This window comes from Undibacterium sp. GW821-FHT07F11 (assembly GCF_059418665.1).
In genome coordinates this window covers 387213-444883 of record NZ_JBWKQH010000004.1, presented here as the reverse complement: position 1 = coordinate 444883, position 57671 = coordinate 387213, and the positions used below count along the sequence as shown (strand labels likewise).

Genomic DNA, 57671 nt, shown 5'->3' with positions numbered 1-57671 from the left:
TTTCAATTCCGAAATATTTACTTACAAATGGCCATGATTTGTCACTAAAATAATATTGTTAAACAATGTAAACTTGATATTATTGCTGTTGGTTAATAGTTTTACGGATGGTGGCGTGCCTGCATGGCGCTGTCGTAGCCATCTTTAGCAAATGAACACAGCATTTCTACAAGTAGTAAAAGACGCGGACCTGGCCAGAGATTTGAGCCGGATTGCGGATGATTTTGACATACTCGGATTTTTCCATCACTTTGGCAGCTCCTGTTTTGCCATGTCGGCCATGCTGGCGCAGATACTGACAGCCAAGGGCTATACGGCCAGGGTACAGGGCTGTTACGCTGAGATCAGGCAAGGTAACGGGGTTTTCTATATAGGCTATCAAGGCTTTGCCCATCAAGGACAAAAAGAAGGCCATGCGGTTTGTCTGGTAGAAGACAAATATCTCATCGATTTTGGCCTTGGCACGCTCAGAAAACACTATGCTGCCGACTTCAGACCTGCACTGGCCTGCCCGCTGGTCAGCAATGCTGATGGTGCAGGAGTAATTGCCCACCTGCCACTCAATGATGGCAGTGACATGGTCTGGCGTACTGACTGGATTTCACCCATGGTGGAAGCAGAATTGCGCTTCCAGGTGCCAACCGTGCAGCGGATTTTGACTGTGTTTGAAGACTTTCAAAAAAACCGCGTCGCCCATCTGGTGAAAAAACTGTTCACCGACAAATACCCTCCTGCAGCAGAAGATACTCTGCTGGTCTTGCGCGAACCACAGACCGGCACCAATGACGCAACACCAACGCAGCATCGGCTTGCTTAAGCAAATTGATTTGCGCCATCTGTGAACAAGCGGCGCAGAGGCCATGCGCCAATAATGGTCTTCCCACTATCTTAATTGCCATCTTGCTTGTCAGTGATACAGATCCTGTGAACGCAGGATTTGATGCATCGGGTTTGCAGCCGTACTCAAGCACTGGTCAAATCAGGTAATGGCGATTAAAATTAATTAGATACCAACAACATTCCATAAAGTTAAATCTTGCTGCAAGTCACCTTTTGAAAAGAATATCCTGCTAATAACATGCTAATAACATGTTAGATTATTGATCTCAAACGGTTTTTCATTCAGACCCTGCACTGTGGGAAAGCAAGATGACAGAAACGCGTGAAGACTTATCGACATCAGCGCCAACCGCGCCTGCGAGGTCTATACGCAGTTATTTGCTGATACTGGTACTGGCCGTATCATTGCCACTGGTGGCAGCTGTGGCATTTGGTATTTATTACGACTTCCAGCAATCCACCAACTACACCAAGACCACACTCAAGACCATGACCAGCGTCATGATCAAGAACACCCATGGCAAACTGGATCAGGCACACAAAATCATGGCCGGGGTTGCCAACCTGCCGCTGGTGAGGCAATTGCAGTTACAGGATTGTCCTGAAAAAATGACCAACCTGGCCAGCCTTGATCCTGCCTATGCACGCCTGGCGATTACTGACTTGCAAGGCAATATCCTGTGCAGTGCCCGCAATGGTTCTGCGACAGCGGTCAAGGATATGATCAACATCAGCGAGATTGCAGAGACCGTGAAGACCGGGCGTTTGACAATCTCGCCACCACGCCGCATACAGGCCTCCGCCCCCTGGAGCACGATCATGAGCCTGCCTGTACGCGACAGGGAGAACGCTATCATCGCCGTGGTGGTTTTGTCGCTGGATGTGAATTTCTATGATCCTGGCATTCCCTCTGAGTTTTTGCCTGACTCCAGCCGTTTTGGTTATTTTCGCGATGATGGCATCATGGTCTGGCGCAATCTTGATCCTGACCATGTCATAGGTACGCGTCCCAATGCCAATGCTGCCAGGCGCATCGTGGCAACCAGAAAAGGTGAATTTGAAAGCCTGGCAGTAGATGGCGTGACCCGCTTCTTTTCGGTCCTGCCCATGCCTGAATATGGCATGGTGGCCTTTGTCGGTGTCCCGGCGGACACCATCTTTGCCCAGGCTAGGAAACGTGCGGCTGAAGCCATCATTCTGGCCTTGCTGATGATCATCATGTTGTGGGTGGTAGCGCGCGCATTCGGATTGCGTATCACCAGGCCCATGACAGCGCTGGAAAGCGTTGCCCGTGCAGTACAGAAAGGGGACCTGGGTGCCAGGGCCAGACTGGAAGGGCCGGGCGAGTTGCAGGCGGTAGCCAATGAATTCAACCGCATGCTGGCAGCACAGCAGCATAATGATGAATTGTTCCGCGCCTTTCTCGACAATAGCGCCATCGTTGCCTGGATCAAGGATGAAGATGGCCGCTACCAGTTTGTCAGCGATAATTTCTTGCGGCGTTTTTCTTTCCAGACTGACCAGGTCATAGGTAAAACCGATCATGATATTTTACCCGCAGAGATTGCCGACAGCTATCGCTCCAGTGACCTGGCCCTGCTGGCAAGCGGTGAGCAGGACGAAGCTATCTGGCCATCGGATAGTCCTGACGAAAGCGTGAACTGGTGGCTGGTCAACAAGTTTGTATTCACTGGCTCGGATGGCAAGCGCCAGCTTGGCGGGCTGGCAGTGGATATTACTGAACGCAAGCGCATGACCGATCTGGATGAACTGATCCTGCAAACGGCCATGGATGCCTTCTGGCTGCTGGATAAGTACGGCAATCTGCGCGCCGTCAATGAAACTGCCTGCAGCATGATGGGTTATAGCCGCGAAGAAATGCTGACCCTGAATATCGATGATGTCGATGTAATGGATGAATACCATGGCAAGCTGGTAGAAGAGAGGCTCAATAGCGTGCGCCAGGCAGGTGCCCAGCAGTTTGAAGCCAGGCACAAGTGCAAGGATGGACGTATCATTGATGTTGAAGTCTCGGTACGTTACCTGCCCGGCCAGGAATTGTTTCCGGCTTTTGTACGCGATATCACAACGCGCAAACAGGCCGAGCAAAGCCTGCATCTGGCGGCCACCGTGTTTGAGTCGCATGAAGGCATGTTCGTCACCAATGCAAACAAGATCATCCAGCAAGTTAACCGCGCCTTTACCGAAATCACCGGCTACAGCCGCGAAGATGCGATAGGACAAAGCCCCAAGATCCTCAATTCTGGCCGTCATGACCAGGAATTTTTTGCCGATATGGATGTGCACCTGGGCATGAGTGGTTCATGGCAGGGTGAAATCTGGAACCGCCACAAGGATGGTCATATCAGCCCGCAGTGGCTGGCCATCACCGCCGTATATGGCCGCAACAATGAGCTGCTGCATTATGTCGGCACCCTGGTTGACATCTCCATGCGCAAGGCGGCCGAAGATGAAATCAAGACCCTGGCTTTTTTTGATCCACTGACCCATCTGCCCAACCGCCGCCTGCTGACTGACCGTCTGCAACAAGCCCTGCTGGCATGCGCCCGCAGTGGCCGCAAGGGTGCGCTGATGTATATCGACCTCGACAATTTCAAGACCCTCAACGATACTCAGGGCCATTACACCGGTGACCTGCTGTTGCAGCAAGTATCAGAACGCCTGACGCATTGCGTACGTGAAGGGGATACCGTGGCACGCATAGGTGGTGATGAGTTTGTGCTCTTGCTGGAAAACCTCAGTGAATCCTTGCATGAAGCAGCCAGCCAGATAGAAATGGTAGGCAAGAAAATCCTTGCCGCACTAAACCAGCCTTACGATCTGGAAGGCTATGAATGCCATAGCACGCCCAGCATAGGTGCGACCCTGATCGCTGAGCATGACAATGGTCATGAAGAGCTCATGAAGCAGGCCGACCTGGCCATGTATGCAGCCAAGACTGCTGGCCGCAATACCCTGCGCTTTTTTGACCCGGCCATGCAAGCTGTAGTCAGCTCACGCGCGCAAATGGAAAAAGAATTGCGCGACGCCTTGCGTGAACAGCAATTGCGCCTGTTTTACCAACCGCAGGTTGGCCGCGATGGTGAATTGCTGGGTGCCGAAGCACTGGTACGCTGGCAGCATCCGCAACGCGGCATGATCTCACCGGCTGAATTCATCCCGCTGGCAGAGGCTACCGGCCTGATCCTCCCACTTGGGCAATGGGTCTTGCGTACCGCCTGCCAGCAATTGCTGAGCTGGGCTGATGATGCTGTCAGTGCGCAGTTGACCATCGCTGTCAACGTCAGCGCCCGCCAGTTCAGGCAGTTGGACATCGTCGAACAGATACTGGGCATCCTGCAGGAAACCGGGGCTAATCCACAATTGCTGAAACTGGAATTGACAGAAAGCCTGCTGGTTGATGATGTAGAAGACACCATCATCAAGATGGAAAAACTGAAGGCCGCTGGCTTGTGTTTTTCTCTTGACGATTTTGGTACCGGCTATTCGTCCCTGACTTACCTGAAGCGCCTGCCACTGGACCAGTTGAAGATAGACCAGTCCTTTGTGCGCGATGTGTTGACCGACCCTAACGATGCTGCCATTGCCAGAACCATTGTCGCTCTCAGCCAGAGCATGGGCTTGTCCGTCATTGCTGAAGGCGTGGAAAGTGCCGAACAAAGAGATTACCTGGCCAGCCAGGGGTGCTTTGCCTACCAGGGCTATCACTTTGGCAAACCCGTGCCTATCGCGGACTTTATTGCGGCACATCTGGCACCGTCTGACAGTACTATCAAATGAGCTTCTTGCCTTGCTGACAAAATTTGAGAACTGCAGTAAATTAGCTGACCGCCGTGCCACTGCACGCTACACACTACACGCCGCACACACTCATTGAAAGCGTCACTTACAAGATGAAGCCTGGATTAAAACTGTCGTTCTCAGTCCTGTTTTTTCACATGTTTTCTTATGCTGCTGTCAGCAATGCGGCTGTAGTTGCAAATACCCAGACAAGCACCCAGTCAAACACTGCTGTTGTATACAGCTTTGGCCATCATGTAGGTGAGCGCCTGGTCGATGTCAAATTCAAGGATGTCGATGGCCGCGCAGGCAGTCTGGCGCAACTGGCTGGCAAGCGTGGTGCCATTATCGTCATGCGTGATGCAGAGTGCCCGGTGTCGCAGCGCTATGCACCGCGCCTGGCTGATTTCGAAAAAGAATATACTGCGCAAGGTTTTAATTTCGTGTATATCGATGTCAGCCCGCATACCGCTGCGGCTGCCAGACAGAGTGCATCCGGCAGTCAGTTGCAGGGCCGCGTAGTGCTGGACACCGACCGCAGCCTCAGCAATGCACTGCGGGCTGCTTCGACCTCTGAAGTCTTTGTTGCCGACCATCGTGGCACGCTGCTGTATCGTGGTGCCATTGATGACCAGTATGCGATCGGCGTGCACAAGGATGCTGTCAGCAAACCCTGGTTGCACAAGGCATTGAAAGAATACCTGGCGGGCAAGGACATCAGCACAGCGCAGACTACCGCCACAGGTTGCCTGCTGCCCGATCATGCAGGTGAAGTAGCGCAAAAACGCCCTGTCACCTACCACAACCGCATCAGCCGCCTGCTCGCGCAGAAATGCGAAATGTGCCACCGCGATGGCGGCGTTGCGCCTATGCCGCTGCAAAACTTTGAGCAAGTCGCTGCGCGCAAAACCATCATCGCCCACATGACAGAAAACCGGCTGATGCCTCCCTGGGGGGCAGACCGCAGCGTCGGCCACTGGGCCAATGACAGGAGCCTGTCTGATCAGGAACTGGCTGATTTGTCAGCCTGGATAAAAACTGGTACCCCTGCTGGCAATGCTGCCGAGGCACCTGTCCCGCGCACCTATGCACCTGGCTGGGAAATGCTCAAACCGGATGCCGTCTTGCAGGTGGCAGAACCACATAAAGTGCCAGCCCAGGGTGTCATTGAATATCAATACAGCTATTTGAAAACCAATTTTGACACCGACAAATGGGTCACGGCGATGGAAATACGCCCGACTGCGCCCAAGGTGGTACACCATATCCTGGTCTTCCTGGAAGAACCGGGGGCAAAGCGGCAAGCTGGTGGCATCGATGGTTTCTTCGCAGCGCTGGTGCCAGGTACGCCATTAACCACCTTCCCTGAGGGTGCAGCAAAAAAAATCCCCAAGGGGGCCTGGCTGAAATTCCAGATTCATTACCAACCCAACGGCAGCGAGCAAACCGATCAGGCTAAAATCGCCTTCCAGTTTGCTGAAGATGCCACCAACACCAGTGGCAAGTTGAAGGAAGTCAAAAGCGAATCCGCCTTCAATGCCAAGTTTGAAATACCACCAGGTGCGGCGAATCACCAGATCGAAGCCAGCTACCTGTTCCGTCGCCCCGGCCAACTGACAGCGCTGATGCCACATGCCCATTTGCGCGGCAAGGCCTGGAAAATGGAACTGGTTGATACCATGGGCAAGCGTACTTTATTGCTGAACATCCCCAAGTATGATTTCAGTTGGCAAAGCAGTTATCAATTGCAGGAACCTGTCGCCGTGACACCTGGCATGCGCATTGCTGCCACTGCCTGGTATGACAATTCCAGCGCCAACCCTGCCAACCCCAATCCCAAACTGGCCGTGCGTTTTGGCGAACAGACTTTTGAAGAAATGATGATAGGATATTTTGACTGGATACCGGATTGAGCCAGGCCGCAGGCTAGCATGCGCTGCGGTCAAACTTGCCTGAAACCCGCCCGCAACTTGCCTTGTCCCATGTTGCAAATCTGCCTGTAAAACTTGCCGGTAGCGTCAATAAATCGCTATTATGAATACATAAGCTGCAGCAGCAGACTGTAGCCAGATCAGCCTGTGGGCAAACTCCAGGCAAGGAGGCAGACAATGAAAAGCCCTGGCGCATATGCCTGCTTTATGTTGGCACTATTCACATGCGGGGCTGCATTTGCCCAGACGAGCAGCCCTGTGCCAAGCCATGCAACCGCGACAACACCAGCCCTGATCCTGAATTCTGAAGACTTCCCGCCTTTTAATTATCCAGATACCGATGGCAAAACAGCAAAAGGGCTGGCGACGGAAAAAGTCATAGAACTCATGGCCCGCGCTGAAGAAAATTACAGCATCCATTTCTACCCCTGGGTACGCTCTTTCCAGGCTGCCCGCCAACACGCCAATACTTGCATTTATGTTGTTACCCGAACACCTGAGCGGGAAGCCATGTTCCAGTGGGTGGGGCCATTGGTGAAAAACACCTGGACCGTCTTTGCCCGCGCCGACGATACCCGCCGCCCCATCAGCATGGATGATCTGCGCCCTTATCTGCTGGGTGCTTACCGTCAAGGTGCGGTGTCTGAATATCTGCTGGCCAAAGGCTATCAGTCAGAACTGGCAAATGCCGACCGCGACAATCCAAAAAAATTACTGGCAAAGCGCTTTGATTTCTGGATCACCGGCGAACTGGTCGGCCATGCCTTTATCAAAGACCTGGGCTTGAAAGACAAGATCATCCCCATCCTGCCCCTGCAAACCAAGGAACTTTATCTGGCTTGCAACCACGGCGTCGCCAAAGAGCGCATAGAGCGTCTGAACATGATCTTGAAGAATATGGAAAACGATGGCACCAATGCCAGCATAGAGAAAAAATTTCGCTAAGCGCTGCTGTCAGCGTGGCTGACGCAAAGCGCGCAGTACACCCAGACCCAGCAAGGCAAAATTCAGTACAGCGATCAAGGCAGCAAAGAATACGAATACCAGCCATGGCAAGCCTTGCACGCTGAATGGTGAAAACAACGCTGCAAATTCCCTTGCATCTGAGTACATGCCATTACGCAAAGCTTCATACTGGAAGATATAACTGGTGTCACTAAATGCCGAATAACACATGACGATGCCCAGGCACTGCAATACCAGTCGCTGCCAGGCATCCGATGCCCGCATCACGAATATGCTAGCCAGTATCAGCGTCACCGGCAAGGCCAGGCCCAGCAAATGCGCTGCATGCCATTGCGCCAGCAAGGGATAAATACCACTGTTCATGAAGACAGGCTTAAGCATGTAATAGGCGCCACAGACAAAGAACAGCAGCAGGACCAGGTAGGCAAACAGCAATTTTTCTGCCCTGGTCGAGATCATCAGCAAGATACTGCCAAACACTGCTGGTCCCAGCAAACCACCCAGCAAGACCAGGCTTTGCCAGCCACCACTGGTGATGGCCGCGCCACCGTTGGCATCCATCTGGAACCAGTAAAACGAGCCACCACTGATCAGGCTGGCCAGGCCATGCCCCATCTCATGCACAAACACACCCAGATAACGCAGTGGCGCTGTCAGCCAGTACAGCAGGTAAGCCTGGGCAGGCAATAGCAAGGGCAAGACTATCCATAACAAGAAAAACACCGCCATCAGCGACAGCAACATGCGCCTGTGTCCCAGGCCACGGTTATTGGCACTATATCCCGGATAAAACGGCGTCTGCTGGGCTGCCATGGGCATTCCTGATGAAAAATATTGGCAATAGTGTAACCCAAGATGTATATGTTTCCTGCGCATCCCCTCTGCTCAGGCAATGCATTCTGCAAGGCAATAGAAAAAACTGCTGAACATAGTAAAATTGCGTCATACCTCCTTACCGGAAATTTGCATGTCCAAGAAAAACGAACTTACCCTGCTGATGGCAAAAGTTCTTTTAAAACTCACTTCCGAATCCCCGCAAGCCTGGGATCAGTCGTATTGCCGTTTTTTGGCGCAGGATAAAACCCAGCCCAGCTTCGAGTTCGTGATCCGGTGGGGCAGGACCATCTATGCCTTGCCAGTGCCGCCTGAATACACAGATTTGCTGGCACCGCTGATGCAATCCCTGTTTGATGAAATGCAGGCAGAGACTACACACAGACCCGTCCTCGCTGTTCTCACCGTCGATGCTGCCAAGACCTATAAACTCAAGCTTGAGTACCACAATCCATCAGCCCATGAGATCAACCCGCTGGCACTTGGGACTGCCGCTTCGTATTTTGCAAATGATGAGATTGATGTGCCGCCACGCACGCAGGCATAGCCCTTTTTTTCAAACATCGCCGTAATGTAGGGCGGATTGTAATCCGCCGTATGAGATCGTCACATCCCAGGGAAGATGCCAGCGCCGTGCACTACGCACGCATGCGGCGCATTACAATGCACCTCCCGTTACGGCTACGATTATCCTTTTACCACCATCGCGGTGAAGTTTGAAATCTGCTAAATTATTGCCATGCCTAATTACCGACGCGCCTGGCATCCAGGCGGTACTTATTTTTTTACTGTCAATTTGCTGCAACGCTCCGGCAATGATTTGCTTGTTCGTCATATTTCAGAATTGCGTGAAGCTGTGCGTGTCGTCCGCCTGCAATATCCGTTTCACATCCATGCCTGGGTAGTTTTACCGGATCATCTACATTGCGTTATTGAATTGCCGGAAGAGGATATTGATTTCGCATTGCGCTGGCGTCTGATTAAAAGTTACTTTTCCAAATCCCTGCCAAAAACCGAATGGTTGTCAGATATCCGAACAAGTCGCAAAGAACGCGGCATCTGGCAAAGGCGCTACTGGGAACATCTGATACGTGATGAAGCAGATTTTGCAGCTCATATGGATTATGTACACATCAATCCACAAAAACATGGCTTGGTCAGGAAAGTGTCAGATTGGCCGTATTCGACTTTTCATCAACTGGTAGAACAAGGCATATATCCAGCTAATTGGGCAGGAGGGGAAGAGGTATTTTTGGGTTATGAAGATTAATGCCGTCACGATAAGGTTCAAAATCTACTAATTTTCTCCATGTCAAACTATCGAGACGCCTTAATCATCGCCGCAATGTAGGGCGGATTGTAATCCGCCGTATGAGATCGTCACATCCCAGGGAAGATGCCAGCGTCGTGCACTACGCACGCATGCGGCGCATTACAATGCACCTCCCGTTACGGCTACGATTATCCTTTTACGACCATCGCGGTGAAGTTAAAAATCTGCCAATTTCTCCATGTCAGACTACCGAGACGCCTTAATCATCGCCGTAATGTAGGGCGGATTGTAATCCGCCGTATGAGATCGTCACATCCCGGGGAAAATACTTGTACGGGGCACCACGTACACATGCGGCGCATTGCAATGCGCCTTACGACTATCCATTTTCCATCATCACGGCACTTCAGACTATCCCACAAATAAAACACGGCTTGCATATTACAAGCCGTAACAAGGAGGATTTTTATCAGCGTTAAAAAATGGGCAAAACCAGTTGACCAATTTCCTGCGCCGTCCTCGGCCAGACAGGGATTGCCCATAAAACGGTACGAGATCAGTTCCTCATATTGAGTCCCACCATGATTCTGCGTCCGGCATAGGCATAATCATTCAGGCTGGGTATGCCATTGGCAAACGCGGCATATTGCCCCTGGCTGCTGCTGGTCGTTGCCAGACCCAGATTGCGGGCTTCGGCAAAAATCTCCAAACCATTCTTGAAGCGATAGGCGATCTTGGCGTCGATATAAGCCGTGGCATCCCTGAAGTTGGGTGAGCCGGGGTTATAAGGCACGCGGTAAAAACCACCAGCATCATTCGGGTAAGTGTAAGTCGTAGCGATATTATTGCCGCAACCTGCAATGCAGGTGAAGTAACTGGCGCGCGCCTGATAGGCAATCCGTGCACTTAAGGCGCCATCGTCATACCAGATCGAGGCATTGGTTGTATAGCTGGATTCCAAAGTCGGTGGCAGCGAATCACCAGTGAGCAGGTCACGTACCGTCACAGAGTCGGAGGATTTCAATTTTGAATAATTGAAGTCAATACCGGTATATTTGAAGTACCAGGGCAAGAAGGTGAAGGCCATCTTGCCGCCAATTTCTATACCTTTGCGCGTAGTAGCAGGACCATTTTCCCAGGTTGAATAACCAAACTCAAAGTCAGACAATTTCTTGCCGGTGACAGGGTCAACATCATTGGAGCCAGCAAACAGCGCGACATTGGATTTGCCAACTGCAATGGCTGGCCCCACCTTGCCGGTCTGCCTGAAAGTGCCTATGCTGAACATGGTATCTTTGTTGGGATACCATTCTGCGCTCAGGTTCTGGTTGATATTCGATTGCGCCTTCAGATTAGGATTACCCATGGTGCCGCTACAACCCATATCGGCACCACTGCCATCGGTATCGACCAGACCTGCCCTGCGTTCATCATAAGTACAGGTGCCGGATGGCAGCAGGCGTGAGATAGGCGGCCTGGCGACGGTCTTGGCGTGGCTGTAGCGCAAGATGAATTTTTCTGGTATCACCCACAAACCGACATTGGAAATTGGCAAAATGTCTGTGGTATTGCTGTCGAGTGAAGTATTCTTCATCAGGGTGCTGCTTTGTACACCGGCTGCAGCATTAGGATTGAGAGGATCGAAGGCGGTAGTCTTGGTGATCGATGTAAAGAACATCTGCCCGGTCGCATGAATTTCGGTATTGACATAGCGCACACCGATATTGCCCGTCAGTTCCATGCCGAAGGGCAGCTCATCCTTGTCAAACTCGACCATGAAATAACCAGCCTTGGTTTTCTCGCTATTCAGACTGACGGGCTGGGCATACACTTTGCCATCGCTGCCTACACATGACTTCATGCAATTGAAATTCATGTTAGGCACACCCAACAGGTCGAATGCCTTGGCCACATCTATCTGGCTCCAGCCATTGATCAGGCTGGCCGGACGATCAGGCAAGCCTGCCATGAATTGAGACGACGCTGGCATCATGGATTGTGCGAGCACATTCTGGAACTGCGCCTGTGTCAGTGTCGTGGTGCCATACAGGGTATTCGACAAATTGGTGTTTGCTACGTAACCGTAATTACATGGCGCGCCACCGGCGCCCAGTGAGCCTGGTGTATTTTCACAACCAACAAAACTGCCACGCAGATTATTGGTCGGCATCACGACCGGCGGGATATAACCGGCGGCACCAAAAGTACCGACTGCAGATTTAATCGTCGCACCGCCGCCGCCCCACTGTGCAGCATTGGCATCACGCAGATTGAAACCTGTCTTCACCAGGGTCAGCCAGGGCAATTTGTCAGTCAGGTTATAGCTCAGGTCGAGCTTGGCTGTTTTCTCGCCAGTTTCAATCAGCTTGGGTGAATACGAAATTTGCGGGGCCTGCGTCAGCATGGGTTGCTGGGCAATGGTATAGGCGGGCGTTGCCGGGTTATTGATTGTCGCAGCAACCGCTGCACGGGCACTGGTCGCAAGATTGACAGCGGAATACTGCGCAGGATTAGCCTGGTCAAACGTGGAATTGGCAGGGAAAGCATAAGTCCACAAACCATTTGGCAACACGCTCAGGGTAGCCTCGCCGTATGGAGTAGACCAGCTGGTGCGCTTGTCGGCACGAGAAAAATCGGACCTGCCATCGGCAATAAAAAACTCTGCCTTGAAACGGTCTTTTTTGTAGGTGCCACCACCTTGCAGGTAAGTCGATTTGGTTTCCATCGTGTTCTGGATCTGGTCGGTACTTGCCGAGCCATCCGTGATGGTGAACTTGGTCACGTGATGATTCGCATCCATCACCACGGAACCGGGTACTACGTTAGCTGTTGCCCCCATGGCAGGATCTAGCCCGGTACGGCTACTGATATTGTCGTACACATAGTAGCCAGAGCCTGGCACGGCAGTACGCACGCCAGTGGCTGAGTCAACAAAGCTGGTACCGCGAAAAGCAGGTGAGATCACGTCAGTGGAATTGATACGCACACCACCCAGGCCATAGGTCAGGAAATTGTCTTGCACCTTGCGTGAGTTGCCACTGCCTTTCACATACACGGTGAGATCATCATTGACCTTGAAGTCAAAACGCAGGTCAAAGGATTTGCGGTCTTCTTTCTGGCGCTTTTCTATGAAACGCACCAGTGAAGGTGTGTAATCATTCCATTGATTGAGACAGGTTTCCAGCTCGGAAGTACGCTGTGAAATAGCGGCGTTTCTGGCTGTCGTGCCATTCACGGCAGCGGACTGTACGCTGGTCAGTGCCGGGAAAGCTGCATAACAATCCGCCTTGGTTTTGGCAGCGGCAGACTTGCTGACCAGGCTCAGCGGTGTTTCTGAATTAAAGACACCACCGGCTGTCAATGGCGATGCGACGATGGGCGCAGTTGCCGTGGGGTCACTGGTGGATACGGTGCTGGGGTTAAAGGTAAAGGTCTTGTTAGGCGAATTGTCAAAATCCAGTGAGCGCGCATAACCCGCCAGACCTGAGGTGGTAGGCTGGAAAGAATGGCCATCATTGGTGACCTTGCCCGCAGAGACATTCAACAAGACACCCAGGCGGTTATCCAGAAATTTATTCGCCAGCACCAGATTCATGTCTGGCGTCCATTCCTTGTTGATGGAATTTTGCGTTCCTGCCAGGCGCAGGGAAATATAAGGTTTGGCAAAATCCAGGCCGGTGCGGGTAGTGATGATGATGCCACCGCCCAGCGCGCCCTCAGTCATGTCAGCCGTCGAGCCCTTGACCACATCGACGCTCTTGATCAGGTCGGACGACAGTTGGCGAAATTCTACCGCACGCCCAAAGCCACCGCCATTCATGTCAGAACCACCGGCAGATTGCACTGACTGCCCGTCTATCTCTACCCTGGTCAGGTCCGGCCCATTACCGCGCACGGTGACACTGACACCTTCGCCAAAGTCGCCACGGTCGAGTGAAATGCCGGATATGCGGGAAATCGCTTCACCTATATTCCTGTCGGGAAAGGCACCGACATCTTCAGCCACGATGGAATCCTTGGCGGTAGCTGCATGTTTTTTTCTGTCAATGGCAGATTGTTGTGAGGCCCGCGTACCGACCACCACGATGGTGGAAAGGTCTTCGTCCTTGCCACTCGTTTTTGTTGCAGGTTTATCGACAGCAGTTGATTCTGCGGGCTTAGTAACATGGTTGCTGGCTGGCTTGGTATCTTGCGCCAAGGCGAAATCATGCGCCATCATGGATGTCAAAGCCAGTGCAATGGCATAACTCAGGCGTTTGAGTTTCAAGCCTTCATGTGCTGCAATACCTGTCTCGCCCAACTCACGCGACAAGTCCTGCCCCCTATTATTTAGGCATCGTTGGTTCATGCTGTCTCCTGATTGTTTTTATTAGTTTTATAGGTGACCTTGCTGTGCAGGTCACTTTTATTGCACCCAATGCTGAATGCTTGTATTGATATTATTTGATTTGCAAATTTGATTTATATAGATTTTCTCGCTAAACGTATGTTGTTTTCATATAGCTTGCGCAGGCAGGATTTGCCGGAACTTGTTCCATTGTGAAAAATGAATGCGCTGCTTTCATAGTGCATAATAGGGATACAGGCAGCCTGATCTGTCGACTCTGACCTAAGCCATGCACAAGAAATTACTGATATTGGATCTGGATGAAACCCTCATCTTCGCGACAAAAAAACAACTCGCACATGAAGCTGATTTTTGCTTCTTTTCGTATCACGTCTACCTGCGTCCGCATGTACGCGAATTTATTGCATTCTGTCTTGAACATTTTGATTGTGCCGTCTGGACATCGGCATCAGAAAGCTATGCTGCCGTCATCGTCAAGCATCTGTTTGGTGAAGACCCGCCCTTGAAGTTTGTCTGGGCAAGGCAACGCTGCACGCGTGTGTTTGATCCTGAATACCAGGATTTTGAATGGGTCAAGGACTTGAATAAAGTCAGGCGACGTGGCTACATGCTTGAGCAAGTCATCATGCTGGACGACACACCCAAGAAGCTGCGCCGCAACTATGGCAACCTGATGCGCATGAATATGTTTGAAGGTGATGTCAGCGATAGAGAACTAAAGCTTGCCATGGCTTATCTGAAGGAATTGAAGCAGGCGGAGAATATCCGCGCCATAGAAAAACGCGGCTGGCGAACACGGTTTGTGGAAGGTGATGGGAATACCATCTCAGGATAGCAAAGGCAATCATCATCGCAGTGATGTAGGGCGGATTGTAATCCGCCGCATGAGATCATCGCAATCCTTGGGAAAACACCCGCGCCGTGCACCACGCACACATGCGGCGCATTACTATGCGCCTCCAGTTACGTCTGCGACGACGGCTATCCATTTACCATTATCATGGTAAATCGCAAGAAAAGTTTAGGGCACTATCGTCGTAAACAAATACACCGCAAAGATCACGCAATGGATGGTGCCCTGCATGATGGTGGTTCGTCCCGTTCCCAAAGACAGTGAAGTAATCATCAGCGACAACAACAGCAGCACCATCGATTTTGCATCAAGGCCCAAATTCAATGACCAACCCGTCGTCAGCGAGATCACCGCTACTACCGGTATGGTCAAGCCTATGCTGGCAAGGGCAGAACCCAGCGCCAGGTTGATACTGGTTTGCAGACGGTTGGCACGGGCAGCACGAAAGGCGGCGACACCTTCCGGCAACAAGACCACCATGGCGATAATAATACCGACCAGAGCTTGCGGTGCCCCAGCGGCAGCAACTGTGCTTTCCAGTGTCGGTGCCAGGGATTTGGCCAACAACACTACCGCACCAAGGCACAGCATGAGCAGGCCGGTACTGGCCCAGGCCACGCCATTGCTGGGCGGCTCTGCGTGTGCTTCTTCATCACCAGTGGACACTGCCGGCAAAAAATAATCACGGTGACGCACGGTTTGCACCAATACAAAGGTGCCATATAAAACCAGGGAGACGATAGCAATAAAAGCGAGTTGACTGGCGCTGTACACCGGCCCCTGCGCAGTCGAGGTGAAGTTGGGTAAGACCAGGGTCAGTATTGCCAGCGCCGCCAGTGTCGCCAGCGAAGTACTGGCTCCGCGCAGGCTGAAGCTTTGCTCCTTGTGCAGGCTGGCACCAGCCAGCAGGCACAGGCCTATGATGCCATTTAAAATAATCATGATGGCGGCAAATACGGTATCGCGCGCCAGGCCAGCCGTCACCTCGCCCCCCGCCAGCATCAGCGAGACGATCAGCGCGACTTCTATCAGAGTCACCGCCAGCGCCAGCAAGAGTGTGCCAAAGGGTTCACCAATTTTATGCGCCACGACTTCGGCATGATAGACGGCAGTGAGTACACCACCAAACAAGGCAATAGTCAGCAAGATAGCGTAGAGGGAGTTGCTGATCAGGATGCCACCACCCAGGATAATCCAGGCGGCGAAGGGGATGATGATGGACCAGCGTGGCAAGGTGTTGGATATGGTCATGCTCGTTCCCGTCAATGAATGATTTACTGGCAGTCTAACCCAGGTTTGACCGTATCTGCTTCGCCATAACGTGTTTGCACTACACGCATATTCTGTCCTGCCGGGCGCAAGATCAGCATATGACTGAAGCTGCTTTCGCAAAATTCTTTCATGGCTGGCGCACCCAAGGCAGTCGCAATAGCAGGAACAGTATTGCCATGCCCTACCACCAGCACAGTGCCGCTACTGGCACGCACGGCATCAGCCACCTCCTTGACATGTTCAGCGCCACGCTTGGCAGATAGGACCTGTGGTGTGATGCCTTTGGCCTGCGCCAGTGGCTGCGCCGTTTCGCGCGTGCGTTTGAATTGCGTGGTGTAGATACTGCTGACCCCCGCATTCTGCAATGCCAGCGCCAATGCCTGCGCCCTTGCCTGCCCTGCTTCTGACAAGCTTGGATCAGCCGGATTGTCAGTCGATTTTTCTGCATGGCGCACCAGGATGATGAGTTCAGGCTCAGCCTGGGCCATCATGGGGAATAGCATCGTGCAGCAGGCAGAAATGATAATCAGGAATTTTTGCATATAAGTTTCATGGATAAAAAAGGCTCACGGTCGGTACATGATTCAGTGCATGCATGCATGCATGCATGAGGATTTTACTACGTCATCATGTTATGCTTGCATATCTGTTTTGCAGGAGCATCTTCATGACATTACTTGGTAGCATTGCCGTATTGACGAGTGTCTTAGGCATCATATCGTGCTGAACTTGCGAACGGCTATGCGCCCTGCATGGGTCAAAATAATGAAAGTGCTAGTTACCATTCCCTGTATCATGCTGGCTTTTTTAGCGCTGGTATCTTTTTCCAGCAGACATTCCCTGTTTTCCTGGATGTGTGTAGCCATGATCGTGTTACCTATCGTAATCTGGCGCACCAGCAAGTTCAAATTAACTGCCACAATTTTTTTACTTGCAGGCATACTGCTGGCAATCAGTCCTGTTGATTTCGTTTATGAATCTGGAAAAACTGGCGTGCATCTGCTTCCCACCAGTTCAGGCATAGCAACACTCACAGGCACCGTAGGCTATGGCTGTATAGCCAGGAATATCCCGCCTTGGGCTCTGGTGTTTTCTTTTTGATCAGTCAACTGGCATTTTCTGAAAGACAGCTATTATCCCCATCACCGCCACCACAGTTTGCGCTACGCTTGCTGCATCATTTCCCAGCACAGCCCACAAGTCTGCACTCACGAACGCTGGCTTGCTAATTTGAGCGTATGCTTCGCGAGCACAGCCGCCTGAACGTGCCACGGGAATGACGGTAGCGCCGTTCGCCAACGCGATCTGCACTTCATCTGCGGTGGCTGGTCCACCTTCGATGACAATATACACAGATGCCATGCGCGCCAGCACGGCGCGGCGCTCTTGCATATCTTTACCGGCATACAAAGTCTGACCATAATCCCATGCAGCCATACCTTGCGGCAGAACGTGGAACACTTGCGCTGGCAACTGCAATTGCTGGCGATGCAGGTGAAAGCTACGGCCACAGGCTTCTCCTATGCCACTGACGCCGCCCGTAAGCAGCACTATCTCTGGCAAGGCAGCCAGCGCCTGCCCCAACATCTGACAAGTCTGCTCACTGTCTGTATGCCAGAACGAGGTACTACCGATGACAGCGACACGCATGCCTTGTGGCAGCTTGCTAAGCAAGTTTTGTAGCGTTTGGTCTGTTTCACTTTGCATGAAAATACTTTCTTATTTGAGTTCTCTCAACAGATAACTTTGGCTTTTGGCTCAACACTTTTCTGGCATATAGACGAGCGTTTAAAGAATCAGGCGAAGCCGGAAAGTATCAGACTCACCAAAAATAAACAAGAATCCGTCATCAGATCATCTGTCTTTCCTGCATAGATGCAGGTAAATCGAGCAAACAGAATCTTGCCATCTACTTGTAAGATATGCGATGCTCTTGCTTTCTCCTGTCTGTGCAGCCTTAGCAAGGCCAGTATCACTAGAACTCATTTCATAAATAGGATGAGTGCAAACAAGACGATTTGGGATGCAGTGCAAGGCGTGACCTTTGCTAAGGCTTCTGCCTTAGCGAGGGAGGGGTGACGCACTACGCACTGCAATGCGGCCAAATCGTCAGTTCCCGGAGGATTTTCCTCATAACGTGTGCTGGACTGCGTTGGACTCGTTATCAATAGGCAAAGCTATTGACTGCCTCGTCCATAGTTTTACCATTGGCCGGCCCACGTTATGAGGCAAACGCATCTCAACCTATTTATGAAATGAGTTCTAATGATCAAACTCACGCGCCTTACCAATCTCTTGTTGATAATAATGCTGGGGCTGGTCGCGCTGTTGCAGGTCGTGGGTATATCCTCTCACAAGCTGGTCACATTTTTTCCAGCCTGGCCTGGCTTGTTGATGCTGCTGTCGGTGTATCTGGTTCCATGGTGCGCGCTGAGTAATGATGCCTCACTGCGCTTGCTGCGTATTGCCAGAGGTTATACGACATTCACGTTGATGTTCTCCATCATTGTTCCGGTTTGTCTCACATTGAATGCCAATGTCACCCATATGCCCGACATTTTGATGACAATCTTGCTGGCAGGCTTGCCAGGCTTGCTGAGCCTCAATGCGCTGAATAAAAAGCTGGCACGAGATCATGTATCTTCCGGGGCTGTTCTGGCTGCAGAGCCCGGCCAATTAGATTCACGTAATTACTTCATGGCACACTGGCGCGGCCAGCTATCCCTGGGCAAATCATTTTGGCTCAATGGAGTAGGTATAGGTAATCTGCTGGCAGTACTGCTGGTCTCGGGATTGGCCAAATTGATTGAAGCAAGCGACGTCAGTTTGCGCATGCTGGCTGGTATGAGCATAATGATCTTTGCGCTTGCCGCCCTGATATGGCTGTGGGCCATTACAGGCATCTTACGTTCGGCCAGCAAACATACTGCGCGTGGCGGTTCTGGATTGGTCGCCGGTTTGACGATATTGCTGGCATTGTCCAACATCCTGGGAGTGTTGCTGAAAGCGTCGTCATCCTATGTACCGCAAATGAAAGAGTTTGCCATGCTGGCGACGGGTCATGACAATATGAAGCGTGTCGGGATCAGTGGCGGGGCCAAAGGCGATGTATTGAATTTGCGGGGCACCATAGGTGAAGGCAGCATGGCAAATTTTGTTGAAGCCCTTGAAAGAAATCCACGAGTCAAAACCATCTCATTGAACTCACCCGGCGGACGCTTGCGCGAAGCCCAGCAAATAGCCAGACTGCTCAAATCACGCCAACTCAATACCTATGTCGAAGGTGAATGCAGCAGTGCTTGCACTTATGTTTTTCTGGCAGGCAAGGATCGCGCTGCCACACCCAATGCGCATATAGGTTTTCATCAACCCAGCTTTCCTGGTATCGGTGGGGCGGAGCTGGCAATTGCCACCGACAATATGGCGAAGCATTATCGTGCCGCAAATTTACCGGAAGATTTCATCCAGATCGCCATCAACACCAAGGCGGAGGGTATGTGGTATCCCAGCCGAGAAGACATGGTCAAGGCGAGAGTAATTACCCGCGTCTCGCTGGGCGGTGAGGCCAATGAATCGTTTGACATGCAGTCACGTGAGGAAGTCTTTAAAGACTTGAGTAGCAGTACAGTCTGGCGCAATTACGAACGGCGTGCACCTGGCAAAATTGATCAAATCACTGACCTGATCTGGAACATGAAACTTGCAGGTAAAGATTCGCAAACGATACAGGATGCCGTCAAACTGGCATCCAAAGATGTCTATTTGCTAGCCCTCAAAAGCGCGCCAGATGACTTACTGGACGAGTATGCGCAATTACTCTCTGAACAGCTGGAAGCCGCCAGACAACTCGGCCCGCAGGCCTGCGCCCAATTAATCAAGGGCACGCTGAGTACACAACGCACCATGCCAGATAATCTGATCAAGCGCGATAGTGCCTTGCTGGGAAAAATAATGGCAAGTGAGCCACGCAGCCGCAGCTACACCATGGCATCAAAAGAATTTGCCAGGAGCGCAAAAAAACTGCAAGACCTGATGAGCCCGCTGCAACGGCAAGTCACCGCCAATCTGGAGGCCTATGCAAACCAGCCCATCTTGCAATGCGAAGGGGTCATTGGTCTGTACAGAAATATCCTGCGCATGCAAGATGCTGACAGGCATATCATTTTGAGTGCCTTGATGCAGGCGAAGTGAGGAAATCTAAACTGTAGCAGTATCCTGTAGGGTGCGTTATATCGCACCGTCCCCGTAATCAACAAGGATGAGGTATCACGCGTCATTGATGATTCTTGGAACTCATTCATGTTGATTACATGAACCCAATAACGTTTGGACATTGATACCTCACAATATTGCGCGCCCAAACGGTGCGTTATAACGCACCCTACACAGTGAAACGTGTGTACTCCTCCTCTGCCAGCCCTGTACGCCACCGGGCTATCGTGGCAGACTTCCCGCTTCAGAGCTACAATGGCGGCAGCCATCGCCAAATCTTAGAACTCATCCAGGAGCAGGTGTAAATGAAAACCGATACTACCGTCGCGCAAAGAACAGAACGCGATACCTTTGGCGAGATCACCGTCCCCGCAGACGCCTTATGGGGCGCGCAAACGCAGCGTTCGCTGCATCACTTTGCCATCTCTACAGAAACCATGCCGCCAGAACTGATGCTGGCACTGGCACGCGTCAAGCGCAGCAGTGCGCAGGTCAATAGCGACCTGGGCCTGCTCGACAGCAAGGTGGCAGAAGCGATTGCCCAGGCGGTTGAAGAAGTGCTGTCAGGCACGCATGCAACAGAATTCCCTCTGTCGGTATGGCAAACCGGTTCTGGCACGCAAAGCAATATGAACATGAATGAAGTGCTGGCCAACCGCGCCTCTGAATTTTTGGGTGGCACACGTGGCATGAGCCGCGTCGTGCATCCGAATGACCATGTCAACATGGGCCAGTCATCAAATGATGTCTTCCCCACCGCCATGCATGTGGCTGCCAGCATCGCGGTCATTAGCCATGTACTGCCATCGCTCGCCAGATTGCGTGCCACGCTCGATGCCAAGGCCAAAGAATTTGCTGACATCATCAAGATAGGCCGCACCCATTTGCAGGATGCCACACCGCTGACACTGGGCCAGGAAATATCCGGCTGGGTCGCACAACTCGATTATGCAGAACGCGCCATACGCCACACTCAGCCCGCCCTGCAAGAGCTGGCCATCGGCGGCACTGCAGTTGGCACCGGCCTCAACACCCATGCAGATTTTGGCAAGCTGGTAGCCGCCAGCCTGACGCTCGATACCGGCATCGCCTTTGAAGCTGCCCCCAACCGCTTTGCTGCGCTGGCCGGGCATGATGCCATGGTCAGCAGCCATGGCGCGCTCAAGACCCTGGCAACTGCCTTGATGAAGATCGCCAATGACATACGCTGGCTGGCATCCGGCCCACGTTCTGGTCTAGGTGAATTACAGATACCTGAAAACGAACCGGGTTCATCCATCATGCCAGGCAAGGTCAACCCCACCCAGTGTGAAGCGGTGACCATGCTATGTTGCCAGGTCATGGGTAATGATGTGGCACTCAGCATAGGTGGTGCATCCGGCAATTTTGAATTGAATGTCTTCAAGCCTCTGATCGTCCACAACTTCCTGCAAAGCTGCCGCCTGCTGGCTGACGGCATGGCCAGCCTGGAAGAACATTGCGCCCGTGGCATGCAGGCCAACCGCCCGCGTATCAAGGAATTGCTCGACAATTCGCTGATGCTGGTAACCGCGCTCAACCCTTACATAGGTTATGACCGCGCCGCTGCCATTGCCAAGCATGCGCATGGCAATGGCACGACCCTGCGTGAAGCAGCGCTGGCCCTGGGTTACGTGACTGCGGAAGAATTTGATGGCTGGGTCAGGCCTGAGGATATGGTGTAATTTTTTACGAGCGCACGGGACTCAAAATCCCATGCCTGCTTTTGTAGGGTGCACCGCGCGCACCGCATTGATCTATGTGTGCTGGTGCACACGGCGCGCCCTACCTCCCCCAACACAAAAAACATAGAACGGAAACCGCATGTCCGAACAACTCAAACTCGTCATCCTGATACAAACCAAACCTGGCCGAGCTGCTGAACAGATCGCCGCCTTCACCAGGCTGGCACCGCTGGTGCGTGCTGAAGCAGGTTGCCTGCAATATGAGATGCATCCTGTCGCTGGCGATGAAGATAAATTCGTCCTCATTGAAACCTGGACATCCAAAGCAGCGCTGGATGCGCATGACGCCATGCCTTATATGATAGAAGCCGATGCCAACAGCCCGAATTTTCGCGCAGGGCCAGCGACTGTGCTGTTTTTAGGGCCTGTCATCGCGTAGTAAAGCAGTTGGAGTAAGGTGCGCACTGATGCACCAGGCGCACCAGGCGCGATGCATCCCGCCCTGCCACTTAATTCCGGCCATTTAATATTGCTCACACCAAAAGTCCCCCATGATGAAACCGTCTTACACAAAAGCCCTGCGCTGTGGCTTGCTGAGCCTGGCAATCGCCGGTTGCTCGTCCACGCATTTGCAAACTGGCAGCACTGATAATTATCGCCCCGTCATCCTGGTATCGATAGATGGTTTCAAGCCTGAATACCTGACACGCGGTGTGACCCCTGCCTTGAACGCACTGGCTGCAGAAGGTGTACGTACTGAGGCCATGCGCCCGTCCTTTCCATCGATCACCTTCCCCAATCATTACACGCTGGTGACAGGTTTGCGCCCTGATCATCACGGCATCGTCGGCAACACCATGGAAGACAGCAATATCCCTGGTGTGCGCTTCAAGCTCAGCAATAAAGAAGCCGTGCTCGACAGGCGCTGGTGGGATCAGGCTGAACCAGTCTGGGTCACCGCAGAAAAAAATAAAGTAAAAACCGCCATCATGTTCTGGCCCGGCTCAGAAGCAGCCATACACGGTGTGCGCCCCACTGAATACCGGACCTTTGATGACAAGCTGCCGCCCGCAGCGCGGGTAGACACCATGCTGGGCTGGCTGGATAAACCTGCCGCAGAGCGCCCTGGTTTTTTGACTGTGTATTTCGACCAGGTAGACCATGCAGGCCATGATTTTGGGCCTGATACCAAAGAAGTCACCGATGCTGCTGCAGGTGTGGATGCTGCCATTGCCCGCCTGATGGATGGTTTGCGCGCACGTAATATCAAGGCCAATGTCGTTATCGTCTCTGACCATGGCATGGCCGCCACCAGCCCTGAGCGGACTATATTGCTCGACCAGATTGCCGACCCGGCCAGCTATGAAGTCATCAACTATGGCAGCTACGCAGGTATCAATCCCAAGGCCGGGCAAGAGGAGGTAGTATCCAAAGCACTGCTGAAAACCCATGAACACATGCAATGCTGGAAAAAAGAAAACATACCGGAGCGTTTTCATTTCGGGCAAAACGCCCGCGTACAACGCTTCGTCTGCTCCGCTAATGTAGGCTGGCTGGTGGTGCCGGATGCCAAGGTCGCCGCCAAGGCAAACAAGGGTTCGCACGGTTACGATAATTTATCCAGGGAAATGCAGGCCCTGTTCATCGCCAATGGCCCGGCCTTCAAGAAGGCAAGCGTATTGCCACCGTTTGACAATGTGAATGTGTATCCGCTGCTGATGAAGCTGATCAAGGTACCGGCCCTGGCATCAGATGGAAATATAGATGCAACCAAGGCGGCGCTGGCTGAATAAGCTTCAAGCCAAATGCCCGGTTACCTGATCAGTCGATACCGGGCAATCTGGCATATACAATCCATGTCAGCCCGTTTATCTTTTCCCCATCGAGGGCGCATTACAGTGCCCCTCGCCTCTCTATTATCCGTATAAAACAGGGCAAAACAGCATCTGTCACTATCTGTCACTGGTTGCGCCATCACCGGCAGCAAATGTCCGCCAGAGTATTTCGCTTCTCGCACTGACAAGCGCTGGCAGCACCTGTCAGTTCATCAGTCAATTCAAATAAATCTTGCCAAATGTCTCATTAATGCAAATTTGACAAAACACTTTTCCATCAACTATTATCATATAGTAAATTCAAATTATTAATTTATTTGACTTCTGTCGCCGCCGCAAACAGAGGGAAACTTTCAATTGAACAACATGGTATTTGCAGGCTGGCTTTGTTCAGGCGTGGTCAGCAAGGTAAGCCTGTAACCATGTCCTGTCCATCTGTTTGCAAACAGGATGCAGCCCTTCCTTCACAGGCAAGGCACGTACCGCTTCCGGCCTCAGCTTTGGTTTTGATTCGTCTTTAGCATTACCTGCAGCCAGCATCATCTGCCGCAGGATAACCGGGGATTGCCCGCAGGCGATCTCTCTTGTGGTCCATGTTTCAATGCATTAACTCGATGCACTCATTCACTTCTTGTTGAGGAGAACTGCAATATGAATACGCAATTGGCTTTTGCTTACCGTGATGCCTGCAGGGGGCAAGCATGATATTTCTACAACTATCTCCCATCACCAGTGTGGCGCAGGCGCAGGCCATGCTGGAAACCGCGATCAATGTTGAATTTGGTACGCTGCCACCTTATCTGTATGCGCAACTGACGATACTGCCTGGTACCAATGCACCAGCCATGGCACGCCTGCAGTCGATCACACATCAGGAAATGATCCATCTCTGCCTGGCAGCGAATATTCTGAACGCGCTGGGTGGCAGCCCCAAGCTGCAGCCGCCCAAGTATCCCGGCCCGCTACCTGGTGATATCGGCCATGACGGCAAGGTGCTGACCCTGCACATACTGCCGTTTGGCAAACCTGCCATGCAGCAAGGCATGAACATAGAAATGCCGGTAGACCCGATTGAATTCCCGCAGATGAAACTGGCTGCCTCGCCAACCAAGGCAGTGACCATAGGGCAGTTTTATGAAGCACTGGACGCTTACTTGAAAACCCTGCCTGCCACGGCCTGGCAGGCAAACCGCAATCAGATTGATGACAAACAATTCTTCCCTGGCCAATTGTTTGCGGTGAACAATTATGCCGATGCGCACAAGGCGATACAGGTCATCGTCTCAGAAGGTGAAGGTGCCAGTACCAGCCCGCTGGACTTCAGCAATGAGCTTGCTCACTTCTACCGCTTTGAAGAAATCTATCGTAACCAGGTGTTGACTGCCAGTGATTCGCCGCAAGGGTTTTCCTGGGGTGGGCCGCTGGGTGTGGACTATAGCAAGGTCTACCCGGCGATTGTCGACCCGCAATTGCACGATTTTTCCAAAGAACCAGCCGCCGCCAGACTGGCGCAAGACGCCTGCACCAAGGCCTACAGCGCCATGGTCGATGCATTGAACCTGGCTTTGAATGGCGACTTGGCACAACTGGGCATTGCAGTGCGCAAGATGTTTGACTTGCGCATGGCTGCCGTCGAGGCTTTGCACACGCCCCTGAACGACAAGCACAAAGTCGCCGGGCCAGCCTTCATCTACAAAAAAATCTGAATCGGGAGAGAACAGCATGAGTATCCTGCAAACGCCGCGCATCCATTTCAAGGGGCAAATTTCCTGGGACCCCATCGTCACCAATAACTACAAGAGATTTTATGACGAGAACACTTCCCAGACCGTCATGACACCGACCGAGACCATGCAGCAATTTCGCCAGAGTGCGATTGAATCCGTTAAAACCGGAGCTGGTGGTGGCAACTGGAACCCGCATGGCACCCACCGTGTGCAATTTTTCAATACCGCCGTCTCCAGCGTTGACCTGGGCAAAGGCCCGGTAACGACAGACAAGCTGGTTGGTGCCCCCGCCAGGCTCAGCGCCATGCTGATAGACCTGGAACCCTATGGCGCCTGCACTTCGCAATTATTCTTTGACGGTATCAGCTTTGGCATAGACGGTGGCTGCCGTGTTGCCGCGCCATGCAACCAGCGCTTTACGGCGCGCTATATCAACTTCCAGCGCAATGCAGAAGGCATCATTGCCGGTATCGCCTCGGTCAACTGGCAAACCTCTTTCTCAAAGCATGGCTTGCAGATTGATGTCCACAAGAGTGAAGCCCTGGCAGCCTTGCACCATGCACTGCAAGACAGCGATGCGCAAGGCATCGTCGTCAGCTTCAATGCCTACTGTACTGTTTATTTTGATGACCCCAGCCTGGCTACTGCAGGTGCACCGGCCACGACGGCACAATTCCAGCTGTTGCGTGACAAACTGATCAAGGGCGGCTTCCAGCCCAACCCCGCCCGCAGCCAGGTAGTGGGCACCATCGGCGTCTGGCGCAGAGATGAACCCATGCATGAGCCAGGCGATCGCGCACTGCTGCCAGTTGACGGCGCCAAAACCTTCGTCGCTGCCGCCCACGCACGCCAGGGCAAAGGCATCATGACTGTGGACCTGTCCAATAGCGTCAGCGAAACCGGTATGGACCTGAAGAAAGAAGATCTGGGCACATTGCAGCTCTTCCTCACCGGCAAGACAAATCCGATTGCCAGCATCAACTATGACAAATATGACCGTGCTGCCTATGAGGCAGGAGCAGGCATTGTCACTTTCGACATCAGCAAGACCAACCCGGCTGACATAGAAAAAGGCCAGCTCGAATTGCATAGTTCCAAATTTGGATTGCTGTTGCAGGAAAGTGTATTGCGCATGATCCCGCAGACACCCAACCTGTATCTGGACCAGGGGCCGGCGGGCAATGTCAAGTTCCAGCTCTATGCGCGCGGCAAGCCCCTGCATCAGGCCAGCGATGTCACCCTGTTCCAGATGTCGGCCAGCGGCGGCCAGGTCACTGGCACGCAAAACCTGAAAACCGATGCGCAAGGGGTGCTAAATGTCACTGCCAGTGCCACCAAGGGCACGGTCTATGCGTATGTGCCAGTGCCGGCAAAAAACGCACCCGCACCCACACAGGGGTTGGATACCCAGGCTAATACCTATGCCTATGTACGCGTACGCCAGGCAGACACCAGCATCGCAGCCATGCCCCCGACCTGGGCCAATGTCTATAAATACGTACTGATCAACTGGAATGCCATGGCCCCCTGCATGGACAACTGGCTGGACCTGGCCAACCCTGCGCAGGTGCATCAATACGCCAACATCCTGCGCCGCCTGACCGCACCTGCCGCATTTGAAACCTATCTGTTCATGCCAGTGACACGCGACATGACAGCAGGCCAGCGCAGCTTGCTATACAAGTTTCTGAACAAACCTTTGACAGCACTCACAGCGGCAGAACAAGCCGACCTGGCAGAAAAAGTACCCGCCATGGCATTCAAAGCAGCGCAGGCACCTGAGGCAGCCGATGCAGAAGAAGCCGCAGCCCTGCCACACTTCGCCCAGCTCAGCCGCTCTTTAAGGAATCCGAACAACGAGTAAACAAAAAGGGTGTGGATAGAAACCGCCTTATCCACACCCTTTCATACCTTTCCACACCCTTGCTGCACACTGTCATGTACAGCCAGCGACATTAACTAGTTTGCAGAAGTTTGTTTGCTGATCTGGTTATCATTACCAGAACTCTGCACTTGCGGTTTTTGTCCGAGCAAAGCTTGCGCCCATCTGACCTGATTGTCATTGCCCACGACCTGCACTTTACCCAGTTGTTCTACCGTGACTTGGTTTTCGTTACCATTCACATTCACTTGCGGGCAAGCCCCAACAAGACTAATTTGATTACCATTGCCCTGTATGCTCACTGGCTGCCCATTACACTGCGTACTCGTGCTCATATCATTACCAACGATGCGCCCACCATCTGCGCGTGCGACTGGCTTGCCACCGGTCTTGCCCTGCGTCGCATTCACGCTCCCACCCGGTGCCTTGACATTCACGTTCGCATTGGAACCGGTATCCTGGTTCGCCTTGACGCTGATACCCGGCAAATTGACCGACACATCACCCGCATAAGCGCTAGTGCCTGCCAACAATAAGACTGCCAATAAATGCTTTTGAATTTTCATCATCCTGCCTTTATTTATCATAAAATTTGATCAACCAATTTTGCTCTGCCATACGTACCACTAATATTCGCTACTATTCACTACCATTCGTGACTATTGCGAATACTCACTTTGCAGAGGAAACGGATTCAGGCCCTGCAGCGAAACATCGTCACTGCATATATTCAACCCGAACAAGGCAGGATGCTACCATAATGACAATAGCACCCTTAAAAACCAGGCATGAAGCTCAGGCCGCAGCAAGCGCAATGCCATTGCCTGCCGCAAATGCCTGCAAACCATCACCCGCCAGGCGATAACGCACCCACTCATCCTGCGGCTGCGCACCTATCGATAAATAAAATTGTATCGCCGGTTCATTCCAGTCCAGCACACTCCACTCCAGACGGCCACAGCCACTTTCAACCGCCACCTGCGCCAGATGCCGCAACAGCGCCTTGCCAGCACCACTGCCACGATGGCTGGGCGAGATATACAAGTCTTCCAGATACATGCCCTTGCGCCCCAGCCAGGTTGAATAGCTGAGAAAGTAAACCGCATAGCCAACCGGCTGCCCATCTACACTGCAAATCAAACCACGTGCCGGGCTGTCAGCCGCAAACAGGCTTTGCCTGACATCATCCACACTGGCAATGACTTCATGCTCGGCCCTTTCGTAAATGGCCAGCTCGGTGATATAGGCATGGATCAGGGCTGCATCTTCGGGTTGGGCCGGGCGGATTTGTATGCTCATGGTATTCCTTTAAAACACATTATTTGCCACATCCTAACAAGCCAGCCTACAATGCGGCAAGTGCAATTACTTCAGACTATCATGCAGAGTATGCATCTTGATTTACGCAAGCTTGATCTTAATCTCTTGCTGGTATTTAACGCCCTGTATCAACAGCGCTCAGTCACGGCCGCCGCGCATGAGCTGGCGCTCAGCCCCTCTGCCCTCAGCCATGCACTGGCCAGACTGCGCCAGGCCCTGGGTGATGAATTATTTGTGCGGCTGGACAACCAGATGCAGCCGACATTGCGCGCAGACCAGATCGCCGCCCCCATCAGTGCCGCGCTGACACAATTGTCGACGGGGCTCAGCCTCAGGCAACGTTTTGACCCGGCCACCAGCCAGCGCAACTTCGTCATCTCCGCCAGCGACTATACCGCCTTCGCCATCTTGCCGCGCCTGATCAGCAGGCTGCAACAAGTCGCACCCCAGATCACCCTGCGCATCATCAACACCAGCCAAAAACTGGCCATCGCCGAACTGGCCGCAGGCCATATCGACTTCGCCCTCGGCTACGATGAAGAACGCACACCCCTGCCCCCAGGCCTGGAAGAATTTGACTGGCTGCAAGACGACTACGTCGCCATCGCCAGCCAACAACACCCGCTCATCAAACGCAAGCTGACATTAAAAACCTATTTGCAAGCTCGCCATGTCGTCGTCACCCCCTGGAACGAAAGCCGCGGCGTCATCGACTATGTACTTGACGGATTGACCCTGCAAAGACAAGTCGCAGTGCAACTACCCAATGTGCTGGTCGCCCCCTTCATCATCGCCAGCAGCGAACTCATCATGACCCTGCCCCGTCATGCTGCAAAGACCCTGGCACAAGCTGCAGGCATCGCCATCTACCCGGCGCCCTTTGCGATACCGCCCTATACTTTGAAGGTCTATAGCCATAGCAAATACGCGCGCAGCGATGCACACTTGTGGTTGCGGGGGTTGATGATGGAGGTGGCGGCAGATGCTGGATAGTTGATTTGGCCTGCGCACAGATCATTTTCAATCATCGCCGTGATGTAGGGCGCAATATATTGCGCCCTACGATCATCCTTTTGTCAGAATCGCCATGATCGAGAAATCAAATGCAAGCTTGTATTTGATACTGCAAAAGTACCGGTACATTACTCTGCCTTCTTACCCAACACCGTAAGCGCATGTTGCCACGCCGCCGCATATCCTGGCACCGCATGCGACACTCCTGCACGCAAGCTCGCATCAGCCGCCGCCAATTCAACTGCCTGCCGACTGTCTTTGCCCTGCAACACAGGCTGGGCATCGGCCAGCGCCATCAGTAGCTCTACCGTCAACTTGTCCAGCGCCGGGCGAATTTTTGTTTTCAGGTCAGGTGGATTACTAAACGGGACTTGTGACTTGCTCACCCACTCAGCAAACAAAGCCGTCTGTATCATCTTTCCCGCCACAATCTGCACAGCAAAAAAATCCTGCACCTGCTTGGGCTCAAGGCCATATTGAGGTGCCTGCTGCGCCAGCCCGTCCAGTATCTGTTGCTCGCGCACGGGGTCATCAATCGCTGCTTTGGCATTCCATTTATACATGGCCACGTCTTGCGCCAGGTTCAGGCGTTGCTGCATCAGGCTGAGCAAGCGAAGCAATCGAGGGTCGCTGGCATTCTGTGCCTGGGCGGGAAGTGACAGCGAAAATGCGGCGCATGCCAAAGTCACAAACAGCAAGTATTGCAGGATGGTTTTTTGGACAGCATGCTGTGATACAGCAGTAAAAGAACGAGATGTCATTAGAACTTATTTCATAAAATATATACCGACATTGTAATGCCACTGGCTTTTTTGCAGAGATCAAGGCAGGTCTGCATTCCACGCCATGCAATCTGCAAGCCAGTGCTGGTGAAAAAATACTTGACCACGACTCCGCTGCTAATACATCATCATTCATTACACTCCTTGTACATCAAGCCTTGCAGAATGCGCCAGGCTACAGAACGTGTGATTGCCAGCTTAACTCAGAATATATGGAGTACGCGCATGAAAGTGAAAATCGCCTATATAGAAGAAGCACCTTTCTACTGGACGGGTGAAGATGGTACCGTAAGGGGCGCAGACATAGAACTGGCCGAAACCATACTCCATGCAATCGGTGTCTCGGACATAGAATATCAACTGGTACCGTTCGCAGAACTTATACCCGGCCTGCAAGCAGCCCGCTGGGACATGAATGTACCTATTTTCGTGACAGCCGAACGTGCAAAGCAGGTCGCATTCAGCCTGCCAGTATGGTCGCTGGGCGATGGCTTTGTAGTGCATCGCGGTAATCCCAAAATGCTTACCAGTTACGAGGCCGTGGCAGCACAAAGCGATGCACTACTCGGCATCATCCCTGGGCAGGTACAATTTGATTCAGCAAAATCAGCAGGCATTGCCGATAAGCAGATCGTCATGTTCAAAAACCAGCCCGATGCCGTTGCAGCGCTACTGGCAGGAAAGATAGACGCGTTCGCAGCCACGGCAGTTGGTAACCGCGCCATCGCCTGGGACAACCATGAGCTGGAAGCAGTCGCCCACGAAATAAGTAAAGATAGCAAAGCACCTGTCGGCGCTTTCTCGTTCAACAAAAACAATCATGAACTTTTGCATGCCGTGAATGAGCAACTTCGTCAGTACCTCGGCTCTGCCGATGATCTTGCGCGTATGGAAAAGTATGGCCTCACGTAGGCGACGAGTGATGGTGCAAACGTAGGAAAAAGTAACAGGCCAGGCAGGGTGAATGGTCCATCGCTTGATTAATCCTTGTAATGATATGCCCACGATTGCACGTCGCCAATCGCATCCATTTACTCACTCACGGAATCAAGCTAAATTTAATGCTACCACCAGAACCCGGCGCAAACCCAAGAGCCAGATATTGTATTCCATGGCTCAATTTTTTAGCTTTGGCGGTTTCTGTGTAACCCGCAGGAAGACTTCCATAGCGCACCAGTTCTACATCTAAAGCACTTCCTGGTGGCAATTCAAAAGCCCATAGTGGATGCTCATAGTCCCAGCTATCTGATTTTTTCTGCACGATCATAAAGTGATTCAATTGAACAACCGTCGTTTTCCATCTTTCTACGGCCAGCATTGGCTTTGAAAATTTGAATGAGGGTGTTTCGGTATTTAATTCAGATGGAATAATTTCAAACTTATATGAGCATCCGACTGCACACAATAAAATGAGCAGGCAAGATATAAAAAGGAAATTTTTCTTCGTTGGGAATTCAGGCATGATCTTTACTATAGTGCGTGTGGTGCGTTACAACGCACTCTACTGGCTGATTGGATGTGCAGCATCTGCCCATCACTTGGACGCAACGCGGTACTGAGATACTTCTGGAGTAGCTGTGCTAATGGGCGAAAACCATCCTTATGTTTCGCTAGATCCACATGGGTGAAGCTGCGATTCACGCAACCACGCGTTGAAGCAAAAGGCACGACGGCATTTTGAAACAAGCGTGTGGTGGCGTAGTAAATATTATCGCGGTGTGTTGCGAGTATTTTGTTCGACTACTTGACTACCGGGGGCTAATGGGTGACCCCATCTTTCACGCATGCAACCACACGTTGAAGCAAAAGGCACGATGACATTTTGAAACAAGCGTGTGGTGATGTAAATCTGATCGCGGTGTGCTGCGAGTATTTTGTTCGACTACTTGATTACCGAGGGCTAATATGCCACCATTTTTGCTGCAATTACACCTTTTTTCCTCCGAGAATCGTAGTCGATTTTACAATCCAAGCATTGGATACAATTTCCAAAACAATGTAAACTCGCACTTCACCACTCGCTCCTTTGACAAGAAGCGGAAAAAACGCATGGCCATTTCTATAACCATCACCCGCCTCCTCCTCAACAGAAAATTCTTCAAACCAAGGTAACCGAACTGATTCAATCTGGCCGGTGAGTTTCGACACTTCACTATTATCCAACAAGGAAATTCTCGCTATATTAAAAGCGTCACTCTGTACGGCAAAATAATGTGCAGCGGGAAAAGCAAAGATAAATACTAAAATGACTCCAACTCCGAATCGGATAATCATTCCCTTAAGTTTTAATTTTTGCATCCACATTCTCCACCACCAGTGATCGAAAACTGCGTACCAAACGAAACAACTGCCCCAACTCCTGATACCTTAGGCCTAAACTTAATCGCTGGCTGCGAAGGATTATTATAGAAGTTTGGACCTGAAGAGCTTGAATTAAACCCCCGAGCTCCGCCAAAAACTGTTCCAGAAGCAGGACCAGCTTGGGCGCTCATCCCCCCATACGTTCCTGCGCCATAGTTCCAGTCGCATTCATCACCATCTTTATAACCTGGACTTTTCCCATCGCTATCTTTTTTAATCATCCCTCCGGCACCAATGCCTATACGGAAGGTCATAAAACCTGCTCCATTTGGATTCTTACCAAATATTAATTCAATACCTGGACCGGCAAGAACTGGTGTCGGTATGTAACCGGAAATAGTAACTGACCAATTTCTACCTGAATTACCGTTCCCTGAATTACCGTTCCCTGAATTACCGTTCCCTGAATTACCGTTCCCTGAATTACCGTTTCCTGAATTACCGTTTCCCGAATTACCGTTTCCCGAATTACCGTTCCCTGAATTACCACCGTTACCCGAGTTACCACCATTTCCGCCACCGCCAACAGTTCCAGCTTGTAGTCCGAATCGATCATGAATCTCAAAAGGCCGCCCACTCACGTAGGCAAACGTATTTATTCCCCCACCTAATCCTATGGGATCAGACTGGACATATCTACCCGCTTGAGGATCATAATCCCTGAAGTAGTTATAGTGCAGATTGGTTTCGCCATCAAAATACTGTCCCGGAAACCGGAAGTTAAACGTAAATTTGCTAGTTGCCTGAGTCGGCTGCTCATTTGGCAAGGTCTCCCCAAACGGTGCACTGTCCCAGCGCCAGACTTCATTACCATTAGCATCCGTAACTACGCGTGGAGTATCAATATGATCTGTGTAAACATCATAAATCTTCGGTGCAGTTGCCGATACTGCCACCGGCACTGCTGCTGAGGTCGTGCTTACACCGAGGTTGTCTGTCGCTTTTGCCGTCAGGCTGTAATTGCCCTGCGTCACATTCGCCCAGTTGGTCGTATACGGTGGCTGCGTCACTGTCGCAATACTGTTCGTACCATTCAGAAACTCCACCTGCGCTATCGTGCCATCGCTGTCGGTTGCTGTCGCATTCAGGATGATGGTCGCTGGTGCTGTTCCATTGGCCGGGTTGGCTGTCAGGCTGACCGTTGGCGCGCTGTTGTTGATGACGTTGACAGTGACAGGTGCTGTGGTTGCCGTGGCGTTCTTGTTATCGGTCGCCTTGGCAGTGACGTTATAGCTGTTGGCCGCGACATTGCTCCAGTTGATGCTGTAGTTATTGCCGTTTGTGACTGTTGGTGCTGTGGCTGTGCCTATCAGTGTCGCGCCCTGGTAAAACTCGACCTTGCTAATCGTGCTGCCTGATGCCGGTGTTGCTGTGGCTGCCAGGCTGATGCCTGCGGGGGCAACGAAGGTGCCGTTCGCTGGTGCAGTCTGGGTAGTTTGCTTGAGTGCGGGTGTCAGGCTGACGATGGGTGGCGTCGTTGCTGCTGCCTTGACCTGGACACTGACTGGCGCACTAGTTTGTGTGAGGCTTTGGCTGTCGGTGACTTTGGCAGTGATGCTGTAGGTACCGACTGCGGCATTGGTCCAGCTATAGCTGTAGGGGCTGGCTGTGCTGCTACCGAGCAGTGTGGTGCCATTGTAGAACTCGACTTTTGAGATCGTGCCTTTGCTGTCTGCGGCTGTGGCAGTAATGGTGATAGGTGTGCCGACAGTAACACTGGCATTGTTGGCTGGTGCGGTGACATTGACGGTAATCGGGTTGGTGACGGTGATGCTGACCGGGGTGCTGGTTGTTGTGCCGCTGAGGTTGTCAGTGGCTTTGGCGGTGATGCTGTAAGTGCCAGGAGCGACGTTTGTCCAGCTATAGCTATACGGTGAGGCTGTGTCGCTGTTGAGCAAGGTAGTGCCGTTGTAGAACTCGACTTTGCTGATGCTGCCATCTGCATCGGTGGCATTGGCCGTCAGGGTGATGGTGGCTTTGCCGGCAACGCTGCTGTTGTTGGAGGGGGCTGTGATGCTGACGGTGGGGGCATTGTTAACGACGACGGCAACTGCTGTCGAGGTCTTGACTTCATTGTGGCTATTGGTCGCTTTGGCGGTGAGGCTGTAGCTGCCGGTGGTGACATTGGTCCAGTTGTAGCTGTAGGGGGCTGTCGTGGCTGTACCGAGTAAGGTGGCTCCTTGATAGAACTCGACCTTGCTGATGGTGTCACCCGTGTTGGTGGCAGTAGCTGTCAGGGTAATGGCGGCAGGTGCACCGTAGCGGGCATTGGCGGCTGGTGCCGTCAGGCTGACGTTGGGTGCCACGGCCAGGGCCTGGTTGGTGCTGAACAGGCCAGTGAAGCAGATCAGGGCTGCACTGGTCGCTGTCATACGTAATCGTTGTTGGAACAAATTCTTCTCCCCTGCCATCAAGCCGGCTCTCGTGGGTGACTTGATGGCTGTTTTTTCAGTGTTGGGTGTAATGTGTGGTTGACTGATGGATAAGCGTGCGCTTATTTAATAATCGCCACGGGAATGCTATCCAAATAAATATAATCAATGTCACCTTGCGCGCCTTGCTCGCTAATAAGCTTGCCGTCAAGATCATAGTGATACAGGCTACTACTTGCCGGGTTGCTACCATTGGCAGGCACACTTTTTTGTACGCGCTGCCCCAAGGCATTGATCTTGTATTGCACTGTACCGATACTGGTGACAGCGGAGATCATGCGGCCCCGTGCGTCATAATTGAATTGGGCTGCACCATTGTTGGTAATACTGCCATTACTATCCATTGCAACAGAAGTGCTTTGGCTGTCTGTAACCTGGGTCAAGCGATTACTCGTGCTGGCATATGTATAGTTGGTATTTGCAGTACCTGTGGTCTTGGTGCTACGGTTACCGACTGCATCATAGCTAAATGTTTGGCTTTGCTGAGGTGTCTGGTAACTTGTCAAACGGTCCAGACTATCAAAACCATATGTAATTTGCCTGTTAGGATTATTCACTTCATTGATTGAGGTAATGCGATTGGCAGAATCATAAGTAATCGCCTGCACTTTATTATTAAGCACGTAGCTTGCAACCCTTTGGTCATTGTCGTAACTGCGGGCATAATTTTGTCCTGCACTGTTGCGGTAACTTTGTATGCCGCCAAAGGGGCGGTATGTCGCCTGGCTTAATATGGTCGCGGCAATCCCGCCTTTGCTGGTATCAATCTGGGTAACTCGACCCAGAACATCGCGGGTATAGCTGATCTGACGGCCATTCGGGTAAGTGAGGCCACTCAAGCGGCCTGCACTGTCATATTGGTAGCGAGTTACATTGGCAACACTATTGACGGTACGCGTATCTGTCAGGACGCGGCCCCGGCTGTCGTAGGTATAGGCGATATTGCCACTCTGGTCGCTGATCTGGCTTAATCTACCCTTGGCATTGACACCCTGGTCATAAGAGTAGTTAGTAACACTGCTGTCGTGGTAGGTGATGCTGGCGACGCGGCTCAGGACATCATAGGTATAGCGAGTAATCTGGTTTTTTGCATCGGTCTTCGTCAGCACATTGCCTGCGGCATCTACGGTGGTGGACGTGACGCCAGTATCTGGACTATTCAAACTGAGTAGATTACCAAGACCATCAATACTGTAGATAGTACTGAGGTTACGGGCATCCGTGACTTGGGTCAAACGATTCTGTCCGTCATAGACGTAGCTCGTCACTTTGCTATTAGGATCAGTAACAGTTTGAACACGGCCAAGTGAATCATATTTTTGTACTGTAGCGGCATTCAAGGCATTGGTGATCTTGGTGACGTTGCCCATCGCATCGTATTCATATTGATAAACGGCAGATTGGGCAGAAACCGCACCAGGGAGGCTAGCCAATGCCAATGAGAACAAACTTGGTTTCACGAAGCGTTTCATTGCACACCTCCGGTCACTTTTTGCAAACGGTTAAGTGCGTCATAAATGCGGCTGATCTGGCGTGTGAGGTTGCCACTGCTGTCAGTGACGGTTTCATTGATGCGGTTACCCATATTGTCGAGTGTGTAATTGATGCTGTTGCCGAGGTTGTCGTTGATATTTGTCAGGCGGTGGGCATCGTCATAGGTGTAACTGATGCTGCTGTTGTCTGGCAAAGTGACTTTGGTTATCTGACCGACATTGTCATAATCAAAGTTGGTGGTTTCTGATACGCCATCGGCATTGCTGCTGCGTTGCTTGAGCCAGCCACGTGGGGTGTAAGTCAGGGTGGTGACAACACCATTGGGGTCGGTGATCTGGCCTACCCTGCCGTTGGCATCGTAATTGGACAAAGTCGTCGCATGACCTGCGGCATTGGTGATGCTGACGAGGTTGCGCTGGGTGTCGTAGATATAGGTGGTCTTGTCAACAACGTCTGTACGCGGGCCGGTGACGGTCAGGACCTGGCCCACTTCGTTGTAGGTGTAGGTCCAGGTGCGTGGGTTGCCGGTGACGGCGGCACTGGCACCCTGGCTACCGTTGGTATCACCTGTGGCTTGCTCTGTCCTGGTGAGCACATTGCCTTTGCTGTCGTAGGTGTAGCTAGTACGCAGCAAGGGAATGTTGATTTGCAGAGGAACACTGAAATTTGCATGCCAGCTTGTGGTCGTGGTTTGGGCCACTGCCGTGCCGCTCGCATCAACACGCTTGGTTTCAAGATTACGGCTCAGGTCATATTCATAGGTAGTGATGGTACCGTTAAAATCAGTGGTGCTGGCTATGTTGCCGTTAGCATCATAAGTCTGATTGCTGATATTGCTGCAATTGACGCAGGGCTGATCGACGCCGGTATGGCCCAGGGTATTAAGCATGGCTTTGAACTGATAGGTCGCAGACACTTTTTGTGGGCTGGTGCTGGTACCGAGATAGGTGTCAACTACAGTAGATTGCACTCCACTGGCGTTGGCATCAACAAAGCTGAGCGTGACTTTTTCTACGCCGCCAGCATGCTCTGAGGATGTGGCACGGCCTGTACAGTCGTAAGTCCAGCTGGCATAACGTTTGCCGTTTTCGTCTATGATGCCTGTCAATGCATTAGGAAATGCTCCTGAGCCATTGCCGATAGAGCTTGCATAGTCACATACCCTGCCACCATTAATATTGCTGGCTTCGTTATAGACATAACTGCGGGTTTTACCATCGGGGTAAGTCACAGACGTGAGGTTTTGCGCAGAGCAGGAATAGTTTGGTGTAGCACTGTTGCAACCACCAGTCACACCGTCATAAGCATACTGGTATTGTCCACCTGCTGGATCAGTAATGTTACTGATGCGCCCTTTTGTGTCATAACTGAATTTGATTTGCTGGTTCCAGTTGTCGGTTACGCACAGCAATTTGCCTGGTGCAAGAAGCTCACCAGCATGTGCAACGCCGCAAGCAGGTGCATTGGCTGGAATACGGCTGACATTGGTGTCGTTCGTTGTACCTGAGCTATACGTCAGCCTGTGAATAATGCCGCTTCTTTTGGTAATGGAGATCAAACGACCTTTGGCGTCATACTGCTCAGTATCGTCTGAAGAGCCAAGCGTTAATGTCCAGCCAGTGACGACGGTATTATCGGTATTGTATTGGGCAATCAGTTTGTCATCTGTATTGGCATCGCCTTGCCAGTTGAGGCCGCTGCGGGAAAAAAAGACTTTGTTACCGCGTGGGCGTATGACAGATACAGCTTCCGGGATCGTCGCAGTGGTCGTTGGCAGTTTGTTTTCACACCAGATCGCTTGAAGATCGACAGAGATATAGCAATCCGAACGTGACTTATTAACAGTCAACGCTGCTTCTGCCTGGATACGAGATTCAAAACTGTGCGTCCATTTACGACCAAACTGTCTTACATCTGCAGAGCCAGGCTTGTATGGGTTACTGTCATAAAAGCGCGATACTGCAAGATCACTTACATGGGCAACCTTGAAGTCTGGTTCACGTTGAATTTTTGCACCAGTTGCAATGGAAATTGGGTTACCGCATTTTGGATTCGATCCGTCGCCGCCTCCTGAGCCTTTAGGCTTGCAGGATGGTGGAGGCTCCGGTTGTTGCGGCAAGTTATATGACCCATTACAAGATTGTTGTTTGCTAAACCAGCGATAATGGGAGTATGGGCAAACGCATGCATGCCTCGATTTACTATACCCCATGTTACCAGGACAAATATAATAATAAGGAATGGGATTGGCATGCACCGTTTCTACGGTAGTTCCGTTGTAATTATGGGTGCACGTAAAACTGAAGCCTGGATGCACATCATCTTCTGAGGGGGCAGTTGCATATTGTATGCTTTTCAGAACCCCTGGATTACCATCGTAATAATTCACTGTACAAAAATAGCTTGCCAGCGCCCCATCAGACGCAAACCTCATCTCGCCAAAAAAATATCCTTCATCTGTTGGACTGACGCTGTCTTCTTGTGCATGTGCATTCCCCGCAGACAAAGCAAATACCCCAAAACAAATTAGGCTTGTGATCAAGCGCATGAGTAAAAAAGTCATTCTGGAAAAATTTTTCCCAGCTAAAAACCAAGTCATTGAGGGCCTTTCGGGTGGCTTACGAAGATACATAAAAAGTTCCAGACAGATAAACAAAATTACAGTCAGAGAGAAGTGACAGGCGGCAAGAATCAAACTTCGTACACATCGGCTATGGATTGGCGCGCATAAAATTCAGCAACCAAGTTAATACCGACTGCGGGAGACAAAAAAAGCAGGCTGACTATCTAACGCTGCGAATAAGTAGATGCTAAGTAAATGCGTCAATCAGGTGCGGGATCGAAAGCAGTAAAAATCAGGATCGCTACGAAATACCCAGCGCGTTCAAACAGCGTTTTACTGCTACATCTAATTGCACCATCAACAACTAGTTACTTTCAAAACAATTAAACGAGCGGGATTATATGATAAAAACGCCCTCATTGTAAAATTCTGTTTCTTATCTATTTGATTTTAAACAATTATTTATAGCATTTCCTTTATTGATAAAGTAACAATTTCAATTATGTGCAAAGCACAAAGACAGGCATGCAAGTTGGATTTTGACGGCGAATTTCATGATTGTGGGATACTCAAAAATTATCGGATGCACTCGGTACAAGCACAAAAAAGGCCGGTTGAGGATGTCCTCAACCGGCCTGCTATTCATCAAACCCCAATGGCATTCTGTGCATAACTAACTGTTATCAGGCTCCAGAACAACTACCTTTTCTGACGTTCAAGCGTCGCCAGAAACCCGCCAAAACCGCACTGCCAGTGCTGCCAGCGCCGTGACTGTCGCCATGCTGGTGACCCCTGTCCAACCCCATTGCGCCAGCAAGGCGCTACCCAATGTGGCACCAGCCGCCATGCCGATGAACATGCCAACAAACAGGACTGCGTTAAGGCGGCTGCGGGCACCATTGTCTATGCCGTAGACAATCGTTTGGTGGGCGATTAATGTGCTTTGTACACCAAGGTCAAAACCAACTGTACCTATGCCCAGCAACCACAATTGTGCGCTTGGCGGGAACAGCGGACTCAGGTTCATGATGGCGAACGATGCTGCTGTCAGACCCGATCCCAGTTTGGTGACCAGTTCTGGCCCGCGTTTATCGGCCAGGTGGCCAGCCAGGGGTGCTGCCAGTGCGCCTACTGCACCTGCCAGGCCAAAGGCACCGGCCACTGCGCTGCCCATGTGGAAGGGTTCGGCATGCAACATCACTGCCAGGGTAGACCAGAAACCGCTAAAGCCCATCGCCAGCAAGCCTTGCGCCAGTGCTGCACGGCGCAGCTTGCCATGACGACGCACAAGCTCAAACAAGGAACCGAGCAAGGCGCGATAACTCATGGAAGTAGTCGGTACAAAATGCGGCAGGCCGCGCCAGATCGCTACGCCTAAGAGTGAAACGCCAAGCGCCGCCAGCACAAACATGGTGCGCCAGCCAAATTGTTCTGCCACAAAGCCGCTGACGACACGCGATAGCAAGATACCCATCAGCAAACCCGTCATGACACTGCCCACCACCTTGCCACGGCGCGATTCATGTGCCAGGGTGGCCGCAGCAGGCACGATGTCTTGTGCCATGGTCGCTGTCAGCCCTATTGCCAGGCTGGCGACCAGCAAGACACCCAGCGACTTTGAGGCTGCTGCAGCCAGCAGTGCCGCCACCAGCAAACCCGCCTTGATGAGGATGATATTGCGGCGGTCGTGCTTGTCACCCAGCGGGGCCAGCAGCAAAATGCCCAGCGCATAACCCAATTGCGTCAGCGTAGGCACATAACCAATGGCGACATTACTGACACCTATGTCAGTAGCCAGTATGCCCAGCATGGGCTGGCTGTAATACAGCGATGCCACAGAAAAGGCAGCGCCACTGGCCAGCAAAAACACCATAGACGGTGATGGCTGCTGATGTACCTGGGTATCTGTAGCTGACGGCAGTACAGTTATATGGTCATGCGGATTTTGAATGGAAGACATGCTTTTCTCTTTGCTTTAACTGATGCATCACAGTGTAAAGCGCGCCCAACTTGAACGGTAGTAGCAAGCCGTGCAGATTTGTTATACATTGAGCGTATGACCAAAACCCTGACCAGACGCCCTGACAATGCCGCCACCGCTGCCCTGATGACGGGTGCAGGTGACCGCATAGAGTTGATGCAAACCTTTGTACGCATCGTCGAGGCGGGCAATCTGTCAGCCGCAGCCGCGCAACTGGGCACCACCCAGCCCACAGTCAGCCGCCGCCTGCAATCGCTGGAGCAATTCCTGGGTGTGCGCTTGTTAAACCGCTCCACCCACAGCATGCGCCTGACTGCTGATGGTGAGCGCTGTTATGAACATGCCAGAAACCTGCTGGTCAGCTGGGCCGCCTTTGAATCTGATTTGCGCGGCACCAATGAAGAACCAGAAGGCGTGTTGCGCGTCGTCGCCCCGCACGCCTTTGGCCAGGAACGCCTGGTCAGGCCGCTGGCAGATTACCTCAGGCGTTATCCACGCGTGTCGGTAGAATGGCTGCTGCATGACGATACTTCGTTACAGGATTTTATTTCTGAAGGCATAGACTGCGCCATACAGATAGGCGAGTTGACCGACACCAGCCTGGTCGCCATCAAACTGGCAGAAGTGCCACGTATCGTCGTCGCCGCACCATCGGTTTTGGCGGGCCGCCCCATGCCACAACAAGCCATAGACCTGGCCGGCCTGCCCTGGTTATCGCTGCGTACTTTTTACCGTAGCGAAGTATTCCTGCATCATGTACACACTGGCGAAATCCAGCGCCTGGCCTTCACACCACGCCTGAGCACCGACAACCTCTACGCCCTGCGCACCGCCACACTCGAAGGCCTCGGTGTCGCCATCGGTTCAACCTGGATACTGACTGACGACATCGCCGCCGGGCGGCTGGTACAACTGGCACCACAATGGCAGGCCACGCCACTACCAGTGAATCTGGTGTATCCCTATGCACGTTTTTATCCTGCACGGCTGCGCAGGTTTATCGAAGTTATCCGGGCGGCTGTGCCGACTACTTTGCATGGTTGACGACTTATAGCATCGCCCGGCATGCGGCAATCTTTTTTCCGGGCTAATGCAAGGATTTCCCTCAAATCTGCCATACAATTAAATCATTCATTTTTTACACTTCCGTGCTGTTTAATTTAACCTGAAGGATGTTCCATGACTAATGCCCTTGTTGCGCTGCCGCCTGGTTTGTTTCGTAGCAATTCTTTACGCACGCATGCGCCACGTCCGGCGCTGGGGTTCAAGACGGGCGTCAGCCAGGCCCTGCCTTATCCTGGCGCGGGAGAAAACCAGGTGCTGGCAGTGGCAGCCGATGGCAGTGTATGGACTTTGACCAGGGACAGTGTTTCGCAATTCAGCAATAGTACAGGGGCAATAGTCAGGATTTGCGACTATGCTTTATACAATCAAAGCATGTTTGGTTTTCCCCAGCATCTGGCTCCAGTCAATTTCAAGCGGGCGTTTTTTATACGCAGCAAAGACAATAATCCTGTCGTCATGGAATACCACAAGGATGTGATCATCGACCCTGGTTCAGTCAAGTCCCTGCCTGTTCTGCCTGAAAGTGATTTCCCCTCCACCATCACTGCTACTGCCGATGGCAATATGTGGGTGCGTGGGCGTAGTGGCCACGTCTGGCAATACTTGAATAATGGCTGGCAAAAAATCGCCACGCCGGTGGGAATGGTAATACAACAAATCAGTGCAGGTGCGGCTGATTTTTTGCTGGCACTGGTCAAACAAAACGGCCAGGACATCATCATGCGTCTGCAAAGTGGCAGCTGGATTAAACATGATGACCTGCCCCACAATGGCATCCGCTGGATAGGCGCATGTGAAGACAAGGAATACTGGTGCACATCTGTCGGCATGGAAACCGATGGTGAGCTGCATTTGATACGTAGTGCTGTCAGGGTACAGAGTTTTAAAATCACCAAAGGTACAGTCGGCCTGACGGCCGCCACCCATCGATCATGCTATTTCTATTCCATTTTTGATGGTATTTTCAAGCGCGCCGCGCTTGGTATCATTGACCAGGCGAGCCAGGAATGGCCAGCCATGACAAGCGTGCAAAAAGAAATTTATGGCAGCATGTCCAGCGAACTGGGCATTGCCGATGTGGATGGCATACGGTCGCAATACACCAATATCAATGCTGCTTTTTCCATCTGGGCTGGAAAAATCGATAAAATGACCCGCCCCGTCAAGTTTACTGAAGCTGACTGGGAGATAGTCAAAAGCCAGTTGATTGATGAACTTGAATACGTGCAAGGCGTCACCACCTTGTCCACCAATGTGGCCCTGCTCAATGGCATCATGGGGCAAATTTATACCAACACCTATAACCAGGTGGTGCAAATGATGGGCTTGCCCGAGCATAGCACCGACCAGCCAAAGACGGCGGTAGAAATGGTGCTCGATAAACTGCTGGATAAACTCGAAGGGGCACTCATCAGCAAAGCCAAAGCCGTGATAGGTGCAGAAGCCGTCGATATCTCGGTGGCCTGCTTTAAATTCGCCAATGCGCAGATGGCCAAGGAGCATCATCTGCCTGATGGTTCTGTCCCCTTGATCATCGCCTGTTCTGAGCTGGCAGGTACCCTCAGCGCCCTGGTAGTACAAAGCGAACAGGCACGCGGCCAGTACCAGACTGCCATCTTGCAAGACTGGGGCAAACTCAGCGGCTGCGGTGAAGCCATACGCAGCGGCATCTGGTTCTGGGCACCTGGCACTACCTATGACAAAGTCAAGGATGCAGGCAAAGCCATCGCCCTGAACTTCTACCAGACCCTGATGCCGGTCAAATGGAAAATTGTTCTCTGCCAAGGTATACAGTCGGTACAACTGCGTACCGACCCCTTCATGCACAAAGTACCGCGTTATTCACTGATGTGCAAAATGCTGGGTACGCAAATGGACAGAATCTACTGGTGGTATGCCTGCATGGAAGTTGGTGCTGCAGTCAAACAGCAAAGCGAGGGCCCATTCCCCGATCAAAGACTTTTAGAAACCATCTTCGCACTCGACACCAAGCCCGTGGACTTTTTCTCAGGCGCAAATGGCTGGAAGTTGCCAACCGCAGAAGTCCCCGGCTACCGCCCACCCGAAGGCGCTGCGCAATGGCAGACGTATCAGAACTTGCCTTCGCCGTTTTAGGCTGGGGTGGACTTTACTGAAATAATTAATGCCAATTGGATAGAGATAAATTCATGTTTAAAATTGGAGACATGATTACTTCAATGCTGATGCGATCGTACTTTGCCCTCGCGTTAAAAAATGAATGTATCCTTAAAATAAACTATCGTCACCCAAAAAATTAGCGCTTTTATGTTTAGCTTTCTCCAGTCAACTATCTACGTCCAGATTTCTTCTGATCGTTTGAGTATGAGGGATGTCAAATCCGGTCAATCCATCTCGGAAGTACCTGAAATAGCAATCAGTACTTCAACAAAACAGGAAGTAATAGGCGCCGGGGCTGAGGCGCATTCTGCGGCTGCGACCCAGGGTAACGCCATTGTTGTCAACCCTTTCGCCCATCCTCGCTCACTCGTTTCTGACTTTACTGCAGCAGAAAAACTCATCAAAGCATTTTTGGTCCGTCTTGTGAGCGACCGGTACTGGAAGATGTCACCGGTCATGATCATCCATCCCCTGGGTAATCCCGATGGAGGTTTTACACAGATAGAGAACAGGGCATTCCACGAACTAGGCTTTGGTGCGGGTGCTGCGAAAGTCATCTTGTGGCAAGGTGAAGAACTGAGCGACCAAGAAATACTGTCGGGCCAATTCTCTTCTCGTGGGAAAATCTGTGCTTGAATAAGGCAATCAGTTTTCAGCTAGCAGGCTGAGGGAATATGTCTCGCATTTTTCAGTATTGTTCCCAACAATACTGAAAAATGCTTATTTTTTTGCTGGTAATGTACGGACAAAATCTAATGCAGTACTGAGCAATTTGCGACGGATTGCATCGTCGCCAAATACACGGGCGTCGGCACGTACCCATCCGGCCATGGGTTTTCCGCGCGAGAGCATAGGTACTACACCATCTAATTGAAGCGCCCAGATTTCATGAACTTTACCTAACCGGACAAGCATACCGTCATGGCGTGCGCCACATAACAAACGTCCACCATGCAACCATGCCCAGCCACCAAACATTCCCTTTGTGGTAATTTCCGGTTTCGATTCCAGCTCATTGTTAATCAACTCTTCCAGTCCTTTGTCGCGTGCCATAGCTGCTCCTCATTTAATTTCCTTGATGGAAAATGATGCCCTCAAGTCTGGCAGAAAGCTCATCAAGATCATTCATACCCGCTATCGCCAAAAATTTAACCCGCCCTGTGACGTCTGGCAAATCTTGAACCGGATCAAATCCAGCATTTCACTCTCTTGATATTTGTTCCCTCACCTACAAATCCAGTTTCTGCATCAATTGCTTCATATCCACTGCATAAAATTGCGGTATCTTGAAATTCCCCTTGCACGGCACGGCTAAGGTTTCTCCATTTTCCAAACCCAGGCTCACTTTGCCGTGTGAAGTGCAGGTTTGTATCATTTCATCGACGAGTAGCAAAGTGCCGAATAATCTTTTGCCTTCCATTTTCTGAATTTTCATGCCTTCTTTAAATAGTTTGCATCCTTTGATTTCTCCTACGAGGAAAGCGTCTTTACCAGTGTAAAAACTGGCACTGCCATTACAGTTTTCTTCCATCAAGGCAGTAAAAGCCATACGTTGGATATTGGCGTATTGTGTTGGCGGCGGAGGGGCAGGTTTTGCAAATTGGGTGCTGGAAAAAAATTCAGGCCAGGCTGTTGCCATGGGTTGGTCACCCATGAGTTTGGGTAGCCATAGTGGCGTGCAATTTTTCTTCTTTCCGCATTCCATGGCTTGCTCAAAACTTGTCACCTCCCCTGTTTCAAATCCATGGTAATAATCATTTATTTGTTGCAGGGCGCTGCCATCGTTCTGACGTGCCGCCAGCCCCATGACATGCAAAGCCAAACCACATTCATAGGGTACCGCGCCGCTGGCTGCCAGATTCTTGGGTAATGTTTTCCAGCTATATCCAGCTGTCTTTGAGAGGCAATTGAAAATAGCCGTACTGAGTTCTGTTGCTGCGTCCTCCGGGTTAAGCCATCTGGTTTTCAGGCTTGCTGTCCAGCGCAAATATTCAGCTCCACCTTCGCCAATGAAGGGGGCACGTTGTTCTTTTTCTTTGGCTGGAGGTGCTTGAAAGCGATGGGCAAATTCATGCCAGACAAATTTCCTTAATCGCTCATCACTATCAGGATTGGGGCGCTCTGGCCAGTTATAGAGCGCCAGCCGCAAGACATCACCGGCATCGCCCCAAAAACCTGGGACGCCACCATCCTGCTCCACAGTAGCGGCAAGTATGGGCTTGCGAAAAGCCACATCAGGCAATGCCTGGTGATAAAAATCTACCGCTTGACTGGCGATGTTTTGCAGAAGCTGTATATTCGCTGCCCCCAGAGCGGGATTGAAATAGCTGATGACGCCAGCTTTTGATGAAATCTGCTTTTGCAGTAGCAACACGGCCATGTATTGCCCAACATATGCATCGTAAGAGGCCGTTTTCTGGAATAGCTGGCCTTTGAAAGCGATACTGCCCGGCGCTGAAAATTGATAACCTACGGTGCCGCACTTGTCGCTGACCGCGTAGCTGGTCGTGTTGACATACATGCCTTCGCCCATGGGGAAAGAACCAGGCGATACGCGGTCATAAAACTTGCTCGTTGCGGGCACATTAAAGCGTATGCCTGAACATGCCTTGTTGGTTTTGGTGAGTGTTGTTCCGTCAGCGGTGCCGCAATCATCCACAGCTTGCCAGGCTGCCCGGATCTCGCTGCCAAATTTGGGCAAGGTTTCCTGGTTCAGGAATGGAATGGCATCACATGTTTGCGGCAATTGATAACTGACTTCCAGTTTTTGTGGAGAGATCAGTTTAAGGTGTACGGTAACGTCAGCAGCCTGGCTTTGCTGGAGTAATAAACAGGCAGATGTTGCGAAGATTGCTGGCAGATATTTCATCATGAAATGAGTTCTCGTAACAAGAACTCAACATTGTGCCCTATCTTTCATTGCCGCAGCTTCCTTTATCAAAGTCTCCAGCACCTTCATATCAACATCACTCAACTTCCGGATATAAAGGCAGCTTTTGCCAGATTTGGTTTTACCCAGGCTGGACATCAATTGCTCATGGTTGGGTGTTGCATGCAAACCGTAAAGACTGATATCACCCTTGCGCGAAGAAAAGCCTAACAGACAGCTATCGCCTTCGCGGCCGCTTTCGTAGCGGTAGTGATAGCTGCCAAAGCCGACTATGCTGCTGCCCCACATGACGGCGGGCTGCTTCGTCGCTTTGGACATGAGCTTGACCAATGTTGCGCAGTCCTGGCGGCGGGTTTCGTCTTCAATGGCGGCGATGTATTCGTCTACGCTATTGTCTGTTGCTTTGGTTTTATTCTCAGCCATGGCGACTCCCTGTATGTAGAAATCTGCTCTGTTTTTTTCCCATGAGAGCTATGAGGATACTAGCAGTTTGTCTTTCAGCATAGCAGTTCTCGCTGGCCTGTATGGGAACCATCTTTCGTTTGTTGTATTGGGCGCGCTGCGCTGTTGCCTTTGCCAGATGACTGTCGCCAACAGGTGTTGATGCATAGACATACTGTGCCAGAGGCAAGCACAAATTCCAGACGATTCCTATGTTTCCGGCAGGACGTTGTCGCACACGCGTTTTAACGCAGCCATCACTGCCTGCCGGGCATCGGGGAAAGTGGCAGCGGGATGACGGGCCAGCCATTTCGCCAGTTCGTTGATGGCACCGTTCAGGGCAGAGGCGCAGGCATCGACCTCCAGCACACTTAATCTGCCGCCGGGGTTGAGGATGTCGCCCAGCACGGCGTGGAGTTGCTGGTAACCATGGCGCTCATCCAGTGCTGCCCAGGTCTCTGCCCCCAACACCGAGGGGCCATCTATCAGCAATACCTGACGCGGGCCAGGTTGCGATATGGCGTCAACCCAGGCCATAGCGCCCTCTATCAGTTGCTGCTGAGGTGATCCCTGGGTGTCTGCTGCTTTCTCAATTGCGGCACTCAGGTCGATGTGCACTGCCTCACACACGGCAACGAACAAATCTTTCTTGTCACGAAAATGGTGGTAGAGCGCACCGCGGGTGAGGCCGGTAGCGAGCAACAACGCTTCGGTAGAGGTATCGGCATAACCATCTTTCTCGAACAGGGCGCGCGCAGCAGCTATCAGGCGCGTGCGTGATTGCGCACCTTGCGCCAGGCGCCGGTTTGCAATCGGGGCTTCTGAGGTATTTTTTTCAGTTGACATACAGACTGTATGTATCCATAATTAATTAAACATACAGACAGTATGTACCAAACCTGAATCTCAACGCAACATCAACTCAACACCAGCGCCACAGGAGCCATCATGTCGACTCTCTCACCCGCCACGCTCTCACAACTGACCTCAGCCTACCCTCTGATCACGACAGCTGACATACAGGCTTCACGCGACTTCTTTATGAAACACCTGGGTTTCGAAGTGGGGTTTGAGGCATCCTGGTTTGTCTGGCTGTCACGCAGCACGACCGAAGCTGGCACCACGGCAATCGCTTTCATGACACCTGATCACCCTTCACGCCCGCCTGGGCCAGAGGCATTCAATGGTCAGGGCCTGTTACTGACCCTGCAAGTAAACGATGCACGCAAGGAAGAAGCCTTGATGCGCGCTGCCGGTGTAGAAATCGTCTATGCGGTCAAACACGAGCCATGGGGCCAGGTACGCTTCCAGGTGCGGGACCCATCGGGGCTGGTGCTTGACATCGTGGAACAGGCTGAACCGGCAGTTGGCTTTTGGGATGCTTACATGTGAATGTGGCTCGACAATGCTCGCCGCCATTGGGGGAATAAACTGGCATATTACAGGTCCTGGCCTGATCATAAAAACTGACGTCAAAAACAGGCTGAAAAAATGCAGGTGGCAGTTCTATTGGACAGGCATTGAATGGTGCTGGCGGATGAAGCTTATGAATAAAGCCGACCTAAACAGGAAACGTCTCTGCGTTTCCTGTGGTCAGGTATGTATCAGGCAGCCTTGTTCCACATCGGCGTCAACGCAGTCACCTGCGGCGGGCCTGACAACAAAGGCTCGACCTCCAGCAGGTAAGCGGCATAGCTGTCTGTCTTTAAAAATTCCTGCGACGCTTCAAGGCTGGTGTATTGCTGGAAAGCGCAGATGGAATCAGGGTCTGCATTGTCGAAGCAATAGAAATAAGCCATGTGGCCAGGGTTGGTTGATATGGCTGGTGCCATATGCTTTTCCCAGACTTTGCGCACTTCGTCGCGTTTTCCGGCTTGGGTTTTATGTTTGATGATGACGGCGAAACTCATTATTACTCCATAAAAATTGATATCAGTTGTCAGGTCAGACTATTTTGCGTCGATTTTGTGTCGCTTTTTACGTCCATTGCGGATTCCAGACTACTTCCCACAAATGCCCGTCGGGGTCCTGAAAGTAGCCTGAGTAGCCACCCCAGAAAGTAGCGTGGGCAGGCTTGATGATCCTGGCACCGGCTGCTACTGCTTTTGCCATGACGGCATCCACTTCAGTTTGTGATCCTACATTATGGCCCAGCGTCATTTCTGTCGCACTTGCCGCTTGCAATGCAAGGCCGGTGTCATGCGCGATACTCGTGCGTGGCCACAGGGCCAAACGCAAGCCAGGCTGAAGCTGGATGAAAATCACAGCACCATATTCAAATTCTTGACCGATGATACCTTCGGTGGCAAAGCCCAGACCATCTCGGTAAAACCGCAATGACGCTTCCAGATCGTCCACGCCCAGGGTGATGACAGTGATTTGTGGTTTCACAGTAATACCTCCACAGGGGTACCTTGAATAGAATTTAAAATCAAAGTTTAACAGCCAAACTCAAGGGCTGCATTCAGGGTAGCAATCTTACCTCTTTCTTAATTCGTGCAAATCGAGTGAAAGCAAAAAGCCATACATCTCATGAGATGTATGGCTTTTTGCAAGTTATACAAATCCTGCTATCTACGCATGCGTTGAAACGCAACTTACGGGTCTATATGGCATTCAAAAAAAAATTACAATCAATCATGGCTTGCTGATCGCAAGCACCTTGATGGGATGCTGCATTCTTTCAGCATGCGCCTTGACATAGGCTTGCCATTTTTCATTGCTGTTGTATGGGCTGGCTCTGTCCCAGGCTGCACCGACGTAATAGCGTAATGGTTTGCCGGAAGAGACTGTAGCGACGATGAGGTCGTTGAGTTTGTCCTCGGCATAGCCCTCGGCGGTTGGCAAAATAATCGCGGTGCCGATGGAACCATTGCTGGCCTGCTCTACCCATTGGGTGATGGATGGGGTGACCTGGTTTTTCGTCAGCTTGATGACGGGGTTCTGACCTTTGTCTGTCGGTGTTTTATTCAATCCCAAGGCGACTTTCAATTGCGCAGGGCCGGTAAAGCTGAAGGTGCTTTCCATCTGGTCAAACAGATGGCCAGCATCGACGGTGAAGCGTTTGACTTCTGACACTTTGACGCCCGCCGCATCCCAATTGTCGTAACTGAGTTCAAACACGGTACGCACTGGGCCGTTGGCGATGACTTTCCAGGTGGCGTAGTTGGCGCTGGTGTACAGGCTTTGGCCATCCCAGATGCCGGTGCCACCGCAACCGCGTGAACGGCCAACGTTGTACATGTCCATGCCCTCACCTTCGTCCTTGTGGTAATGGTCATGGCCCTTGTTGTACCAGCGGTCTACGATGGGGTAGGACACACGTTTGAACCAGATGTCGAGGCCACTGCTGCGCAAGACTTCTTTATTGCTGCCAGCTGGCGCGGGCGCTTCCAGTGCCGGGCCGTAGGTGCGGTGACCTATCTTGTCATTCTCCCAGGCGAAATCATCCAGACGTTCTGGTATGTAGCGGGCAAAGGCCTTGGTTTCAAATACAGGCACCAGGGTGTCGATTTTTTCCACGTTGAAGATTGCCTGTTTTTCACCGGGAGCAAAGTCATATTGAAAAATCAGTTCACCATAGGCAATGCCTTCACCCTTGGGGTCTTTTGACAAGGGCGCGACATTGGTCACCTGATGTGCCAGCACTTTGCCTTTTGCATCCTTGACGGCAATGCGTTGTATCAGTGCGCCGGGCAAGGCCTTATTGACTTCTGACCAGGGTAGCGTGATGGTTTCAGACGGGCGTGCCGCGTCGAGATCATGGCTGACTTGTATGGTGAGTTTGTCGACAGCGTGGGCGGCACTGGTCACACCTGCAGCAAACAGACTGCTCAAAACTAGTGGAAGTATCTGGCAACGCAAAGTCTGTTTCATGGCGATGGATTTCATTGTGGGTGTCCGTTAGGTGTAAGGCGTCAATGGTGTTCGCGATAATCTGTCTTGCTATTGCCAGCAGGCAGATAGTGGTAGGTGCGTACCTTATGCTGGACTTCAATCGCTGGATTCTTCAACAACTTGATCATTTCAGCGCCGGCCAGCAGCACGGGGCCATAGCCATGCAAAGTATCTACACTGGTGGGGCGGTTGTAGTAATACACCTGGTCGCTGGCGAAGGTAGTACCTACGCAAGTGCCTTCGACCTGGCCTTTGGCATTGATGCGTGGGTAGAGTGCATTCCAGCCAGCCTGGGCAATGGAGCCATAGGTCGTCGGGCTGACCCAGCCCTGGTTGATGGCGTGGGCAATCGTGTACACGAACATGGCACTGGCAGATGTCTCAAGGTAAGAGTCATTGCGGTCCAGCATCTGGTGCCAGAGACCCTGGCCAGACTGCAGTTCGGCTATGCCATTCAATGTAGCACGCAGTTGCGCCAGCACTTTGGGATAACCTGGGTGATCCTTGGGCAGCACATCGAGCACATCTGACATGGTCAGCACGGCCCAGCCATTGGCACGCGCCCAGTAAAAGCGCGGTGCATCCGGGTTATTCGCATTCCAGCCGTGGGTGTAGATACCGGCCTGCTTGTTGAACATATAGGCAGACATTTGCAAAACGTTTTTGACTGCATCATCAAAATACGCTTTGTCTTTGGTCAGGTGGCCGAACTCAGCCAGCGGCATGACGCCCATATACATATCATCAGACCACAGCGAAGAGGCTTGCGGGCGTTTTCTGGCCAGGGTACCATCAGCCAGCCTGTACTGTTGCTTAGCGACGAAATTGCTGCACACCTTGATCATATTGCCTAGGTCTGGCCCGATACTGGCAAACTTGGCCCTGATAAGTGCCGCACACATGGAACCGCTGTCATCCAGCGAGCGCGGGTCAAGAAAGCGCGCAAAGCTGTTGGCGCGCTCCAGGTGGAACTGCTTTTCTTGCGCATCAAAATAAGGCATGGTCTTGGCAAAGAACTGCAGGTGGCGCTCTGTCATTGCTGTAAATTTTTTGTCGCCTGTGACTTCAGCCGCCTTCATCAGCCCGGCGTGCACCACACCCATTTCATAGACCAGGATGCCAAAGTCACCCTTGGCCGGCTCAAAAATCGCATCGGCAACCGGTGGCTTGCTAAAGTCTGTGACCTCTGCGCCACTCCCCTTTTGTATCACACGGGTGGGCGTGACTGATTCCATATAGGCGCGTATGCGATGCAGGGCTTCAGTGATTTCGACTACTTCCGGCTTCTGGTAAGGCACTGGGTAAGTACCCTCGCCAGCATCTTTCAGGTCTTTATTGTCCCTGTTGCGGTAGCCACCGTCAGCGTGAGCAGTGCCATATAAGAATAAGGATGCCATAACTGTTGCAAAGAGCGTCTTGGCAAAAGTATTAACAAGGATGGAACTTGATTTCATATGCGCCTGCCCGGAAAGTTTGTTGAATTGTCTCGTCTATGTGTTTTGTCTTGCTTCAATTACATATATTGCGATAATTGGTCAGACCATTTTAAATTGGCCTGTCCAATAATGCAATGTGGACTAGCCGCTTATTGCATGATTATGCGATAATTCCTGAATGCTGCCCGATAAGCTTGAACAAAGCCTGGACAAGAACCTGCCATGATTGGGCTGGATGCATTACCAAAAGTATATGATGGAGTAAGGCTTGAATCGACTTATCGCCACGCTGCTTGCAGCTACATCGTTGGCAGGAAGCATGCTGGCAGGATGTGCCAGGCCCGGCCAGCCCGCGCCTGCAGATAACGTCTATACGGCAGAAAGCACCTACCAAAAGCTGGCCAGCACTTACCCTTTCATCCACATCGCCAGCAAAACACCACCAGAGACTGTCAGGGTACTGTGGGACATAGACTACGTCAGCAATCAGGGCAAGGCCCTGCAACTGGATCTGTTCATGCCCGCACAAACCATTAAGGCAGCCTTGCCGGGCATAGTCCTGATACATGGCGGCGGCTGGCGCTCAGGCACACGTGACAATCTCTCCCCCGTGGCAATACGCCTGGCAGCGCACGGCTACATTGCCGCCACCGTCAGTTATCGCTTATCAGGCGAAGCCCGCTACCCCGCGGCGATTCATGATGTCAAGGCAGCGATACGCTGGCTACGCACGCATGCGGCTGAGTACCAACTGGACCCCAGACACATTGCAGTCGCCGGTGGTTCAGCAGGCGGCCAGATTGCCTCCCTGGTTGGTGTCACCAATGACGTGCCAGAGTTTGACCCGCAGGTGCACCTGAGCCAAGTTTCCAGCGCTGTGCAAGCCATCATCAATATCGATGGCCTGTCTGACTTTACGTCAGAAGAAGCACGCAAATATGAAGACGATCCAAAGAAAAAACCTTCTTCCGCCGGTGCCTGGTTTGGTGGTACTTATGCAGAAAAACCTGAGTTATGGAAAGAAGCATCGCCACTGACGCATGTCGGTCAACATACCCCGCCCATCCTGTTCATCACCAGCGCGCAAAAACGCTTCAGCCTTGGGCGGGAGGAGATAGTGCAAAAGTTGACGGGCCTGGATATCGCAACACACACAGTGCTGATACCGGATACACCACACAGCTTTTGGTTGTTTGATCCATGGCTGGAGACGACCGTAGATGCGATGGCCGAGTTTTTAAGGAAGGTGTTTGGAGGGCCTTAAACTCGTGATTTGGCGGCGCGCGGTAAACCTCACCAGACACTAACAAGTAGCGTCGAACCGCGGCCGTGACGTAGGGTGCATTGTAATGCGCCACATGTAGATGTCGTAATCAAAAATCGAATATCTTTGCAAGATGTTCGCCAGCCAGGGTGCGCCGCGCGCACCGCCACCGCAAATATTTTGCAAACATGAAATCAACATCCGGTGCGCACGGCACACCCTACAAATTCAGACCTCAGCCCGGTGCCTGCCCATCTGCCACGGTGCCCATATCCTGCATGTTTTGCGGTGTGTAACCTGCCTTGACCAGTGACTGGTTCAGGGCCTTGCGCAAATAAGCCAGATCAAATTCAGTCTGGGCCAGGTTAAGGCCAAGCTCAACGATCTGGCCCGAACGCAAAACAGGCGCACCTGTGGTTTTATCCCATTGCAGCAGGTTGTGGTTTTCATTCGGGTCGGCATCGAGGTTATACAGTTCCCACTGGGTGTTGGCGGGATTTTGCGGCTCCCAGTAGCGCACCAGTTTCCACGGTTTTTCAAAATAAGATTGTATGTGGTTGGGCTGCACTACCGGGCCGGGTGCGGTCAGAGGTTGCTTTTCCGTTGGCTTGCCGGTGGGGCTGGTCAGGCGCTCTGTGATGTCGACATACCACTGGTATTTGTCGGGCAGGTAGTTGGTGTCCAGCGGTGCGGTGATGTTGTCGTCAGAAACAAACAGCACGCCACGACGTTCTGTCTCTTGCGCTGTGCCACGGATGATGGGTGCCAGGTCTTCACCTGCCAGTGGTTTGACATCATGACCCTGTATAAATTTGGCCAGCGCCTGTCTGTCATTCTGGTCATAGCCAGCCAGGCCCAACAGGGTTGGTACCCAATCGACATGGGTAGTATGACAGTGCACGGTGCGCATGTTTTTGTCACCATTCACCAGAGGAGAAGAAATGATGGCGGGGATGTGCGTTGCCTCTTGATATGCGCCACACCATTTTTCTATCTGGCCACCATGCGCCCCCGCCAGCTCGCCATGATCAGAGGTGAAAACGACGATGGTGTTTTGATCAAGGCCGCTTTCATACAGACGCTCCAGTATGGTGCTGACTTCGATATTAACCAGGTACTGCAGGTAAAGATAGAACGCCAGGTAGTTGCGATACCAGTCCTCTGCATTGCTTTGCATCTTGAAGGGATAAGGTGAAGGGATGACGGCATGCTGACCGCGCAGGGTTGTCAGCGCCAACTGGAACTTGTAGGAATAGTCGTACTGGCAATCTGGCTTGCTGGATAAATCACCGCGCCAGTTGACAGGCAGCCTGACATCACCCAGTTTGAAGCCATCAGGATTCAGCGGTACGCGGTAGGTGGCCTTGAATTGATTCGGGGCATTGCCATACACCGGTGGCTGGCTGAGCGTACCTTTCACCGGTGCGCCATAAGGTGCAATGATGTCGCCCAGCGTCGGCGGTGTTGCCGGTGTTTCTACTGCTGGTTGCCATGGAAAGGGATAAGCGCCTATGTCGTGCGGATTGACAAAAGACGCCACCGCCAGCCAGGGCCGCAGCTTGAAGCTGGCATTGGTGGGGTTATTACTGTTGATCATGTTCGCCTCCACACCCACGCCCTTGCGGCGCAGGAAGGTGGTGACGAGATCAGTATAAGTTTTGTCGCGGTACACGCCCAGATTGGGCGTACCAAAACGCTGGTCAGATGGTGTCGAATATTCCCAGTCACCAAAGCCCCAGTTCTCCAGACTGCCATCAGGTGGGTTCGATAAATCCCAACGGCCAAAATAATGCGTCTCATAACCCGCCGCACGGAACCAGTCGCCCATGGTGGGCACGCCGTCTTGCGGCAACCACGGGAAGGCCGGGTCGGTATCGACCTTGAACATGCCCTCGGTCTGCGTCACGCCACTATGCGCACTGTATTGCCCCGTCATGATGGTGGCACGGCCCGGCACGCAAGCGATGCTGGAGCAGGTATGGTTTTGCAGCGACACCCCATTTTCACGCAGCTTGACGAAACCGGGAAACTGCTCTGCATAGGGATTGTCCTCCAGGCTACCCTCTTCAAAACGCAAAATCTGGTACAAGGGATCCAGCGGGTCATCTGAATAACGCGGCGGATAACGCATCTGATCAACCATGATGAACAGGATATTTGGCCTGCCTGGCGGGGTGCTGGTATCACTGGTAACGCTGGTCGAATTTGTAGAATTGCTGGCTGTAGGGCTTGCTGTGCTCATGATCATCCTTTTTGCGGTAAGGGGCAGAACATCGAGGGGCATTGCTGCAAGGGCAGATCAGGCTTTTCCTTGCACTGAAATTATCTAATTGTTAATTTTAATACTGCTTATCGAAAAAACAAAGATATAAGTGGGACGTGCACAAAAATTTTCAATTGGCGCGGTGCAATAAAAGCCAAGGCCCCCCGTTGTATGACAAGCAGATTTCATTGCATTCAAAACTGAGTGGTCTGAAAGTAGACGCTTGGGCGCTAATCCGATACGCTGCACGGAGAATCAGGATTGCTTACATTTTTAAAATTCATTGCAACACGAACCGAGGCAGCATGATAGAAAAGCTGGAAATAAATCACCTCAGAACCCTCGACGCCTTATACAAGTTTGAAAACCTGTCGGCAGCGGCGGAATATCTCGATGTCTCGCAGCAAGCCATCAGTCTGCAACTGAAAAAAATCAGGGGCATCCTCAGTGATCAGCTGTTTGTACGAACCGGTCATGGCGTAGTGGCTACGCCCTATGCGAAACTGATACAGCCGCATATCCGTCAGATACTGATCCATCTCAATGAAATCCCGCTGCCGGATACAATCACACCAGAAAATACAGAACGAACCCTGGTGATATCTGCCACTGACTATACGCAAAAAGTCATCGTCGGCGAGTTGATCAAAGAGCTGAGACTCTCTGCCCCCAAGGTAAAAATCATCGTCATCAATATCGAGAGTGCAAACCTGATACAGAAAATGCATCAGGGTGAAATTGACCTGACGCTGACATCAAATGGCTATGTGCCGGAGGGCTTGGTTTCAGATGCCATCTTCACTGAAAGATATGTCTGTGTATCTGCCAACAAAGATATTGTCTTCGACGACT

Annotated in this window: 46 protein-coding genes (1 of these 46 only partly in view); 22 read left to right on the top strand and 24 right to left on the bottom strand. The window is 51.8% G+C overall.

Annotated elements, in window-relative coordinates:
• Positions 1-151 precede the first annotated feature (151 nt).
• The 4 genes from AC07OI_RS12500 (at position 152) to AC07OI_RS12485 (ending at position 7517) form a co-directional block, all read left to right on the top strand.
• Entirely contained in the window at positions 152-817 is a 666-nt protein-coding gene (locus tag AC07OI_RS12500; RefSeq protein WP_495257451.1) for a hypothetical protein, read from the top strand.
• Positions 818-1149: 332 nt separating this feature from the next.
• Positions 1150-4641 carry a bifunctional diguanylate cyclase/phosphodiesterase gene (locus tag AC07OI_RS12495; protein ID WP_495257450.1) on the top strand — a complete coding sequence of 1164 codons (3492 nt, stop codon included), beginning with the start codon at positions 1150-1152 and terminating at the stop codon, positions 4639-4641.
• Between the two features lie 53 nt (positions 4642-4694).
• Positions 4695-6554, top strand: a complete 1860-nt coding sequence (locus AC07OI_RS12490; protein ID WP_492701739.1) for a redoxin domain-containing protein — start codon at positions 4695-4697, stop codon at positions 6552-6554.
• Between the two features lie 195 nt (positions 6555-6749).
• A complete protein-coding gene (locus AC07OI_RS12485) occupies positions 6750-7517 on the top strand; it encodes a substrate-binding periplasmic protein (protein WP_495257449.1) in 768 nt (255 codons plus the stop codon).
• A 9-nt stretch (positions 7518-7526) separates the two neighbouring features.
• On the opposite strand, the gene AC07OI_RS12480 is transcribed toward AC07OI_RS12485, so the two are convergent.
• Positions 7527-8351 carry a M50 family metallopeptidase gene (locus AC07OI_RS12480; RefSeq protein WP_492701743.1) on the bottom strand — a complete coding sequence of 275 codons (825 nt, stop codon included), beginning with the start codon at positions 8349-8351 and terminating at the stop codon, positions 7527-7529.
• A gap of 154 nt (positions 8352-8505) precedes the next feature.
• On the opposite strand from AC07OI_RS12480, the gene AC07OI_RS12475 reads away from it, so the two are divergent.
• On the top strand, positions 8506-8919 hold the full coding sequence (locus tag AC07OI_RS12475) for a hypothetical protein (RefSeq protein ID WP_495257448.1): 414 nt from the start codon (positions 8506-8508) through the stop codon (positions 8917-8919).
• 192 nt (positions 8920-9111) lie between these two features.
• On the top strand, positions 9112-9642 hold the full coding sequence (locus AC07OI_RS12470) for an REP-associated tyrosine transposase (RefSeq protein WP_495257447.1): 531 nt from the start codon (positions 9112-9114) through the stop codon (positions 9640-9642).
• Positions 9643-10201: 559 nt separating this feature from the next.
• Here the strand turns inward: AC07OI_RS12470 and AC07OI_RS12465 are convergent.
• Complete coding sequence (locus AC07OI_RS12465) at positions 10202-13993, bottom strand: TonB-dependent receptor (RefSeq protein WP_495257446.1); 3792 nt, start codon at positions 13991-13993, stop codon at positions 10202-10204.
• 268 nt (positions 13994-14261) lie between these two features.
• Between AC07OI_RS12465 and AC07OI_RS12460 the strand changes: the two genes are divergently transcribed.
• Positions 14262-14828, top strand: a complete 567-nt coding sequence (locus tag AC07OI_RS12460) for an NIF family HAD-type phosphatase (RefSeq protein WP_495257445.1) — start codon at positions 14262-14264, stop codon at positions 14826-14828.
• A 186-nt stretch (positions 14829-15014) separates the two neighbouring features.
• Here the strand turns inward: AC07OI_RS12460 and AC07OI_RS12455 are convergent, their stop codons facing one another.
• The 3 genes from AC07OI_RS12455 to AC07OI_RS12445 form a co-directional block, all read right to left on the bottom strand.
• The gene (locus AC07OI_RS12455) at positions 15015-16097 is read right to left on the bottom strand and encodes a calcium:cation antiporter (RefSeq protein WP_495257444.1); all 1083 of its coding nucleotides are present in this window, start codon (positions 16095-16097) and stop codon (positions 15015-15017) included.
• A gap of 23 nt (positions 16098-16120) precedes the next feature.
• Complete coding sequence (locus AC07OI_RS12450; protein ID WP_495257443.1) at positions 16121-16660, bottom strand: histidine phosphatase family protein; 540 nt, start codon at positions 16658-16660, stop codon at positions 16121-16123.
• A gap of 171 nt (positions 16661-16831) precedes the next feature.
• Positions 16832-16984, bottom strand: coding sequence for a hypothetical protein (locus AC07OI_RS12445; RefSeq protein ID WP_495257442.1), 153 nt, complete (start codon positions 16982-16984; stop codon positions 16832-16834).
• Between the two features lie 4 nt (positions 16985-16988).
• Between AC07OI_RS12445 and AC07OI_RS12440 the strand changes: the two genes are divergently transcribed.
• Entirely contained in the window at positions 16989-17219 is a 231-nt protein-coding gene (locus AC07OI_RS12440) for a hypothetical protein (protein WP_495257441.1), read from the top strand.
• Here AC07OI_RS12440 and AC07OI_RS12435 read toward each other — a convergent pair whose 3' ends face one another.
• Positions 17220-17825 carry an SLOG cluster 4 domain-containing protein gene (locus AC07OI_RS12435; protein WP_495257440.1) on the bottom strand — a complete coding sequence of 202 codons (606 nt, stop codon included), beginning with the start codon at positions 17823-17825 and terminating at the stop codon, positions 17220-17222.
• 558 nt (positions 17826-18383) lie between these two features.
• On the opposite strand from AC07OI_RS12435, the gene AC07OI_RS12430 reads away from it, so the two are divergent.
• The 6 genes from AC07OI_RS12430 to AC07OI_RS12405 all read left to right on the top strand — a co-directional run bounded on the left by AC07OI_RS12430 (position 18384) and on the right by AC07OI_RS12405 (position 27459).
• Positions 18384-20309, top strand: a complete 1926-nt coding sequence (locus AC07OI_RS12430) for a COG3904 family protein (RefSeq protein WP_495257439.1) — start codon at positions 18384-18386, stop codon at positions 20307-20309.
• A 326-nt stretch (positions 20310-20635) separates the two neighbouring features.
• On the top strand, positions 20636-22033 hold the full coding sequence (fumC, locus tag AC07OI_RS12425; RefSeq protein WP_495257438.1) for a class II fumarate hydratase: 1398 nt from the start codon (positions 20636-20638) through the stop codon (positions 22031-22033).
• Between the two features lie 139 nt (positions 22034-22172).
• The gene (locus tag AC07OI_RS12420; protein WP_492701767.1) at positions 22173-22472 is read left to right on the top strand and encodes a putative quinol monooxygenase; all 300 of its coding nucleotides are present in this window, start codon (positions 22173-22175) and stop codon (positions 22470-22472) included.
• Positions 22473-22584: 112 nt separating this feature from the next.
• Positions 22585-23826 carry an alkaline phosphatase family protein gene (locus AC07OI_RS12415; protein WP_495257437.1) on the top strand — a complete coding sequence of 414 codons (1242 nt, stop codon included), beginning with the start codon at positions 22585-22587 and terminating at the stop codon, positions 23824-23826.
• A 743-nt stretch (positions 23827-24569) separates the two neighbouring features.
• The gene (locus AC07OI_RS12410; RefSeq protein WP_492701773.1) at positions 24570-25574 is read left to right on the top strand and encodes a ferritin-like domain-containing protein; all 1005 of its coding nucleotides are present in this window, start codon (positions 24570-24572) and stop codon (positions 25572-25574) included.
• Positions 25575-25590: 16 nt separating this feature from the next.
• Positions 25591-27459 (top strand): hypothetical protein, encoded by a 1869-nt coding sequence (locus tag AC07OI_RS12405; RefSeq protein WP_495257436.1) that lies wholly within the window; start codon positions 25591-25593, stop codon positions 27457-27459.
• A gap of 95 nt (positions 27460-27554) precedes the next feature.
• Here the strand turns inward: AC07OI_RS12405 and AC07OI_RS12400 are convergent, their stop codons facing one another.
• Together AC07OI_RS12400 and AC07OI_RS12395 are read right to left on the bottom strand one after the other, a co-directional pair.
• The gene (locus tag AC07OI_RS12400; protein WP_492701777.1) at positions 27555-28046 is read right to left on the bottom strand and encodes a DUF3060 domain-containing protein; all 492 of its coding nucleotides are present in this window, start codon (positions 28044-28046) and stop codon (positions 27555-27557) included.
• Between the two features lie 226 nt (positions 28047-28272).
• Positions 28273-28776: a GNAT family N-acetyltransferase gene (locus AC07OI_RS12395; RefSeq protein ID WP_495257435.1), complete on the bottom strand. Its 504-nt coding sequence runs from the start codon at positions 28774-28776 to the stop codon at positions 28273-28275.
• Positions 28777-28866: 90 nt separating this feature from the next.
• Here AC07OI_RS12395 and AC07OI_RS12390 point away from each other — a divergent pair, with 90 nt between their 5' ends.
• Complete coding sequence (locus AC07OI_RS12390) at positions 28867-29790, top strand: LysR family transcriptional regulator (RefSeq protein WP_495257582.1); 924 nt, start codon at positions 28867-28869, stop codon at positions 29788-29790.
• 149 nt (positions 29791-29939) lie between these two features.
• Here the strand turns inward: AC07OI_RS12390 and aroQ are convergent, their stop codons facing one another.
• Positions 29940-30572, bottom strand: a complete 633-nt coding sequence (gene aroQ, locus AC07OI_RS12385) for a gamma subclass chorismate mutase AroQ (RefSeq protein WP_495257434.1) — start codon at positions 30570-30572, stop codon at positions 29940-29942.
• A gap of 246 nt (positions 30573-30818) precedes the next feature.
• Between aroQ and AC07OI_RS12380 the strand changes: the two genes are divergently transcribed.
• Positions 30819-31505, top strand: a complete 687-nt coding sequence (locus tag AC07OI_RS12380) for a transporter substrate-binding domain-containing protein (RefSeq protein WP_495257433.1) — start codon at positions 30819-30821, stop codon at positions 31503-31505.
• Between the two features lie 127 nt (positions 31506-31632).
• On the opposite strand, the gene AC07OI_RS12375 is transcribed toward AC07OI_RS12380, so the two are convergent.
• The 6 genes from AC07OI_RS12375 to AC07OI_RS12350 all read right to left on the bottom strand — a co-directional run bounded on the left by AC07OI_RS12375 (position 31633) and on the right by AC07OI_RS12350 (position 41403).
• Positions 31633-32055, bottom strand: a complete 423-nt coding sequence (locus tag AC07OI_RS12375) for a hypothetical protein (RefSeq protein ID WP_495257432.1) — start codon at positions 32053-32055, stop codon at positions 31633-31635.
• A 464-nt stretch (positions 32056-32519) separates the two neighbouring features.
• Positions 32520-32891, bottom strand: coding sequence for a hypothetical protein (locus tag AC07OI_RS12370; RefSeq protein ID WP_495257431.1), 372 nt, complete (start codon positions 32889-32891; stop codon positions 32520-32522).
• Entirely contained in the window at positions 32879-35326 is a 2448-nt protein-coding gene (locus tag AC07OI_RS12365; protein ID WP_495257430.1) for an Ig-like domain-containing protein, read from the bottom strand. Before AC07OI_RS12365 ends, AC07OI_RS12370 begins: the two co-directional genes overlap by 13 nt.
• A 122-nt stretch (positions 35327-35448) precedes the next feature.
• On the bottom strand, positions 35449-36858 hold the full coding sequence (locus tag AC07OI_RS12360; protein WP_495257429.1) for a hypothetical protein: 1410 nt from the start codon (positions 36856-36858) through the stop codon (positions 35449-35451).
• Positions 36855-38999: a DUF6531 domain-containing protein gene (locus tag AC07OI_RS12355; RefSeq protein WP_495257428.1), complete on the bottom strand. Its 2145-nt coding sequence runs from the start codon at positions 38997-38999 to the stop codon at positions 36855-36857. Before AC07OI_RS12355 ends, AC07OI_RS12360 begins: the two co-directional genes overlap by 4 nt.
• Before the next feature lie 1159 nt (positions 39000-40158).
• Positions 40159-41403, bottom strand: coding sequence for an MFS transporter (locus AC07OI_RS12350; protein ID WP_495257427.1), 1245 nt, complete (start codon positions 41401-41403; stop codon positions 40159-40161).
• Between the two features lie 96 nt (positions 41404-41499).
• On the opposite strand from AC07OI_RS12350, the gene AC07OI_RS12345 reads away from it, so the two are divergent.
• The 3 genes from AC07OI_RS12345 to AC07OI_RS12335 all read left to right on the top strand — a co-directional run bounded on the left by AC07OI_RS12345 (position 41500) and on the right by AC07OI_RS12335 (position 45264).
• Positions 41500-42468 (top strand): LysR family transcriptional regulator, encoded by a 969-nt coding sequence (locus tag AC07OI_RS12345; protein ID WP_492701806.1) that lies wholly within the window; start codon positions 41500-41502, stop codon positions 42466-42468.
• Between the two features lie 135 nt (positions 42469-42603).
• On the top strand, positions 42604-44604 hold the full coding sequence (locus tag AC07OI_RS12340) for an NHL repeat-containing protein (protein ID WP_495257426.1): 2001 nt from the start codon (positions 42604-42606) through the stop codon (positions 44602-44604).
• Positions 44605-44775: 171 nt separating this feature from the next.
• On the top strand, positions 44776-45264 hold the full coding sequence (locus tag AC07OI_RS12335) for a rod shape-determining protein (protein ID WP_495257425.1): 489 nt from the start codon (positions 44776-44778) through the stop codon (positions 45262-45264).
• An 84-nt stretch (positions 45265-45348) separates the two neighbouring features.
• Here the strand turns inward: AC07OI_RS12335 and AC07OI_RS12330 are convergent, their stop codons facing one another.
• The 4 genes from AC07OI_RS12330 to AC07OI_RS12315 form a co-directional block, all read right to left on the bottom strand.
• Positions 45349-45681, bottom strand: a complete 333-nt coding sequence (locus tag AC07OI_RS12330; protein ID WP_495257424.1) for a cold-shock protein — start codon at positions 45679-45681, stop codon at positions 45349-45351.
• A gap of 175 nt (positions 45682-45856) precedes the next feature.
• A complete protein-coding gene (locus AC07OI_RS12325) occupies positions 45857-47500 on the bottom strand; it encodes a hypothetical protein (protein ID WP_495257423.1) in 1644 nt (547 codons plus the stop codon).
• A gap of 24 nt (positions 47501-47524) precedes the next feature.
• Positions 47525-47941 carry a DUF1801 domain-containing protein gene (locus tag AC07OI_RS12320; RefSeq protein WP_492701816.1) on the bottom strand — a complete coding sequence of 139 codons (417 nt, stop codon included), beginning with the start codon at positions 47939-47941 and terminating at the stop codon, positions 47525-47527.
• A gap of 228 nt (positions 47942-48169) precedes the next feature.
• Positions 48170-48805: a TetR/AcrR family transcriptional regulator gene (locus AC07OI_RS12315; protein ID WP_495257422.1), complete on the bottom strand. Its 636-nt coding sequence runs from the start codon at positions 48803-48805 to the stop codon at positions 48170-48172.
• A gap of 102 nt (positions 48806-48907) precedes the next feature.
• Here AC07OI_RS12315 and AC07OI_RS12310 point away from each other — a divergent pair, with 102 nt between their 5' ends.
• Positions 48908-49351: a VOC family protein gene (locus AC07OI_RS12310; RefSeq protein ID WP_495257421.1), complete on the top strand. Its 444-nt coding sequence runs from the start codon at positions 48908-48910 to the stop codon at positions 49349-49351.
• 212 nt (positions 49352-49563) lie between these two features.
• Here AC07OI_RS12310 and AC07OI_RS12305 read toward each other — a convergent pair whose 3' ends face one another.
• From AC07OI_RS12305 to AC07OI_RS12290, 4 genes are all read right to left on the bottom strand, one after another.
• On the bottom strand, positions 49564-49869 hold the full coding sequence (locus tag AC07OI_RS12305) for a putative quinol monooxygenase (RefSeq protein WP_492701822.1): 306 nt from the start codon (positions 49867-49869) through the stop codon (positions 49564-49566).
• 67 nt (positions 49870-49936) lie between these two features.
• Positions 49937-50350: a VOC family protein gene (locus tag AC07OI_RS12300; protein WP_492701824.1), complete on the bottom strand. Its 414-nt coding sequence runs from the start codon at positions 50348-50350 to the stop codon at positions 49937-49939.
• Positions 50351-50596: 246 nt separating this feature from the next.
• The gene (locus AC07OI_RS12295; RefSeq protein WP_492701826.1) at positions 50597-51850 is read right to left on the bottom strand and encodes a BT3233 family polysaccharide utilization protein; all 1254 of its coding nucleotides are present in this window, start codon (positions 51848-51850) and stop codon (positions 50597-50599) included.
• Positions 51851-51876: 26 nt separating this feature from the next.
• On the bottom strand, positions 51877-53253 hold the full coding sequence (locus AC07OI_RS12290; protein WP_495257420.1) for a glycoside hydrolase family 88/105 protein: 1377 nt from the start codon (positions 53251-53253) through the stop codon (positions 51877-51879).
• A gap of 307 nt (positions 53254-53560) precedes the next feature.
• Between AC07OI_RS12290 and AC07OI_RS12285 the strand changes: the two genes are divergently transcribed.
• On the top strand, positions 53561-54556 hold the full coding sequence (locus AC07OI_RS12285) for an alpha/beta fold hydrolase (RefSeq protein WP_495257419.1): 996 nt from the start codon (positions 53561-53563) through the stop codon (positions 54554-54556).
• A gap of 235 nt (positions 54557-54791) precedes the next feature.
• Here the strand turns inward: AC07OI_RS12285 and AC07OI_RS12280 are convergent, their stop codons facing one another.
• Positions 54792-56798, bottom strand: a complete 2007-nt coding sequence (locus tag AC07OI_RS12280) for a sulfatase-like hydrolase/transferase (protein ID WP_495257418.1) — start codon at positions 56796-56798, stop codon at positions 54792-54794.
• Positions 56799-57124: 326 nt separating this feature from the next.
• Between AC07OI_RS12280 and AC07OI_RS12275 the strand changes: the two genes are divergently transcribed.
• On the top strand, positions 57125-57671 hold the 5' portion of the coding sequence (locus tag AC07OI_RS12275; RefSeq protein WP_492701838.1) for a LysR family transcriptional regulator. 347 nt of this gene lie beyond the right edge of the window; the window shows 547 of its 894 coding nt (coding positions 1-547); the start codon lies at positions 57125-57127; its stop codon lies beyond the right edge, outside the window.

Excerpts from the sequence above, each read along its gene's own strand:
- AC07OI_RS12500 (WP_495257451.1), top strand. The coding sequence starts at position 152 with ATGAACACAGCATTTCTACAAGTAGTAAAAGACGCGGACCTGGCCAGA.
- AC07OI_RS12495 (WP_495257450.1), top strand. The coding sequence starts at position 1,150 with ATGACAGAAACGCGTGAAGACTTATCGACATCAGCGCCAACCGCGCCT.
- AC07OI_RS12485 (WP_495257449.1), top strand. The coding sequence starts at position 6,750 with ATGAAAAGCCCTGGCGCATATGCCTGCTTTATGTTGGCACTATTCACA.
- AC07OI_RS12480 (WP_492701743.1), bottom strand. The coding sequence starts at position 8,351 with ATGGCAGCCCAGCAGACGCCGTTTTATCCGGGATATAGTGCCAATAAC.
- AC07OI_RS12475 (WP_495257448.1), top strand. The coding sequence starts at position 8,506 with ATGTCCAAGAAAAACGAACTTACCCTGCTGATGGCAAAAGTTCTTTTA.
- AC07OI_RS12470 (WP_495257447.1), top strand. The coding sequence starts at position 9,112 with ATGCCTAATTACCGACGCGCCTGGCATCCAGGCGGTACTTATTTTTTT.
- AC07OI_RS12465 (WP_495257446.1), bottom strand. The coding sequence starts at position 13,993 with ATGAACCAACGATGCCTAAATAATAGGGGGCAGGACTTGTCGCGTGAG.
- AC07OI_RS12460 (WP_495257445.1), top strand. The coding sequence starts at position 14,262 with ATGCACAAGAAATTACTGATATTGGATCTGGATGAAACCCTCATCTTC.
- AC07OI_RS12455 (WP_495257444.1), bottom strand. The coding sequence starts at position 16,097 with ATGACCATATCCAACACCTTGCCACGCTGGTCCATCATCATCCCCTTC.
- AC07OI_RS12450 (WP_495257443.1), bottom strand. The coding sequence starts at position 16,660 with ATGCAAAAATTCCTGATTATCATTTCTGCCTGCTGCACGATGCTATTC.
- AC07OI_RS12445 (WP_495257442.1), bottom strand. The coding sequence starts at position 16,984 with ATGGCTACACACATCCAGGAAAACAGGGAATGTCTGCTGGAAAAAGAT.
- AC07OI_RS12435 (WP_495257440.1), bottom strand. The coding sequence starts at position 17,825 with ATGCAAAGTGAAACAGACCAAACGCTACAAAACTTGCTTAGCAAGCTG.
- AC07OI_RS12430 (WP_495257439.1), top strand. The coding sequence starts at position 18,384 with ATGATCAAACTCACGCGCCTTACCAATCTCTTGTTGATAATAATGCTG.
- fumC (WP_495257438.1), top strand. The coding sequence starts at position 20,636 with ATGAAAACCGATACTACCGTCGCGCAAAGAACAGAACGCGATACCTTT.
- AC07OI_RS12420 (WP_492701767.1), top strand. The coding sequence starts at position 22,173 with ATGTCCGAACAACTCAAACTCGTCATCCTGATACAAACCAAACCTGGC.
- AC07OI_RS12415 (WP_495257437.1), top strand. The coding sequence starts at position 22,585 with ATGATGAAACCGTCTTACACAAAAGCCCTGCGCTGTGGCTTGCTGAGC.
- AC07OI_RS12410 (WP_492701773.1), top strand. The coding sequence starts at position 24,570 with ATGATATTTCTACAACTATCTCCCATCACCAGTGTGGCGCAGGCGCAG.
- AC07OI_RS12405 (WP_495257436.1), top strand. The coding sequence starts at position 25,591 with ATGAGTATCCTGCAAACGCCGCGCATCCATTTCAAGGGGCAAATTTCC.
- AC07OI_RS12400 (WP_492701777.1), bottom strand. The coding sequence starts at position 28,046 with ATGATGAAAATTCAAAAGCATTTATTGGCAGTCTTATTGTTGGCAGGC.
- AC07OI_RS12395 (WP_495257435.1), bottom strand. The coding sequence starts at position 28,776 with ATGAGCATACAAATCCGCCCGGCCCAACCCGAAGATGCAGCCCTGATC.
- AC07OI_RS12390 (WP_495257582.1), top strand. The coding sequence starts at position 28,867 with ATGCATCTTGATTTACGCAAGCTTGATCTTAATCTCTTGCTGGTATTT.
- aroQ (WP_495257434.1), bottom strand. The coding sequence starts at position 30,572 with ATGACATCTCGTTCTTTTACTGCTGTATCACAGCATGCTGTCCAAAAA.
- AC07OI_RS12380 (WP_495257433.1), top strand. The coding sequence starts at position 30,819 with ATGAAAGTGAAAATCGCCTATATAGAAGAAGCACCTTTCTACTGGACG.
- AC07OI_RS12375 (WP_495257432.1), bottom strand. The coding sequence starts at position 32,055 with ATGCCTGAATTCCCAACGAAGAAAAATTTCCTTTTTATATCTTGCCTG.
- AC07OI_RS12370 (WP_495257431.1), bottom strand. The coding sequence starts at position 32,891 with ATGCAAAAATTAAAACTTAAGGGAATGATTATCCGATTCGGAGTTGGA.
- AC07OI_RS12365 (WP_495257430.1), bottom strand. The coding sequence starts at position 35,326 with ATGACAGCGACCAGTGCAGCCCTGATCTGCTTCACTGGCCTGTTCAGC.
- AC07OI_RS12360 (WP_495257429.1), bottom strand. The coding sequence starts at position 36,858 with ATGAAACGCTTCGTGAAACCAAGTTTGTTCTCATTGGCATTGGCTAGC.
- AC07OI_RS12350 (WP_495257427.1), bottom strand. The coding sequence starts at position 41,403 with ATGTCTTCCATTCAAAATCCGCATGACCATATAACTGTACTGCCGTCA.
- AC07OI_RS12345 (WP_492701806.1), top strand. The coding sequence starts at position 41,500 with ATGACCAAAACCCTGACCAGACGCCCTGACAATGCCGCCACCGCTGCC.
- AC07OI_RS12340 (WP_495257426.1), top strand. The coding sequence starts at position 42,604 with ATGACTAATGCCCTTGTTGCGCTGCCGCCTGGTTTGTTTCGTAGCAAT.
- AC07OI_RS12335 (WP_495257425.1), top strand. The coding sequence starts at position 44,776 with ATGTTTAGCTTTCTCCAGTCAACTATCTACGTCCAGATTTCTTCTGAT.
- AC07OI_RS12330 (WP_495257424.1), bottom strand. The coding sequence starts at position 45,681 with ATGGCACGCGACAAAGGACTGGAAGAGTTGATTAACAATGAGCTGGAA.
- AC07OI_RS12325 (WP_495257423.1), bottom strand. The coding sequence starts at position 47,500 with ATGATGAAATATCTGCCAGCAATCTTCGCAACATCTGCCTGTTTATTA.
- AC07OI_RS12320 (WP_492701816.1), bottom strand. The coding sequence starts at position 47,941 with ATGGCTGAGAATAAAACCAAAGCAACAGACAATAGCGTAGACGAATAC.
- AC07OI_RS12315 (WP_495257422.1), bottom strand. The coding sequence starts at position 48,805 with ATGTCAACTGAAAAAAATACCTCAGAAGCCCCGATTGCAAACCGGCGC.
- AC07OI_RS12310 (WP_495257421.1), top strand. The coding sequence starts at position 48,908 with ATGTCGACTCTCTCACCCGCCACGCTCTCACAACTGACCTCAGCCTAC.
- AC07OI_RS12305 (WP_492701822.1), bottom strand. The coding sequence starts at position 49,869 with ATGAGTTTCGCCGTCATCATCAAACATAAAACCCAAGCCGGAAAACGC.
- AC07OI_RS12295 (WP_492701826.1), bottom strand. The coding sequence starts at position 51,850 with ATGAAATCCATCGCCATGAAACAGACTTTGCGTTGCCAGATACTTCCA.
- AC07OI_RS12290 (WP_495257420.1), bottom strand. The coding sequence starts at position 53,253 with ATGGCATCCTTATTCTTATATGGCACTGCTCACGCTGACGGTGGCTAC.
- AC07OI_RS12280 (WP_495257418.1), bottom strand. The coding sequence starts at position 56,798 with ATGAGCACAGCAAGCCCTACAGCCAGCAATTCTACAAATTCGACCAGC.